The sequence below is a fragment of the Pseudomonadota bacterium genome (genome assembly GCA_026388215.1).
Lineage (GTDB): Bacteria > Desulfobacterota > Syntrophorhabdia > Syntrophorhabdales > Syntrophorhabdaceae > JAPLKF01.
Genome location: JAPLKF010000164.1, coordinates 1 through 53,848 on the forward strand (window position 1 = coordinate 1; position 53,848 = coordinate 53,848).

Genomic DNA, 53,848 nt, shown 5'->3' on the forward strand with positions numbered 1-53,848 from the left:
CCTTTCCTTTAAGTATGCCTTCCCCATCCCCTATGAATACCACCGATACCGTATGAAATCGGGGGTCCCTACCCGGTTTTGAGTAGGTGTGGAATTGTTCAATTAATTTGACATCAAGAGAGGTCTCTTCTTTTGCTTCCCTTATTGCTGCCTCTTCGAGGGATTCATTTACTTCAACAAATCCTCCGGGCAGTGCCCATCCTGGAGGAGGGTTTTTCCGTTCAATGAGAACAATCCCACCCTTGTAACGGATGATAATGTCCACGGTGAGTAAGGGGGTTTTTATAGTATTCAATGCCGCCCTTTTATATCTTAAGGATTCGAGGGTTCAAGTGACGTTCTCTCGACCCCTCGAATCCTTGAATCCTTTTTTTTCACTGTATATTTACAACAACATACCATTTATGTTATGCATTGTGCAATTATGGGTTTTGACATTATCATTGATAGTCACTCACACTGGGGACCATCAATGACAATGGGTACTGATGTGACAACGAGGGAATTATTGCATCAGCAGGAGGAGTCAGGCATAACACATGTTGCTATCATCCCCTTTCCCTCCACGGCGATTTCAAGCAATGAAATAAACATAAGGCTTCTAAATGAGACAAAGAAGATAAAAACATTTATCCCGTATCACTACATCAGAGAAGATTACGACAGGGAAGGCTTTGAACCCATACCTGATGCGTACTGCGGTGGTAAGTGGCACTGGATGAGAGGGTGGCAGGATTCAGCCTCCAATTACAAAGTGCTTGAGGATAAGAAAATGCCGGAATTGATTGAAAAACTAAGAAAGATTGGTAAGCCGATTATCTTTGAAGAGGAGTTCTCGTTTACGGAAAAATTTGTAGAGATGTTTGAAGGACTTACACTTATCATACCTCATCTTGGCATGCTCGGTGGAAATCCCATGGATTTCCTCAAGAGTTTCAAGAATAAGGAGTTTATTCATTTCGATACAGCCCTTGCACAGCAGAGTACAATTCTAAAATTCATCGAAACCATAGGCTCTGAAAGGGTGTTATTCGGTTCCGATGTTCCTTTTAGTTACATGAAGGGCGAACTATCAAAAGTTCTCACCCTGTCTATCCCATACGAAGACAAAGAAAAGGTTCTTTTCAAGAATTTCATCAGGCTTACAAATTTCAAGGTGTAGTATCCCGTCCTTTTTTATATCCATCTGATGCCACTTCACAATGAACCCCCAGAGATGTATTCCTTACAAACCGTCACTTTTTAAATTAAGTTTGCCTTATTATAATATCAACTTCTGAGGGTCTACCTCTTCCCTTAAAATTCTTAGTTCTTCGGCTGATGGTGGTAATGCTTCAACTGCCCTCGAGATATCTATCGTGAAGCCAGTATTCTCAATGATTCTGTCAATGGTGATACCCGGATAGTATTCGGCAAGATACATTTCTTTTGTTTCCTCATCAAATTTCATAACGCAGAGGTTTGTCACGACTGCAAATGCTCCACCTCTCTGCAAGCCGAGTCTTTTCCTTGAATCTCCACCCTTATACCAGCCCACGCTTGTCAGATAGTCAAGTTTATCAACGAATCTCCTCTTTTCGTGCTGCATGAAGGTGATTACGCCGGAGGCGAATGATGAAACATCACATGCCCCGCCGCTTCCGGAGAACCTTGTTTTCGGTCTATGGTAATCCCCGATGACCGTTGTGTTGAGATTTCCATACTTGTCAATCTGGGCTGCCCCAAGAAATGCAACCGTATGGAATTTTCTGTGCCCGACTATTGAAAAGGCATCTATCAAACCTGAATTTAAACAAGTCCCGCTCATTACCCTTGAATCTGATACAGCCATGGGTATTTCTTCAAGGGATGGATCAACCCCGCCTGTTTCAAAGAAGACAACCGCCTTCGGCGCATAAATCCTTTTTGCTGCTGTAGCCGCAAGTATCGACACCCCTGTCCCTGCAAACACAATGTCACCGTCTTTAATGAATCTGCCTGCGCTTATTGCCTTCATTTCGTTGTCTGTATATTGAGTCATCTTTGTATCCTCCCTTATTTCCTATCAAGACCAGGGGCATAACCCAATACAGGATTTGCCTTAATTCTCGAAAGTGCCGTCCAGCCGATCTTTTCAAGGTATTCCTCGTGGCTTGAAACCCCGTATGCCCACTCGTCAAGATATTTTTTGAAGAGGGCTTCATCTTCCGCTACCTTTTTATAGAGATTTAGGTGTTTCGGGTCATAATCATAAAATGCATAACATGCTGTTGGATGAGCACCATACGGGACCCTTACAATCGCATCGACAAAAAAAGGTGGGAGCGAGTTCTGGTCAGGGTCAAGCCTGATAAATGACCGGGGCACAATTTCCTCGCATGTGACAATGACTATATCTGCTGATTTTGCCTGTTCTATATCGGTAAAGGTAAGACCTTTTATCCTTACCGTGCCGTCTTCTCCCACATATTGTGCGTGTATGAGTGCTACGTCAGGTGTGAGGGCGGGAAGTAGCACTACTTTATCCTCAACGCCATTAAAAGGATTATCTATCACGACATACTTCCTCGATGCGACCTTCCGTTCTTTCCTGATCTTTTTTGAAAATCCCTCAAGGTTGATGAGGTCTGAGCCGAGACCTGACTTTGTCGGTATAAATGGTATTCCCAGAGCACCGGCTAAAAATCGTAAGCTCATCTGATAGTTGGAATAATCTTCAAACTCAATTTCTCCCCTCTGGATAGCCTTTTTGAATCGAATACAGGTGGGGGCATACCTCCCGTTACCACCATAGGCTATCTCTAACCTCTTCACGCAGCCAGCACCAATCAAAACATCGAGTGCCTGACCATGAGAATGGCACACAAGATGTAAGTCTTTGAGCCCCTGTCTTATGATTTCGTATGCAATTGCCATGGGATTTCTCGCTATGGTAAATCCTCCGAGAACAATCTGGCTGCCATTTTTAATATATCTCTTCACAGCTTCTTTTGGGGTCATCAACTTGTCAGCTATTTCAGGATATGCGCTCATTTAATTTTCTCCTTTATCTCTGTCTATATATTATTTTGTATGCTGCAAAACTCTGAATTTCAGTCAATATATTGCTTTCACCATTCATTGTTGTCAAGCTTTTTATACATGTCAGCTGATAGTGTTATAGGTAATGAAACGCAGGTTTTTGATTTAGTGATTCAGGTTATTGAGGGGGGGCAAGAAAAGGGTTGACAACGAATATATCATTGCCATAAGATGAAAGTGGCATGTTAGTTGATTTTTTGTACAGGTATTTTAACTAATTTCTTTATAAGGAGGTAAGGAATGGATTTTGACCGTTTATTTGAAAAGGATAAGGAACTGAGAAGGCGTGATTTTCTTAAATTGACCGGTGCCCTTGGTGGTGCCATGCTTCTTGGTAATACAGGCAAAGTTTTTGCCCAGGCAAAAAAGAGAATATCTATAGCCACTGGAGGCATGGGCGGTGTTTATTTCGTAATAGGGGGAGGAATGGCCAGCATCCTGACAAAATATGCCGGAGTGGAAGCTGCTGCTGAAGTAACATCGGCCTCTGTTGATAATTGTAAGCTCATCGGCGCAAAAAAATCTGATACGGGCTTAATCATGGCCGACACGGGATATGATGCGTATAAAGGTATAGGAAACTTTAAAGGCAGACCGATTCCCTTAAGGACATTGACAGTTTTGTATCCAAATTTAATGCATGTGGTGACCCTTGAAGGAAAGGGCATTAAAAAAGTGGCTGATTTAAAAGGGAAGAGGGTATCTACTGGTTCCCCTGGAAGCGGAACCGAGGTAAAGGCATTAAGGGTTCTCGAGGCGGCTGGGATTAACCATGAAAAGGACATAAAGAAGGATAGGCTTGGCGCAGGCGAGTCGGCAGGTGCATTGAAGGATGGCAAAATTGATGCATATTTTTGGGATGGTGGTGTTCCCACGTCATCAGTCCTTGACCTTGCTTCCTCACCAGGAATCAAAATGGTACTCATCTCTCATGAGGATCTTGTCCCCAAGATGATAGAGAAATACGGACCTGTCTATTATAAATCAATTATTCCCAAGAAGGCTTATACTGGCATGGACCATGACATACAGGTAGCTTGTGTTGCTAATATACTCGTTTGTCATCAGGATATGGATGACACGTTAGCATATAATATTGTGAAAACAATACTTGAACATTTAAAGGAACTGGTAGCAATCCACAAGGAAGCCTTAAATATAAACCTTAAAGATGGTGGAAGCAGCAAGGCTGTTCCATACCACAAAGGTGCAGCAAAGTACTTTAAAGAAAAAGGAATCAGCGTCCCGGTTTAAAATGGTCAACATGGCACAGGAGCGTGAAATACCTCCTGTGTCTTTTTTTGTTTTTAATATAAGTTTCCTTATAAGAAGTCAGGTATTGATTATTGGTGACAGTGGACCTTGAGACTAGGTCCATTTATTGCTATATTACAGGAATTCTCTGTGGAGGTAAGTTATGGAAGACAAAGAAGAACATGTGGTAGATAAGGCAGCTGGAGAGTTAACCGAGGAACAGAAGAAAAAGTTAGAAGAAATTATAGAGGAAGAGGAAGGGGTTACCCGAAAGGTAACCGGTTTCTGGAATATTGTTATCACTGTGTTGGCAGTGGCAATGTCGGCATTTGCCATATATACTACGGTGAGACCTGTAACAACCCAGATTGTACGGGGCGTTTTTGTTGCCTTTTTACTTGCCCTTTCCTTTTTGTATTACCCGATGGCTAAAAAATACAAGGGAAAGATAAACTTAGTTGATATCATCTTGGCCCTGGCAGGGCTCGCATGTATCGCATATATGCTCATCGACTTTGAGGACTTCATATATCGGGCAGTCACCCCTGAGTTATGGGATAAGATCTTCGGGGTCCTATTCATACTCCTCGTATTGGAAGCTACCCGGAGAAGTTCGGGCTGGATCATGCCCATCGCATGCATTGCTTTCCTTATATATGCATATATAGGACCGTGGATTCCTGCCCCCTGGACACACAGGGGATATGATATAGAACGTATTATTGGTCATATGTATATGACATTGGAAGGCATATTCGGTGTTCCTATTGATGTCTCTTCAACAATAATCATTATGTTCTGTATTTTCGGGGCTTTTCTTTCTGTATCAGGGGCAGGTAAATTTTACGTTGATTTTGCCTTCACCGCCATGGGGCACAAACCTGCAGCTGCAGGACGTTCAGTGGTAGTAACATCCTATTTTCTTGCTATGGCATCTGGTTCTGGGGTTGCCAATACTGTGGCAATCGGTTCTGTTGCATACCCGATGCTCAAGAAGGCAGGATATGACAGGGATAACGCTGGCGGTTTTCTTGCTGCTGGTGGTATGGGGGCAATAACAACCCCACCGGTTATGGGTGCTGCGGCATTCCTTATTGCTGAGTTTTTGAAAATCAGTTATGTTGATGTCATATTGCTTGCCCTAATACCTGCAGCGCTTTACTACTGGGGGCTTTTCGTCATGGTTGAATTCGACGCGAAAAAATTTGGCTTGAAAGCTGTCAAATTTGAAAAGAAATACACATTAATACAGCTCACTAAAATGTACGGTTTCCATTTTCTTCCCCTTATTGCCATAGTGGTTTTTCTGGTGAAGGGTTTTACCCCCCAGTTATCGGTCCTTGCTGCTGTTTTGACATGTTTCTTAGTATCATTTATCAGAAAAGATACACGATTCACAGTACCGAAGGTTATCCAGGCCCTTAAGGAAGGTTCAGTGAATGTACTAAACGTTGCTGCTATCTGTGCATCGGCAGGTCTTATCGTCGGGACGGTAAGCCTAACAGGACTTGGCCTGAAGCTGTCAACAATTATTATCGGTTATGCTGGTGGAAACTTAATAATCACTGCGGTGTTTGCAGCTATCATTCTATGGATTATAGGATTAGCTGTTCCAATCACCGCAACATATATTATTTCTGCGGTCATCGTAGCCCCTGCACTTACCCAGCTCGGGGTTCCGGAATATGCAGCCCATATGTTCATCTTTTATTATGCCCTTCTCTCAGAGGTATCTCCACCAACCGCCCTGTCACCGTTTGCAGCAGCAGCAATCACAGGGGGTGATCCATATAAAACTACAATGATGGCATGGAAATATGCGATAACAGCCTTCCTTCTTCCGTTTATCTTTGTTTTACTACCAGCAGGAAGGGCTTTGCTGCTGCATTGGGAAGGTATTAGCATAACTGCAGGAATCTGGACTATTTTTACTGCATTTCTTGGGATAGGTATGCTTGCATCTGGTTGCTCTGGCTGGTTATTGAAAAGGTCGAATATTCTCGAACGTGTGATAACCATAATAGGTGCTTTAGGATTAGTGTATCCTCATAACTTAGGGGATGTTATCGGTTTTGTTTGCCTTGCTCTTGTAATTATTATGCAGAAAATGAGAAAAGGGGGTACAGGACCGGTTCAGGCAACAGCTTGAGATCCTTGAGGGACGAGGAACGATGCTGGATACCTGATAATGGATTGATGAAAGAAGCAATAAAGTTTGTAGGGCAGGCCCTTGCCTGTCAACATAAGGAGTGAGAAAAAAAGAGCCAGCATAATCTGCTGGCTCTTTTAGTTTCAGGATGTTTTTTTTAAGCTTTTTCGAGGGCGAGTATGGCTGCGCCGAGTGCACCTATAATCTGGGGTTCAACGTAAATTTTTAATGGGGTGTTCATGACCTTCTCGAGTGCTTTTACAACACCGATGTTTTTTGCAACACCGCCAGCCATTATTGCCTCTTTTTCAACACCACCCAGTCTGTTTATCAAACCCATGGTTCTGTCAGCTATAGCCCTGTGGATACCATAAAGGATATCTTCCAGTTCTTCTCCTTCACTTACAAGGGAAATAACCTCTGATTCTGCGAAAACGGTGCATATACTGCTTATCGTTAAATCTTTCTTGTGACCTAATGATATGTCACCTATCTTGTCAAGGTCCACATTCAGTGCCTTTGCCATTACTTCGAGGAATCTGCCTGTGCCAGCTGCACATTTATCATTCATCTCGAATTCAACAACGCGCCCTTTTTCGTTAACCCTTATTACCTTGGTATCCTGCCCGCCAATGTCAATGATTGTCCTTGCATCAGGAAACAGATAGTTCACACCTTTTGCGAGGCATGTAATTTCTGTAACAGATTCTTTTGCAAAGGCAGCCCTTTTTCTCCCGCAGCCGGTTGAAATTGTATATGATATATCGGATGCATCCTTTCCTGGATATGCAAGAACCTTTTCAAGGGCAATTTCAGCAGTCTTTCTTGAATCAGCTCCAGTCTGGAGTATTGTATAACCGACAATACCCATCTCTTTATCAAAGAGGAGGGCTTCTGTTGTAATAGAACCTATATCAATCCCTGCGACTAACATATCATTACCACTCTTCTATTCTATAATGGCAAGCACAGTGTCTGCCTCAACTTCCTGGCCTGCAGATACCATTATCTCTTTAATCACACCACCTGCTGGTGCAACGATGGGCATTTCCATCTTCATTGCTTCAAGGGTTACTATCTGATCATCTTCATTGACTGTGTCTCCAACCTTAACACTAACAGTTACTATTTTTCCAACCATCGGAACCGTTACTTCTGTAGCCATATATATACCTCCTTAAAATTTGCTATTTAAGCCTTCCTGTAACCCAGGGCAAACTGGGCAATTATCATCTTCTGAATGTTTGAAGTACCTTCAACAATCTGGTAGGATTTTGCGTCTCTCAGATATCTTTCTACAGGATACTCTGAAGAGAATCCGTAGGAACCGAATATCTTTACTGCTTCAGAGGCGCAGAAATTTGCAGATTCAGCAGCATAGTATTTTGCCATGGAGGTCTCAAGGGTGTTGTTCATCCCCTGGTCTTTCTGCCATGCAGCCCTTAAGACAAGCAGCTTCGCTGCTTCATGTTCAACATACATCCTTCCAATCTGTTCCTGTATCATCTGGAACTGGCCTATGGGCTGGCCGAACTGTTCCCTCTCATTAGCGTATTTTACAGCTTCCTCAATACAACTCTGTGCCACACCTACTGCCCTTGAAGCAGAGCTTAACCTTGTAAAATTAAGCATGGTCATACAGATTGCAAAACCCTGACCAAGTTTTCCAACAAGGGCACTCTTCGGTATTTTTGCCTCTTCAAAGAATATCTCGCCTGTAGGAGCGCAGAATAACCCTAGCTTCGTAGTAATAGCCCTCTGGACGATGCCGGGGGTTTTGAAATCGACGAAGAAGGCAGACATACCTTTATGTTTTGCAGCCTTGTCCGTCATGGCATAAACAATACCGCAATCACAGTATGGTACACCTGATATCCATGTTTTTGTGCCGTTAAGGATGAAACCATCATCAACTCCTACTGCTGTTGTCTTCATGCTGGCAACATCGGAGCCTGAATTTGGCTCTGTGATGGCAAAGCAACCACCACTTGTTCCTGCGATTAATCCTGGCAGAAACTGTTCCTTTAATTCATCGCTTCCGAACTTCAGAAGAGCTGACTGGGGACCATTCATCTGGAGGTTGAAGGGGAGACCCCAGGATGGGCTTACTCTGGCAACCTCAATTGCCATAAGGGTTGCTGCCATATTACCCTCTTCAAGCTCAAGCCCGCCGAATTTTTCAGGGGCCAGACAGGCAAACATTCCCTGATCACCCATCTTCTTCATAATTTCCGGACGGTATTTGTGTTCCTTTTCGTCTTCTTCCATTGTAGGTTTAATATTCTTTACAGCAAAGTCATAGGCCATTTTACGCATTGATTCTAATTCCTCAGATATCTTGAAATCCATATTTTTCTCTCCTTTCCTTCAGAATGTGAAACTATTAACAAACTATATTAACAAAGCAGGTTTTTCATGTCAAGCTTATTTTTATAAAATGTGGATGATACATGATGAGGGCAGAAAGCAGAAAGAAAGCAATATAAAGTTATTGCAGGATAGGCAAGGCTTTGATATAATAACCTCCAGGTTTTATATCCAATCCAAATAGGAGTATCATTGATTTTTAATGGAACCGGACTGGTGAAAGATGGTTTGTATGTTACTGGTTTTGCATGGTCACCTACCTATCTTTTGGTGGCAGAACAGCCGGTTCTTTTCGAGGCTGGTTTTTGCTGCATGGGCAGGATATACGAGAGGGATATTAGAAGGATATTAGCCCTGAAAAGCCCTGAAATACTCTTTTTAACCCATGTTCATTATGACCATTGCGGTGCCGCATCATATTTCAAAAAGGTCTTTCCAGGCCTAAAAATAGCTGCTTCAAGAAGGGCTGCTGAGATTATAAAACGCCCAAATGCCCAAAAACTGATGATTTCCTTAAGCCAGAATGCAATCCATTTGATAGCTCCCATGGAAGGGATTGATGAAGGCATGTTAATAGGGGAACCGTTTGAACCCTTTGAGGTGGACATGATCCTTAAAGAAGGGCAAATAATCAACCTAAAAAAGAATCTAAGTGTTCAGGTCTTTGCAGCCCCTGGTCACACCAGAGACATGTTTAGTTATTACATACCCGAAAGAAAGATGCTTATTGCAACAGAGACTGCTGGCTGCCTCGGTCAGACGGGGCATATTGTGAGCGATTTCCTGGTTGACTATGATGGGTATATGGCTTCGCTCAAGCGTCTTGCTGCTTTAGACGTAGAAGTTTTGTGTCAGGGGCACCATTTTGTTTTCGTTGGTAAATCAGTAAAAGACTTCTTTGCCCGGTCAATTGACGCAGCTGAAGATTTTAAGGTTAAGGTGGAAAGACTTTTACGGGTTGAGGGAGGGTCTATAGACCGGGTTGTTAATCTTATCAAGGCTGAAGAATATGACACAAATCCTGGTCCTAAGCAACCAGAACCAGCATACTTGATCAACCTTAAGACCAGGGTAACTCACTTAGCAGAACGGCTTCAGTGGCAAAAGGGGTCAAGGGGTCTAGGGGCCAGGTAAAAACACTCAAATCCTTGAATCCTCGAACCCTTTAAATTCTTTTTCCTTTATCAAAAATATTTGACATATTGAATATAAAATAGTTAGATATACAGCATGTGAATTTTTTAATTTTTAACAAATTAGGAGGGATAATATGGATATAAAGACAATCGGAATTTTGGGGGCAGGCGTTATGGGAAACGGGATTGCCCAGGTAGCTGCTCAGGCAGGCTATAATGTCGTGATGAGGGATATTGAAGACAGATTTGTTGAAGGTGGTATGAAGAATATCGACAGGTTTCTTTCAAAGAGTGTTGAAAAGGGAAAGATGACGGCAGACGAAAAAGGTGCAATCATGGGAAGAATTAAGGGAACAACCAAGATGGAAGACCTGAAGGATGTGGATTTTGTTGTTGAGGTTGTTCTTGAAGTAATGGATATAAAGAAAAAGGTGTTTAAAGAATTGGATGAGCTTACAAGAAAAGACGTAATACTCTCATCAAATACATCTTCCATGTCTATCACAGAGATTGCAACTGCTACAAATAGTCCCGAAAGGGTTGTGGGTATGCATTTTTTTAATCCTGTCCCGCTTATGAGGCTCGTTGAAGTTATTAGGGGTTTCAAGACAAACGATGAGACAGTTGCGGTAACAATGGACCTATCAAAAAAAATGGGCAAGGAGCCCGTGGAAGTAAAGGTCGACATTGCAGGCTTTTTGGTAAACAGGCTAATGGTTCCACACTTCGTCGAAGCGATAAGGCTTTACGAAGCGGGTATTGCATCGAAAGAGGATATCGATAAGGCTGCAAAGCTTGGTCTCAACTATCCGATGGGTCCCTTTGAACTGATGGACCTGACAGGGCTTGATATCAATCTCCACGTTATGGATTATTTTTACGAAGCATTAAATAAAGAACTCAAATGGGTATCACCCCTGCCGCTCAGAAACTTGGTGAAAGCAGGCCTCCTTGGCAGGAAAACAGGCAAAGGATGGTACGATTACACCAAATAAGGAGAATGTAAGGAGGCCGTATATGGGCTATGAAACTTTGATAATCGAGAGAGAAGCACCTGTTGGCATCATCAAGCTTGATAGACCTCCAGTAAATCCCTTGAGTGTGAAATCATATCTGGAACTCTATGATGCGATCTGTGAATTTGAAAGGGATGATGAAATTGGTGCAATTATTATAACAGGCAGTGGTGAAAAGGCCTTTGCAGCAGGTCTCGATGTAAAGGATGTAATAGGCAAGTCTGCAGTAGAAACTCTCGATTTCTTATGGAGTGCCCCGAGGAGAACCTTTGATAAACTTACAAGTATTGAAAAACCAACAATCGCTGCAGTTTTTGGGCTTGCCCTCGGTGGTGGTTGTGAGGTTGCCCTATGTTGTGACATCAGGATTGCATCTGATGATGCGATATTCGGTGTGCCTGAGATAAACCTTGGTATTATGCCAGGATCAGGGGCAACCCAGAGGCTTCCAAGGCTTATCGGGGTTGCGAAGGCAAAGGAGATGCTTTTTACAGGAGATAATGTGAATGCGGCAGAAGCCTATCGTATAGGCCTTGTTAATAAGGTTGTACCAAAAGCTATATTGTTGGAAGAAGCGAAAGCATTTGCAAAAAAACTGGCATCTAAACCGAAAGCAGCCTTTGCTCTTATAAAGAGGTGTGTTGATAATGGGCTCAATATGGACCTTGCATCTGGTCTCACGTTGGAAATGGATTCCTTTTCGATTGCCTTTACATCAGAAGATGGCAGAGAAGGTATAAATGCCTTTGTAGAAAAGAGAAAACCCAACTATAAGGGTAAAAATAGAGGAATTAATTAACGTTAAGGAGGATTGTATGGCAAGAAATGTAGTAATATTAGCCGGTGGCCAATACAAACTTAAGAATACATGTTTGACTGGACCTTTTGCAGTTTAAATAAACTAAATTGGAAGGAGGTAGTTTTATGAAGACTTTTACAAAGGCGTATATCCCTTACAACGGCTACTACTCGAGTCCCTTCAGCCGCTGGCAGGGGAGCATGCAGAATGAAAACTCGATTGAGTTAGGGGCAAAGACGGCAAGGAGATGGTTTCTCGAGAAGAAGAAAATCGATCCCAGCATCATCGACTACCTGTATTTCGGGATTACCATCCATCAGCACCACCTGTTTTACAGCCACAACTGGGCTGCCGGCATACTGACAGACAACAAGAAAAACGTGCCCGGCCTCATGATCAACCAGGCCTGCACAACGTCCACCACGATTCTCAATCTCGCTGCTCTTGCCATAGAGCAAGGCGCTTTTGATGTGGCTTTTTGCCTGATGGCTGATCGCTGCTCCAACGGGGCTCACACTGTGTGGCCCAACCCCATGGGTCCTGGGGGCGAGGTAATCAGCGAAAACTGGTTGATGGACAACTTCAGCAGCGATCCCAACGTATTTCCGCCCCTCAAGATGGTGCAGACCGCTGAGAACGTAGCCAAAGAAGCAGGGATCACCAAGGAGGAGTGTGACGCAGTAGTCTTAAGACGCTACGAGCAGTACCAGATGGCCCTGGCCAATAACCGGGCCTTCCAGAAGCGCTACATGTTTCCCGCAGAGGTAAGGGTCTCCAAGAAGAAGACCATGCTGGTAGAGCTGGACGAGGGCGTGACCCCCACCACGGCAGAAGGTCTGGCCAAGCTCGGCCCGGCTGAAAAGGGAGGTGTCCACAGCTTCGGCGCCCAGACATTCCCTGCCGACGGTAACTGCGGCTTCATCGTCACTAACCGGGATAAGGCCAAGGAACTGAGCGCGAATCCGGGTGTGGAGATCCAGATCGTTTCCTACGGTTTTTCTCGTGTCAACCCGGGCTTCATGGCCGCAGCGCCTGTACCGGCCGCCCAGATGGCCCTTGCCAACGCGGGTCTGAAAATCACGGACATGAAGGCCATCAAGAGCCATAACCCCTTTGCCACGAATGACCTCAACTTTGCTAAGAAGATGAGCATCGATGTGATGAAAATGAACAACTACGGAAGCTCCCTGATATACGGGCATCCCCAGGCTCCGACAGCAGGCAGGATCATTGCCGAGATGCTCGAAGAGATGGTGGATCTCGGCGGCGGCTACTGCCTCTGGACCGGCTGCGCTGCCGGCGATACGGGTGCCTCCATAATCTTCAAAGTCGGCTGAGATATATAAAATCCAAGGAGCCGGATGTCCGGCTCCTTGTTAGTTCTTCGGGCCGTTCCTCTCCCTAAGGAACGGCCTTTTTCATCCTGCACCGGAGTGACGAGGTACAGTTGGCTGTATTCGAAGTTCCTCCAATCCCCATCGAGAAAGGAAAGGCGAGCACAACAATGGCTTAGAGGGCATTCTTTGCCTTCGAGCGGGCATTCCCCGCTCCACCTTAAAAGCTTATACCTATATTTATTATATTTGCATTAATTGACCTGTTGGGTGATGCCAACCCAGCATTTGAGTAATGTCTGAATCTGTTTTCAACGAAGTATTTATTCCATTTATAGCCTATTCCTCCCTGAAGCATGAAAAGCAGGTGGGTATCCTGTTCCATGAACCCTATTGTTGTATATGAGGCACCCATTGCCAGTGTTCCAAAAAGTCCTTTTTTAGTGTCCTTATTCAAATAAAATCTCAATCCCACTGTCATACCTAAGTCAAGTCCATCCGTAGGTCTGTTTACGTAAGCGAGGAATGGTTCAAGAAGAAGATTTGTTCTACTGGATAAAGATTTTTCACGTGAATAGGCTAACTGAAAAAAATCATAATATCCATTTGTACCCCTTAGCTTGCCTATCCCTTGATTGCCATTAAATGCTCCAAAACCGTACCCCACCGAAATGTTGTTATTTTGGGCATGCCCAAAAAGAGGAATAAATATAAAAGATAAAAACAATACGAATATTGAAATCCACTTTTGCATACGAACCCCCATAGTGAAATGTGAAAAGTTTTTTATACATGCCAATAGTTGTTTAACATAAGCAAAAAATGTTGTAAAATCTTTTTTTATGAATAGAGTAATTTTTGCGATATTTTTTTCTTTCATATTTTTTTTTACAAACCTTTCATATGGGAAAGAATATATAGTGAAAAAGGTTATTGATGGCGATACGATTCAACTTGAAACAGGTGAAACCGTAAGATATATAGGGATTGATGCCCCGGAATTATTTCCAAAGGATGGGGGAGCTGAGTTTTATGCAAGGGAAGCAGCAAAATATAACAAAAGGCTTGTTTTTTTGAAGAAGGTGAGGCTTGAATTTGATGTTGAAAAAAAAGACAACTATGGAAGGTTGCTTGCATATGTATTTGTAAAAAATGTGTTTGTGAACGCAGAGCTTGTAAAACACGGTTATGCAAAAGCGATGGTCAAACCTCCAAATACAAAATATAGGGATATGCTTTTGAGTTATCAACAAAAGGCGATGGAAGAGGAAAGAGGCGTGTGGCAAGAAAAAAAGAAGGATACAGAGTCGTATTATATTGGAAATAAGAGGACTTACACCCTTCATAGACCGTCATGCATTTATGCAGGCAAGATTCCTGAAAAAAACAGAATAGTTTTCAGAAGTCGTATTGATGCGATAAAAATAGGGTATAGCCCTTGTAAGTATTGTAAACCATGATTGAAGAATATATTACATACTGGGGTTTAAAACAACATCCATTTCTGTTAGCACCTGACAGTAAAATGATGTGTGTAACGGGACAGTATTATGAATGTCTGGAAAGGTTAAAGTACGCAATAAATACAAACAAAGGCGGTGTCCTTGTTGTATCTGAAGACGCCGGACTTGGAAAAACAACTATCCTTTTAAAACTTATCGATGAGATGAGAGAAGAATATGGGGATGCCTTCAGGTATGCCTTTATTGATCATCCCACGTTGACTTCTTCCCAGATGATTGCTCACATAACCCAATGCATAACTGACTCACCACCGGATGATGATAAATTAAAAAATCTCATGGTTCTTAAAAATACTTTGACGGAGGTAAAAGAGCGCGGGGGAAAGAACATTATAATTGTTGATGAAGGGCAGATGTTGTGTGAGGCAAAAGATGTGTTACAGGAATTGAGAACATTAATAAATCTTATGCATAACAATGAATATCTCCATACATTTATTCTCTCAGGACAAAGGGCATTATGGAATACAATCAAAGGTATGCCTGAATTCTGGCAAAGACTACCTGTAAGATATTATTTTATCCCCTTACGGGTTGAGGAAACAAAGGAACTTGTAAAATATAGGCTTAAGAAGGCAGGACTTGATGAAGGAAGGGAAATTTTTGCAAATGATGCCTTAGAGATTATACACAGATATTCTATGGGTTCACCAAGAACAATTATTGCCCTTTCAGACCTTTCATTACTTGTTGGTTTTACCAATCATGCAAAGAAGATTAGCTTTAAAGAGGTTTCAAAGGCAATAAATGCTATGTCTGGAAAGGGGGAAGGTCTTCCTTATGTGACAGAGGAACGACATAAGGAAAGGGAGCCATCTTTAAAAAGCTTTGCCAATGTTGAGAGGAGCAGTGATGTTATTAAAGGCAAGAGGCATGTTGAACGTAATGTAGATAGTATCAAGGGTAGCTCAGAAAAACAGAAAACACAAATGCAGAGCTACTTAAGACCTGTTTACGCTGTACTGGCAATTGTTTTTGTCATTGTTGCGGGGACCATAGGGTATTATTATACCTTCCAAGGAATGAAAGATAGTGGCATAGTGGTAGTGAAGAAAGAAATTGAGAAACAGCCACAGGAGAGCAAGGTAGAGAAAAACATAGGTATTGAGAAGGTTGAGAAAGCAGATACAACGTTAAGCAAGGATAGTGAACCGGTGGTAGCAAAGAAAGAAGATGTAAAACAACCTCAGGAAGAAGAAGTCCAGAAGGATACGGATATTAAAAAGGCAGACCTACCAACGAAAGAAGCGATAGTGAGTAAAATAGCAGCGAATATAAGAATTAGTCCTGATATTAGATCCCCGAGAATCGCTATGCTTTTCAGAGGGGAAACAGTGAAGATATTGAGTCATAAGACAGATAGAGACGGGATGAAATGGTATAAAATCCATTTGTATGGAAACAGGGAAGGCTGGATTGCGGATAGTGTGGTGACAGTCAGACAGCAGTGACAGCAGTAAGGAGTAGGAAGTAAGGAGTAAGCAGTTACTGCCTACTTCATTTTAGCTTCTCAAGATTCTCTTATCTCCTATCCTGATAGTCAGTTTTATTTTATCAAGATATTCAAGAAGGGGTATCATATATTTTCTTGACAGGTCCAGTGTGGATTTGAAATCAGAAGGTGTCATCTCCTTGTTTTGCCTCAGGTAGCCCATTACCTTTTCTTTTAGATTTTCTATAACATCCCTGTGGAAATACATATCTCCTTTCACTTTTATTATTTTACCTTCGTACACAAGTCTTTCTATAATATCCCTCAGGTGGTCTTCATTTTGGTTTAATTCTTTTGATAAATCCTTTAAGGTTGGTGGAGTAAAACCGTATTCGTATAGTTTTTTGATGATATCATTTTCAAATATTTCTATGCTTCTGTCCTTTGTCCCGTTTATTTTTTTTACCCTGACCTTATCCTTTTCTACTTCCACGCTGCCCTCGTTTATGCATTCTTCCAGGGCTGTCTGGAACACAAGAGGCTCTACTTTTGGCAGTCTTGTTCGTAATTCTTCTTTTGAGATACCTATTTTCAGGGGGTTCTTTGTATGAAAATCAAAGAGCAGTTTTTGTAACATCCTTTTGTAGTCTTTAAATTTATTCATATGGATAATAGCTCTTCCAATGGGTTTTACTCTGTTAGATTGTTTTAACATCTCTAATATCCTGTTGATGGATATCCCCTCATTACCTAAAAGTATGGGCAATCTGTTTTCTTTAATGCCTTCGAACCCACCCTTTATAATGTGATATTCCGCCTTATCTTCTGGTGTCCCATCTGTGAGCAGTTTATATGTTGCATCCAGATGCTCAGCGTTTCTTTTGTGTTTTGTTGGCATAATATCGAGGATTTTCCCGCCGCCAATAGTCTGTATGGCATACGAACCCCTTAAGATATATCTGTCGCCAGGCAGGGCTACAATTGGTTCTAAAAATACAAATTGGGTGAACACTTCCTCACCTGGTTCCACAGCATCTTTGTTGAGCAATATGAGTCTTGCCTCCTCCTGCGTTGTCGCTATATGGAATCTCAAAATGCTCCCATTTTTGATAGGCTTAAAAGGCAGTCTTAAATATTTGAAGGTTGTATCTATTCTATTTGTGAGTGCCAGTGTATCAGGTCTGCCTATGATAGTTCCCCTCTCCAGTTCTTGTTTTTCTATGCCCTGGAGGTTCAGTGCAACCCTTTGACCTGCAATGGCTTCTTCTACATCCTCATGATAGACCTGGATATTTCTTATCCGTGTCTTCTTTGACAGAGGATATATCTCAATCTCCTCACCTATCTTTATATGGCCGGAGATACATGTCCCTGTGACAATAGTGCCAAGACCTTTTAATGTAAATACCCTGTCAACCGGCAACCTGAATATGCCTTCCTTTGACCTTTCCTGTAATGCTATTGCCACATCCCTTATGGATTCTCTCAGAGTATCGATATTCTCACCTGTAGTTGATGAGACAGGTATTACAGGAGCTCCTTCAAGCGCTCTCCCTTTAAGGAAATCTTTTATATCTTCCCTTACAAGTTCTATCATTTCATCTTCAACAAGGTCTTTTTTGGTAATTGCGACGATACCCCTTTTTAACCCGAGTATCTCGCATATATCGATATGTTCCTTTGTCTGAGGCATTACACCTTCGTCTGCTGCAACAACAAGAAGCACCATATCAATACCCCATGCCCCGGCTACCATGTGCCTTACGAAGCGTTCGTGTCCTGGAACATCCACTATCCCTATAAGTAAATCATCGCCAAATTTATGATGTGCAAAGCCGAGTTCTGTGGTGATACCCCTTTCCTTTTCTTCCTTCAATCTGTCACAGTCAATGCCCGTGAGGGCTTTTATCAGGGTGGTTTTCCCATGGTCAATATGTCCGGCAGTGCCGATAACAATCTTTTTCATTGGCAACCTAACTATACAATATTTTACCGGGATGCTCAAACAGCTTGTATTTCAAGAAAGGGTTCAAGGAGCCAAGGGGTCAAGGGTTCAAGTGGTCAAGGAGTCAAGGGGTCGGAGTAGGGGACGTTCGTGAAATGTTGTTTGACAGATTGTGAAATATGTAGATATATTAACACATTAGCATAAAATATAATGTTATCTGAAATAGGGAATCCTAAGTGCATAACGAGTGATGATATTGAGATTGCCAGACATTTTTATGAAGGACATTGCTGTTAATGAACCGTCTTAAGATTCAAGGCAAGTTAAGAGTACTGAAAGAGGGAGGAGCGCTATGATGAAAAGAAGTGCGACAATGGTCAGGAAAATTATTCTTTCTCTCTTTTTCTTTCTTCTCGCCATAAATGGTGGGGTTTTGGCGAAAGGTATGGCGGAAGAAAGCGGCCTGGGTCCACAGTCGACACAGGCCATCGGCGAAAAGAGCGTCCTGATGGTTGTTGTCCGGTTTCCTGATGCAACACCGATAACACCAATCGAGGTGGTAAAGAGAAGAGTTGTGGCAGGACTCGGCTCGTATGTGGACGAGCAGTCGTATGGGCTCGCCTCTATAAAGGCCGATTTCAGGGGATATGTTATGCTTCCCGATTCACTTGCTGACTACAAGATAAGCCCATATAATTTTCGTGTGGACAAAGCAAGAATACGCAAGCTTATTGAAGACACCATGACAGCCATCGAGAAGGAGATTGATTTTTCCGTTTACGACCACATATTGATAATACCGGCGGTGCATACCATGCCAGGCAAGGGATACGGAATGATCTGCTACTGTGCCAATCCCGGTATGCTTTCAGGTGTTACAAAGAGATATGTTCCCCGGTATGAAACCCTGAAAACAGCAGGCGGTAAAGAGTTTAGGGGCGGGATTTTTGTAGGAACAGAGAATGCAAACCTCGGTATGTTTGCCCATGACTACTTCCATGCCCTCGGTGGAATACATGACGGCAAGCGACTCGCGCCCTGACTATACGATTATGAGCGTCAGTCTGACGCTTCTGCCGGGCTTCCCTCCTTCGAGCATCATGCAACCTATATGGGCCCCTGGGACATCATGTCACAGCACTTTGTAAGACAGGGGGAACCGCCTCCGGGTCTTTCGTCTTTCACGAAGATACGCCTCGGCTGGATTAAGGCACATCAGGTCCGAACTGCGAAACCGGGTGAGACCTCATACGCCTTCCTTTCGCCTTTATCGAAGGGAGGTGAACTCCTTGTCGTCAAGATACCGTTAGATGATGGGACGTACTATCTCGTGGAAAACAGGCAACCTATCGGATTCGATAAGATGCTTCCAGATTCGGGAATCCTCATTCTGAAAGTTTATCCTCAGGCCGCTGAAGGGTATGGCACAGTGGAGGTTAAGAGTGCCAGCGGCTCACGCAATTTTGCCAATGCAACATACAAGCTAAAAGTGAATAACCGGAACATCTTTATTGACAAAAGGCACAACATCGCCATAATGCCCCTCTGGAAGGAGAAAGACAATCTTGGCGTGCTGATCACAAGGCCAGACTATAGCGAAGGGGCGCTCAATGCTGCACGGGCAATACAAACGCTAATGAATCAAAACGCAGCGACATCTGATAGCGAGAAGGAGGCTACGATTCATGAGGCTATTATGGCCTTCAAGAGTAAAGACTTTGAAAAGAGCTACGCCATTGCGAAAAGGAGACTCGAAGGCCGGTAGATGTCGCTTGTCATCATATTTATTTGTGAATCTCCAGAGAGAAAACTAAAAAACAGAGATAAGGTACGTGAGAGAGGGGAATGTGGTTAACACACAATTTTCGGATTGCACTGAAGAACCATATAAAAATAATTGCTTTACAATTTCATAAATGTTTTTTATTTATATAGAAGCTTTAAGAGGGAGGGGAGTCATGCGGAATGGGGAAGACAGGAAGGACCTTTAAAAGGAGGAATTGGGGCATGAAAAAGGTTGTATTGCTGTCCATAATGTTTTTTGCATTTTTTTTACTGGATAGTTATTCCTTAATTCTTCATTATATTCATTGCAGGCATACATGAATATCCATGATTTTGCTGAAAGTAAGGGGCTGTCATTAAGACGGGTAATGGACTTTACTACAGGTTCTAACCCCTTGGGTCCGTCAAATAAAGCAAAACATGCAATAAGAAAGTGCATTAAAAATCTTGACCACTACCCTGACGAAAAGACAAGGTATTTGAGAAGGTATATATGCAAGAAAGAATCCATAGGAGATGAATATATAGTTTTTGGTCATGGTTCAACCCATCTCATAGGTGCCATACTCCAGGTGGTCAAACCAAAGGTGGCATGCATCACTTCCCCTTTTTCTTATAAAACTGAAGATATCCTCAACAGGTATGATGTAAGGATAAAACCCTTTCCCCTAAATAAAGAGAGTGGTTTTTCCCTTGATATAGAGAAGTTTCTTCAGAGCATTGAAGGGGCTGATATTGTTATAATTTCAAATCCTCACAATATCACAGGGACAGTAATCCCTGTGGAAGATATTGACTATCTTATAGAAGCGATGGACAGAATCAATAAAATATTTATTATCGATGAGACGTATAGAGAATTTACTAAACTTGTGTCTCCAGTGAGACATGTTGTCCGGGCCAGTAATACTCTTATTGTGAGAACATTTTCGACATTCCATGCATTAGCAGGACTACATATAGGTTATATGATAGGTTCGACCAAACTTATTCAAAAAATCAGAAACGTTCTTGGCCTCCCGCAAATAAACTCCATAGCGCCTTATGCTGCTCTGGCCTCGCTGAAAGACACAGGTTATAAAAAGAGAACCCTGAAATTCATTGAACAGGAAAAGGGGTACATCCTAAAAAAACTATCGGATATTCAGGGATTGAAAGTATTTGATACACCGTGTAATTTTTTATTACTGGAGATAGAAAGAAAGGAAAACCCGAACTTTAAAGACTTATTTCTAAAACACAATATTTTGATTGATGAATACACAGGTGAAAGGGATGAGCACTTTATAAGACTACCAATTAAGAGGCACAAATTTAACGCCTCTTTCATAAAGACATTAAAGAAGATTATGGAGGCATTGTGAACAGATTGAAAATGAAGAAGCTCCAGCGGTTCCTGTTTTGCTTTCTGTTGTTGTTTTGTTTTTTTGTTTCAACTGTATACAGTCAAGAGCAGGAGATAAGAATTCTCCATCTTAACGATTTCCACGGTTTAGCAGCAGCCTATAAGGCCTTTGGTTCGGATGAAATGGTTGGAGGCATTTCTTACCTTGCATGGCTGGCAGACAGACTTAGAAATGAAAAACCAACCCTTTTTCTTGCAGCTGGTGACATGATTCAGGGTAATAACTGGGCAAACCTTTTTAAGGGAAAGTCAGTTATTGAGCTAATGAATGAGATGGGATTTGATACCATGGTTGTGGGTAACCACGAATTTGATTTTGGGCAGAATGTTCTTAAGGAAAGAATTTCAGAAGCAAAGTTTCCATTCCTTGGGGCGAACGTCGAGGGGTTAGATAAGCTTAACCCTTACATAATAAAAGAACTGGAAGGAGTCAGGATAGCCATAATCGGAATTGTGACAGAGGATACACCGATATTAACACATCCTGATAACGTAAGAGGTTTGAAGTTTTTATCTCCTGTTGAAACGGTAGAAAAATATACAAAGGAACTGAGAGACAGGGTCGATATTATTATCGTCCTTTCCCACATTGGTTTTGATGCAGACATGATGCTTGCGAATAAGGTGAAGGGCATAGATGTAATTGTTGGTGGTCATTCCCATACAAAAACAGGAAGGCATATGCTAATCGGGAAAACCATTATAGTGCAGGCATGGGAGCATGGAATGGTACTCGGGGTCCTAGATCTCAAGGTAAAGGATGGAAAGATAATAGAAGCAGATAGTCATCTTGAGGAAATAAAACCGAAGCTCCTTAAAAAGAGTGACGCTGTTTCATCTATCGTCGAGAAATATACAGGAGAAATGAATACTATTATGGGTAAGACCGTTTGCGAAACGGAAAATGAGTTTGATGGAGAAAATGTCAGGGAAAGAGAAACAAATCTTGGCAACCTCATAGCCGACATCATGAGGCAGACATCGGGGGCTGAACTGGCGATTATCAATGGAGGTGCAATAAGAGCAAGCATCGGAAAAGGGCAAGTAAAGGTCAATGATATTTATTCTGCTTTGCCTTTCGATAATTATATAGTTGCAATGAAACTCACAGGAAAACAGATTAAAGATACGCTGGAGCATGGTGTGTCAGCACTGGAGGAAAGGGCAGGCAGATTTCCTCAGGTCTCAGGTGTTGCATTCAGTTACAGCCGATCTGCTGAAAAGGGTTCAAGGGTCAAGGATATTTTTATTGATGGCAAACCAATAGAGCCCGATAGGGATTATGTTGTAGCCACCAGTGACTTCTTAGCAGCGGGTGGTGACGGTTACAGGGCTTTTGGAGAAGCCATAAGGGTGTCGAATGATTTTTCAGTAATCGGAGGGACAATAAAAAGCAATAATCTCGTATACACTGATCCAGGAAAATGGTTGAGGGATGTAGTTGTTGAATATTTAAAAGCTAAAAATAAGATTTTATCGATTGTTGAAGGCAGAATTAAGGAAATAGATTAAAATGATATTGTATGTGAACGATATACAGATAAATGTTCTTCAAGGGATGACGATTATGCATGCCCTCATCCATACAGGGCTTTTAGAACAGGTAGTATCTGGAAGGAAGGTATATGATGAATGGGGTAACGAGGTTGGATTGGATGGCGCATTATCAGAAGGCATAAAAATTTATGTGAGGTAATATTTGATGATAGATAAATTTCTACTCTCTTTCATACGCAAGGGCTTGCATGGGTTTTCAAGCCAGTGAATAGTGTTTATATCCTGTGAATAGGGAAGATATTTTCCTTTATAAATTGCACTACCTTTTGTGCCTGGGCAAAACACAACTCCTTATCAATCCCGTTTAAAATAAACAATGGATCATCAAGGCGGTCTGCTTCCGGCCCGTACATCATTCCACCTATTGTGCCAGCATGCTGGTCTTCAGGCTCAAGGCCGTTAAATGTAGCCCATGCAAGTGTCCAGAGTGCTGCTGTTTTGTATATATTATATCCGCCAGCACCCATTGCCAATATCTTCGGAGAGATTTTGTTGATTATCCTGATAATGCTTTTGTAGCCATTACTGGTGAGGTTGAGGTGTGCGAGGGGGTCATCTTTGTGGGTATCGCATCCAATTTCTGCAAAAACTATATCGGGTTTGAAGCATTCTACGAGAGGTGGTACAATTGATTCAAAGGCGAATAGATATATCTCGTCATCTGTTCCTTCACGGAGTGGGACGTTTACGTTGTAGCCTTTGCCTTCCTGAATACCCATTTCATTCTCGAAACCAGAACCTGGATAGAGTGTTTCTCCTGATTCGTGGAGTGATATTGTCAGGACCAGGTTGCTGTCGTAAAAGGCGTTCTGAACGCCATTCCCATGGTGGGCATCTATATCAATGTAAGCAATTCTCTGCCCTTTTTTTATAAGGTCTGTAATCGTAACTGCAATATCGTTGATGTAGCAAAATCCCTCTGCGTGACCGCTCCCTGCATGGTGGAATCCTCCAATAGGGTTGAATACAAACCTTGCTTCGTTATTAAAAAGCATCATAGCTCCGTTGTAAGTTCCTCCCGTTGCAAGAAGAGAAAGTTGATACATGGACTTGAATAAAGGGTTATCGCCTGTTCCAAGCCCTGCATGGAGCATTTCGATGGTGAATTCACCTTTCTCGCCTTTCTTAAGGAGATCGATGTAGTTTTTGTCATGGAATAGATATAAGATTTCTTCTTGTAGGGGGTTCGGTTCTGTTATCTTTTGATTTTTCTTGTAGATTAAAGAATACCTGTTTAGAAGTTCGAGAAGTATCTTTGCCCTCACAGGTTTTAAGGGATGGGAAGGGTTATATTCAGAATTTGTAAGTTCGTCTGAATGCATTAATACATTTAACATAGCGTCCCTGTGTTTCCATTATAGCACAATGGTAAATTTTATTTTATATGACGTCAGACTCACAATATTTAGGTCTATTTCTCAAATATATGTCTGTACCTTTTTTTAATACCATATTTGTTCTAAAAGATAATCTATTTTATAGAGGCATGATTTTAACTAACGTGTGAGGCATAGACGAAGCCCCACGTTCCGCGGGATTCATGGATCCTCCGTTTGTGTCAGCGTTAGTTGGGGTTGCGGGTAATACACAACGAGTTCATTGCTTATTTTCAACTGCCTTAAGTACTTGTTTAACTATTTTGGGATGCAAAATTTTACCGGTATGAAATGGAACAACTATCCTCTTGTCCTCTTTCAGGTATATCCTGTGGCTCCCTTTGCTTCTAATCAGTTCAAAGCCAGCCTTCAATAACATAGTTTCTGCTTCCGGTGGTGTAAGTCGTGGTAGTTTAGGCAACTTGCACCTGTAATGTCGTTGTTAAAATTTCCTTGCTCAGACATTCCTTTATCTCGTCCTCTGATAACGTTTCCAAGTAGAGTTCAATAGCCTCCTTAATGTTTGCAATAGCCTCTTCCAGTGAATCCCCCTGTGATTGACATCCTTCAAGTTCGGGGGCATAGGTATAATAACCATACTCATCTTTTTCAATAACAATACTTACTTTATATGACATTTTGCACCCTCCTTCTTATTGCCATAATAATAACAGATTTAACAGTCTGAAACAAATAAGTATTTGATTCTCCAAAAGTTTTTGTTACATGCCTGCATTAAGCGGCTAACGTGTACAGCACAGACGAATCCCCTTGTTCCGCGTGACTGGACGGGGTTTTTGTGTTCTCCATTTGTGCCGTTGATACCTATCGTTTCGTGCAAAATGTTATATTTCAAAGCCTGAACTTCCCATTTAAAAAATCAAGTTAAAAATAGAGAATATTTTTTCAGGCAGCCTTCTTTTTAACCTCCTTGTAAATATAGTTACGATCCTCTGTTAACATCTTAAATATCACTTTTATCAACTGTCTGGCAAGGCACCGCAGGGCATGGTTATGATCTTTTCCTTCAGCCCTCTTTTTTTCATAATAGGCTTTGGATTCCTGCACATATCGTATCGTGCAGCCGGCAATTTCAATCATAGTTGCCTTACATATTTTATTTGCCTTGTATACAGCTTTTGTCTTTTTCTTTTTACCTGAGTCGTTATCAATGCAGGCTACTCCACAGTACACCGCAAGCTGGCTTTCCCTGTTGAATCTTCTGATATCCCCTATCTCTCCTGCCAGTCTGCTTGAGAGTTTTGTCCCTACTCCCATAATGCTTTTTAATTGCATCACCTCTGCACTCTTTTCTCCTGTCTCTTCCAGCTCCCTGTCTAACATCTCAATCTCTTCTTTGAGATCCAATATACGTCGACAACATGATGATATAATCGCTTTGTAAATGTCTGTCAACTCCTCGACATACTGTATATTCCGAAGCCCTTCCAAGATTGAGATGGCTGTTTTCTTCCCTATTGTTTCTATTTTCAGTAGCGCGCCCATGGTGATCTTTTTATATCTGCTGAAATCAGGGTATTTCTTCAGAAGCTGTAACAGCTTTTTGCTGTCTGTATCTCCGTACTCCAATATGTCGGGACATACCTCAAGCAGCCTTTTCCTCAGCCGGTTCTGTATCCTGACTTTCTCATCTATCAGGCTCTGTTGATGCCTTGAGAGTATCCTGAGCTTTTCATGGACTGCCGGCGTTTTCTCCACTGTTATGAACGCCTTTTCTTCTTCAGTATCCACATGGTCTTTCAATTTCAACATCTTTGCAAGCATCTTTGCGTCTCTCCGGTCGTTGCGCCATTCTGCTCCGAATACATCACGAAACCGTCTTAATTTCAAATTGTCCACATTGTACAGTTTAAATCCGTTCTCCATGAGTATCCGGTCAAAGGGCGCACCATACCCGTTCTTCCCTTCTATCGCAAAGATTATTTCCCCTTGATGCTGTTCCTCGATTCCCTTGAATTCCCCGATCGCTTCGCGAAATTCACTAAACCTGTGCGCTACCTTCCGATCATATAATATCTTCCCGGTATCATCCATAATTATGACGTGATGGTTTTCGCTCCCTATGTCGATTCCTCCAGACAACCTCTTCATCCTCTTATCCTCCTTTGTGTGTTTGATAGTCTATGGCTCTGCCAATACCGTTTGTCCCGTCTATAATAGCCACTTAACGGCATCTTCCCATTGGACAGGGTACTGGCCGGGAGCATCCGGCAGTTCAGGTCGAGTCACTTTGACGGACCCCATTAGCCACAGATACTCCCGCTGCCACTCTGCTTATCTTATTACATAAAGAAGGCTCTTTGTCTTATTCCCTATTCTTCTCTTTTTCTATTATAGACCCCATTGGTTTGCAAGGCCTGTTGACATTTAAGCATATTCGCTCTTCACATGCTGGATGAAATAATCTAACCCTGAAACAGTTACGCCTTCTTTCATCAGGTATGATTCATCTACAGGAGCAATAATCCATGCTTTTTGAATATTCATATCTTCAAGGGCATTCCAGAGCCCTTTTGTCACTGTTGGAGCTTTCGACGATTTAAACTCAACGGCAATCTTTTTTCTGCCTCTTATTAGAATCAGGTCGATTTCATTACCCGATGATGTCCTGTAAAAAAAACTTTTCCAGCCCGCTAATTCAGCCAATATGTTCTCAAGTGCAAAACCTTCCCAGGAGGCTCCAAAAACCGGATGCCCCAGCAACTCATTAAAATCAAATATTTCCAGCAAACTATGAAGTAACCCTGAGTCCCGGATATAAACCTTAGGTGATTTGATAATTCTTTTTTTTACATTCACTTCATAGGGTTGGAGAGTACGGATTATAAATGTCTGTTCAAGGAGGTCAATGTAATTCCTGATAGTGTGATAAGAAACTCCTAACGCATCGCCAAGCTTGGAGCTATTCAAAAGCTGCCCCTGGTTATGTGCACACATTGTTAAAAACCTGCGAAGCTTAAGGGCAGGTATATTTATCCCCAGTTGCGGAATATCCCTTTCAACAAAGGTACGGATAAAATTCTCTCTCCATCTATTGCTCAGGTTGTCATCAATAGATAGAAAGCTGTCAGGGTATCCTCCACGAAACCAATATTGTGTGATATTGTATTGCGGTAAATCCCTGATTTCCGATATAACAAAAGGGGTCAATTCAATAAAAGAGATTCTTCCTGCTAAAGACTCAGAACTCTGCCGGATCAGGTCTCTGGAAGCAGAACCCAGAATGAGGATCTGGCCATTTCTTCTATTCCGGTCTACAATGCTCCTGAGCACTGGAAAAAGGTCCTGTCTAAACTGAATTTCATCAAGACAGACAGTTTTATTTTTGTTAACATCAAAAAAGAGTTCGGGATCATCAAGCTTTCTAAGATCAGAGGGGCTTTCAAGGTCAAGATAGATAAAATTCTCTATTTTTTCTTTCAACATTTTTGCAAGTGTAGACTTTCCGCACTGACGGGAGCCAAGAATAGCAACAACTGGAAAAGAACGAAGGTCTTCCAAAATAGTGAATTCAGAGTTTCTTTTAATTAAAGTTTGCATATTAGAATTATAACTTCTATTTTACAAACTTTCAAGTTTTTTTGCAGGTTATACCAAGTTGCGATTAGTCGAACACTGTAGTTATCCAGGAAGCCGTCTCCTCCATTCGCTTGCTCAACATTTCTACCCTTTCTAAGGCTTGCTTCACTCTCATTCGTAAACTTGCTCGACCCATTTCATGGGTACCCCTCGCTTCGGACATACTCATGAGCCCCTTTCAGGGGACATTTCGCTTCGCCGAGAAGGGACTACAAAATGTTTCGATGCTCATTCCAGAGAAGCCTTCCTTCCGGACAATTCTCTATTCGGTGGCTATTAGATCGCAACTTGGTATTACTAACGAAAATAAGAGACGAAGGGCGAGGAATGAATAAAGACCGAAAGATAATGTACAAAAAACAGGGAAACGGAGATTGGGGAAGCGGTGAGAAGGAGAAAGAGAGAAAGACGAACCCCGAACTCTGAACTTAAACGACAACCTGTTCACTCGTAACTCCTGAGCAGCGCCACTACCTTCCCGATAACTTCTAATCTTTTCCCATCCTTTTCTTTGATAATCAAGGGTTCCATGTCTTTATTCGCAGGCAGAAGCATAACTTCACCGTTATTCCGTTTGAACCTCTTTACAAGAACCTCCCCGTCAATCACACACGCTATAATATCTCCATCTCTCACGACCTTCTGGGGCTTCACAACCACTATGTCTTTGTCTCTTATTCCATCTTCTACCATACTAGCGCCTTTTACTTTCAGGAAAAGGTGCTCAGCATTGAGGAACTTATCAAGCTCAATATAGTCCTCTATATTTAAGGGCGCCATAGGGCTTCCTGCTGAGATTTCTCCGATGACAGGAAGCTGAATGTTCCTTAATATTCGTAGCCCCCTTCTCTTCCCTTTATCCCTTTTTATATATCCTTTCTTTTCGAGGGCCACAATGTGGTCAAATACGGTTCTTACAGATTGTATCTTGAAAAAGGACGCAATCTCTCTTAATGTTGGAGGGTATCCATTCTTGAGCACCCCACTCTGTATATACCTCAGTACCTCAGATTGTCTTTTTGTCAGCACTGTTAACTCCCTGCGGGATAATTATGAATGTAGAATGTAGAATGAAGAATTTTAATATCTTTCCATTTTTAATTCTTAATTTTTTATTCTTCATTGTCTTTAGCATACCGCCTCTTTTAGCATAAAATCTGATAACTTTCTTACCCCTTCCTTAAATGGTTTTGCAAAGAAACCGCTCTTCCAGCTTCCATCTCTGAATAAATCAGATATAACCAAAAGTGCAATACCTTTCAACCCTCTGTATTTGCATACCGCATAAAAGGAAGCTACTTCCATCTCTACGGCAGAAATACCCATCTTTCTGTACTTTTTAATTTTGCTCTGCGTTTCTCTATAAAGTGCATCACAACTCCAGACAGTGCCCTCGAAAAAGCCCCATTCTTTTATGCAATACTTCCATACTTCAAACCAGTCTGAATAAACAAAGGCCTCCCTGTCTTTTAAGTAATGATAAGAAATACCATCCTCCCTTAAGGCACCTCTTACGAGAATAACATTCCCTATTTCTAAGTAGCTATCTATGCCCCCGCAATAACCCCATAAGACAAATTCCTTAACACCGAAGGTAGAAAGTTCTTCAACTGTAGCAGCAATATTCGGGCCACCTAAGTAAGACCTGATTATAACAGTATTGCTTTTCTCAATCCTGTATATGGGTCTGAAATGGGACCATGCACCTATCATGTTACCTTTTGATTTATTCAGTATAGATTTAAGGTCCCCTGTATTGAATGTGATTATTACCCTTTCCGGAAGAGAAAGCTCCTCCCTCTTTTTTCCTGTAAACGTTGACACAATATCAGCGGGGGTTAGAAGTGGTGGGGAGGGATCAAAAAACCTTTTCAATAAATCTTCTCTTCAGCTTTCTATATGTTTCATCAAGGTGTTCAGAGATTACCCTAATCTCACCCACTACAGGCATAAAGTTTGTGTCGCCAAACCATCGCGGGACAATGTGTATATGAATGTGTTCTTCAAGCCCGGCACCGGCTGCTCTCCCCACATTAATGCCTATATTCAATCCATCAACCCTGAACTCTTCCTTGAAAATATCCACCATGATTTTTACAAGCTTCATCATGTCGAGGGATTCCTCATCAATCAATTCCTCAAGCAATCCTACGTGTCTCACAGGAACCACCATAACGTGGCCATTTGTATACGGGAACCTGTTCATAACAACAAATGCCTTTCCCATCCTTCCTATTACAAGCGCCCTTTCATCATCATCTTTATCAACACAGAGAAAACATTTGTTATCCCTCTTATTAATAGAGCCTGTAATATATTCAATCCTCCATGGCGCCCATATTCTATCCATATTAATCCCTCGAAAATACGTAATCTTTCCAGTATTCTGGAACAACCTTTACACCGATGTGAAGCATGAGCATATAAAAACTATTTGGTCTTGAAGGTCTTTTTCTTGGATACATATCCACTTCATCCGGGAGTTTATCGCTCTTTCTAAGATTACAATGTATGCATGAGGTGACGATATTTGACCACTCTGTTACCCCGCCCCTTGATTTAGGAACTATGTGGTCACAGGTGAGACCTTTGGGGTCAAACCTCTTTCCACAATACTGACAGGTATAGTCATCCCTTAAAAATATATTCCTTCTTGAAAACTTCACACTCATATGATTATTACGAACGAGCCTTAAGAGCCTCATAACAGCAGGCTGCCTGATGCTTATGGAAACGCCCCTTATTTCTCTCTCATACTCTCTTAAGACCTCAACCTTTCCGAGAAACATAAGGGTTACGGCTTTCTTCCATGACAGCACGCTTAATGGTTCAAATGTTGTATTCAAAAGAAGGGTTCTATCCATAAATCTTTTGAAAATTAACGTTTTTTTGCCTGATTGTCAAGGTTTTTCAAATAGTTATAGACTGATAAGCCGATGGCTGATAATCCATAAAGACATGACCTTACCCACCTGCTTATAACAGCTGAAAAATTTTACTTTTTTCTGGTCTTACAGGTTATATGTATGATATTAAAAAATGTGTATAATAAATTTAATAAAAGGGGTGAGGATATGCCTGTTCAAGGTGACGATGATAAACAAGGGAAAGGCGGGGAAGAATTTTGGAAACCCTTAGAGAATCAAGAGAAGATTAAAGAAAATGGGGGGATTAAAGGTATGTTAAAAAACCTGCCAACGACGACAATAATTCTTGTTCTGTTGATTGTGATTGTCGGTGCAGTGGTTGTTTCCATGGCGTTAAAGGTTTCAACACTTAAGGCAGAGATAAGTGAAATTAAAGGATTGAAAACACAGATAACGGCGATTGAAGCCAAACTGGGGGAGATTAATAAGGATAGAGACAGAATAAAAAATGATTTAACCCAGGTCAGAGGGGATTTAGAAACCTTTAAGGCCCAGAAGGCACAGGCTGAGGCAGCGCTCCAGAAACAAATTACAGCCAGAAAAAGGGCTGCTGCTCAAAAATCGGTTCCAAGGGACAAAAGGCCTTAACCCTTAAAAAGGAGGGGATAATGAATATTTTTGAAGCCGCTGATATCTTTCAGTTTGCCATCAGAATAGAAGAGAACGGTGAAATATTTTATCATAGGGCGGCCCTTATCGCAGACGATAAAAACATAGCAGATATATTTAATCATCTTGCCGATGAAGAGATAATACACAAAAGAATATTTCAGGATCTATTGTCAAAAGTAGACGTGCACAGACAACCGGAAAGTTATAAGGGAGAATATATTGCGTACCTTCGTGACTATATAGACAATAAGGCTGTTTTTACAAAGGAGGTAAGGGACAGTGAATTATCAAACGTTCATGACACCCTGTCAGCAATCAACTTTGCCATGCAGAGGGAGTTAGACTCTGTTCTTTATTACCAGGAAATAAAGCAGTTTGTACTGGAAAAACAGCACGGTTTGATAGACAAAATCATTGAGGAAGAAAGGGAACATTTCTCGAAGCTCTCGACCATTAAGAAAAGCTACACAGAAAAGTAGATTCTTTTATGGACACACATTATCGCGTAAGGCACCTATCATAACCCCTGATGGAATATAACTTGCTGGCGGATTGTCTTTGATGTCTTCGTGTCTTATTGGTGCGTCTTTTTTTGTACTGTCTTCGGTATTGGATAGGATAGTGATAGTATATTTTCTGGAAGAACAGTTTATCTCGAATTGTAATTTAGACCTTTCTTGTTCTTCTCCATCACGTATCTTCTCCACTGTCTTTTGCCAGACCCTGACAATATTTTTTTCAGGACGTTCAATACTTTCTTTATCAAAAAGATATTCTTCTCCTGATTCAGCTTTGTAAAACAACTTCCACTCTGCCCCTTCTGATATTGAATAGCCAGCAGTAATGAACAGTCCAGCAAAAATAATGACCAGCATCTTTTGAAAAAAACTCATTTGAGGGTTACTTTCCACCTTGTTCCTGTCTTTTTTGCTCCATGTAGCTTACAACCCGGAGAAGTCCTTTTCCCTTTGCAATATCAAAGGCTGTTTTATTCTCTTTATTTGCCGCAGTCAGGTCTGCACCTTTATTTATCAGGATATTGGCCATGCCTACGTACTTGTTTGAACAGGCACACATAAGGGGGGTATTATTGGCGCTATCCCTGGCATTTATATCAGCACCGTACTCTATCAATAAGCTTGCTATCTCTATATGCCCATTTTTGCATGCATTCATAAGCAGGCTATCACCACTACTGTCCCTTACATTCACATCAACACCTCTGGCAGTCAATAATCTAACTGTTCCTGTATGACCATTCCAGCAGGCATATACAAGAGGTGTATTGCCAAGTTTATTCATTGCATTTACATTGGCTCCACTATCTATCAATAACCTTGCTGTGTCCGTAAAACCGTTCATGCAGGCATACATAAGGGGGGTAGAGCCGTTGTTATCGGCAGCATTTACATCGGCGCCCTTATCTATAAATAGTCTTACATTATCAATATCGCCTTTCTCACAGGCCTTAAACAAAAGTTCTGTGAATTGACTGCCCGTCATAAATTATATTATACCATGAATAGATTAAATAGAAAAATCGAAAAATTTCTTCAAGCCTCAAGGAGGCTGTGATACCAGGGAAAATGTATCATAAGTTTGTCTTCTATATCGTTCAGTATCAACTGTGCCAGTTCCACCGGTTTATTAGCCTTTTCAAATCCCTCTGAACTAAATCCTCCTTCGTTTTCCCCTAATATCAGAAAATTCCTAATTCTTGCCGGTCTCCAGGTTAACATTGCCTTTACGGTTTCTGCTACTATGTCCTCTACTTCGATTTTTCCTTTTTCAATTCCCCAGAGCGCCAGTTGGGCGATATAAGGTGACATAGGATCAGGCCTTTCCCCTGCCTTCTCGAGCATCTCCTTTGCCTTTTGGCTGACCGGCAGTCTATTCAATCTTTTCATCTCTTCCTGCAACCTTTTTTCTTTTTGCAATCAAGACCTTGCCATTTTTCTTAATGACAAAAGCGGTAACTATTATGGAGTCAGAACCCTTAGCCTTAAGTCACGGCTACCTTTTATTCCTCCATGGAGATACTGTTTGGTGGTCTGGACGTTAAAGAAATTGCTCAAATCGCTCCTTTTTTGCCTTGCATATAGGACAGACTTCAGGAGGTTGCTCCCTGGCGCATAAATAGCCACAGACCTTGCATCTCCATAGAGGATAAGGAAGTGTACCAGGACCTTTAAGCAGGGGTTCTGCCTTCTTCCCTCTTTCTTCAGGCGAGGGCCTCCTTTCAGGAATTGACGTTATCTTCTTTTCCCCCTTGAGGCCAGACAGGGATACATACAGGGCACAGTAGCAGACGCCATGTTCATTTAAATCGAGGTCACGGTAATCGCAAGGGCATATAATATCAACATCTTCCAGCCTATTGTTAGATGCCAGCCTGCAGGGGCATGCATAGTATCCATACCTCCTTTGATTTAAAAGCAGGCCTCTGACGAGTTCTTTTGCGAAGTCTATATCAGGATTGAGATGGTATCCCGATGCTTCAGCATCTTTCGATAACCTATCGTAGAGGCTTTTCACCTCTTCCACACTAAGAGGTTTATCATTACTCATAATCCAGCTGCCTCCCTTATCTTCTTTTCATCATAACCAACTATACATTTCTCTCCATTTATTACAATCGAGGGAAATGAACAGCTCGGATTCCATCGTTTGATTTCCTGTATGGTTTTTTGCCTTTCCTCACCTTTTAGGGCGTCCACATCCACATAATCATAGCCCACGCCGAGGTCTTGAAGAAAGGCCTTTGTTTTTTTACACCAGACGCATGTGCTCAGTGTATAGATAATTATATTTCCCCTGTCACTCCCATCAACATGTTTCATAGCCCTAACATCACCCCCTATCGTTCTGTTCTATATTGAATGTTTGTTTAACTATTGCCAGCCAATTGGCTCGTAACCCTTTTCTCTGAGACAGCGGTACACAAAGTTTTTATAAACCGGAGTTGGTTTTGATGCCCTGGATACTCCATGTATAAGTCCTGATGCTGCACCTGCTGCTACACCCACTCCTGCACCTCTACCCAGATTGCCAGTCACAGCACCTGCTGCTCCTCCAATAACCGCACCAGCCGCTCCACCAGCCGCTGTGCTTTTCGCAGCCTCCAGACCAGCATCAGATTTAACGTATTCATCGGCCTTACTTTCGCATTCTTCAATATCCCTTTGAGCCTTTTCTTCCCCTACCATTTTAAGATATGCATTAGGGTAAAGGACAGGTCCCTGGGATGCACAACCTGTCAAAAGGAGAATGGTGATTAATATAAGAAATCTTTTCATCATGTTATTCCCCACATCCAATTTTAACCGTTTGCATGGAAATATTCAAGGTTATCCCTTTTTCCTAATATTTGAACATACCATCTTCATAGATAGTTATCTTTTTTCCAGAAGCAAGGCGGGCAGTCACCCTCTTCTTTTCCGTGTTGACAAAATCCCAGTGAAGGGCTGAATCGTTAAACCCCATCTCCTTTTTTATCTTTTTTGTCATCTCAGCCGGGTTCCCATCATACGTGTCGCTGTAAGAGGCTCCCAGGGCGATATGGCAGTTTCCAAAATTACCGCCATGGTTTTCATCAAAGAGTGTGTCTGCCATAAATCTATCAATCCTTGAGAATCGTTTATCCGTGAGTGAAAATTCTCCGACCCTTGATGCCCCCCTATCCATGGATAGCTGTTTTACGACAAAATCCTCCCTTTTCTCTGCCGTAATTTTCACCACCGATCCTTTTTTAAATGTGAGGTGCACCCCCTCAACATAGTTTCCGCTCCGGAAAGAGGGGAGATTCGCATAGTACGTCCCTTCAGTTCCCCGCCAGTCAGGGGAGAGAAAGATCTCAAAGCTCGGGATGTTATGTCCGGAGATACCCACCCATTTTCTCTTATTTCCCAATGTAATCTTTAAATCGAAGTTCCGGGACTCTATATGGAGGTATTTTACCTCAAGGCTATTCAACCATTTCTTGATGTTACCCACATGCCTATAGATTGAGTTCCATTCCAGAACCGGATTATCCCTGTCAAGATAACAGGCCCTTACAATCTGTTCCGTGTACCCTTTCAGGGTTATCTTTGCCTCTTTGGCCAGTTCAGGGGTAGGAAGTGTACAGAGTGTCCAGCTATAGAGCCCTTTCTCCTCGCGGGCATCCAGGATATCGCGGAGAGGCTTTCTAAAAATTAGGACCTTTCCGATTTTCACCGGGTCTATGTCCTTGAGATGGGTGAGGAATTCCGGGGCACGGAGAAAAACCCTTCCGCTTAAATTCTCGCAGAGCTCTTTCTCCCCCGGTGCCTGGAAGATGAGCTGCCTTCCATTGGCCTTTTTATAGAAGTTGTGTTCCATACCAGAGGTCAGGCCCATTCGCTGGATAGGATTCATCCCCATATCAAGGATTCTGTCATACAGGATTTCAGCGAGTTTGATGGCAGCGGGGTCATATTGCAGAAGGATAATATCGTTCTTCTTAAACTTACCCTTTCTTGCCGTTTTAAGTCCCCAGAGAAGTACATCTGCGTATTTATCGAGCTTAATATCTGTGAGCATTGTACTCGTCCTCCTTGCATTCTATTTATATCAGACCTTTCCCCTTTCTTCAACCTGTGGTCCAAAAAAGTTATGGGATTCCCCTGCCTTGACGGAAAAAGAATAATGGGTTAGTCTTACATAGAAGTTAGAGGTAAACCCGTTCTTTTTAAGGAGGGTAGGGTGTTAGACCAAAATGCACTCCATGTCCTTAAGAAAAGGTATTTTATCAAGGACGAAAAGGGTAATCCAATAGAAACCCCTGAAGGGTTCTTTGCGCGGGTTGCAGGTTCCATTGCCCGGGCAGAGGAGAATTACAGGGAAGGACAGCGCGAAAAGATGGGAGAAGCCTTTTATCAGATGCTCTTAAATCTTGAATTTCTTCCCAACTCACCAGCACTTATGAATGCGGGCAGGGAACTCGGACAGCTTGCTGCCTGCTTTGTTCTGCCCGTTGAGGATTCCCTTGATTCCATATTTGATTCGGTAAAACGGACGGCCAAGATTCATCAGTCAGGCGGTGGAACAGGGTTCTCATTCTCTAAACTAAGACCAAAAGATGACATTGTGGCTTCTACCATGGGTGTTGCAAGCGGACCTGTATCCTTCATCAGGATCTTTAACATGGCAACGGAGGTGATAAAGCAGGGTGGCACAAGAAGGGGTGCAAATATGGGTATGCTCCGGATAGACCATCCTGATATAGAAGAGTTTGTAACAGTGAAAAGAGACCCGAGGGAGCTTGTCAACTTTAACCTTTCCGTTGCGGTGAGCGATGCATTTATGAAGGCCTATAAGTCGGATAGTGAATTCCCCCTTATAAGCCCGAGAACAGAAAAGGTTGTAAAGAAGGTACGGGCCCGTGAGCTTTTCAGGCTCATTGCGGAATCAGCATGGGATTCAGGTGAACCAGGCGTGATATTTATTGACACGATAAATAGATTTAACCCCACACCTCATATCGGAGAGATTGAGGCAACAAACCCCTGCGGTGAACAACCACTGCTGCCGTATGAATCGTGTTGCCTTGGCTCAATTAACCTCTCAAGGATGGTAAAGGATAATGCGATTGACTGGGAAAGACTGAAGGAGCTTACCCACCTTGGGGTTAGATTCCTTGACAATGTGATTGATGTAAATAAATATCCCCTCCCGGAGATTGAAAAGATAACAAAGGGTAACAGAAAGATAGGCCTCGGTGTGATGGGATTTGCCCACATGTTGATCAAACTGGGAATACCTTATGACTCGCAAGATGCAGAGAAAATTGGTGGCCAGGTAATGGATTTTATTCAGAGGGAGTCAAAAATAGCTTCAAAGGCACTTGCCGATGAGAGAGGTCCTTTCCCAAATTACAGGGGAAGCATGTGGGAAAAGAACAACCTTTTACAGCGAAACGCCACGACAACAACGATCGCACCCACAGGCACCCTGAGTATTATTGCAGGCACTTCAAGTGGTATTGAGCCCATCTATGACATCACGTATACAAGGATCCTCTTCGGTGATATACAGGTTGAGATTACTGACCCTCTCTATGCAAAGATGAAAGGGAGGCAGGGCGAATCTGAGAAGATAGTCAAGCTTTTCAGGAAGGCGTACCAGATTTCCCCATTTGATCACTTAAAAATCCAGAGGGCCTTTCAAAACCACGTTGACAATGCAGTTTCAAAAACAATAAACCTTCCCGAGAGCGCCACACCCGAAACAATACTCAATATTTACCTCGAGGCGCACCCTCATCAATCCTCAGTCTTTTTCTAATTTTTCAATTTCATTGTATCGTCAAGCCAATCAAGGATACGTTCATTAGAGATCACATTGGCCCCGATCTGGCAGTGTTCTTCCGCCCCTTCCTTTTCTGTAAAGAGTATAAAGTCCTTCGGGCATGTGAGGGCATTATACAACTGTATAGCCTGACCAGGCATATCCTTGTCCTCCTCTGAATCAGTAAGCGAGCATACGGCACCTGATTTTGTCCGCTATACCTTTCATCGTATAGGCGCGGGTCATAAGGAGCCATTCGTTCGGTGAGGCTGCCTGGAACGTAAACATTCCGTTTCCGATACTCCATCGAAGAGAAGGATTTTTCTTCATCTCAATATAGAGCGATTTATCAATTTCTTCCGAACCCTCTTTTGTATCAAGGGATTTCTCTTCCTCCTCCGTGAGGAGATGCCCCTCGCCGGCCCTTAATGCTCGCTGCAATGAACCACATCATTGAGAGCACCTGTAGCGCGAGCATCAGACCAAAGCCTACCTGGTAGGCAACCGGCTCATAACCTCTATCGGTAGCGGGAGACCACAGATTGATCACCTCACCAATACCCCACTGCCCGCCAAAAGCTACCACAAATACCATCACATTTAGGCCCGTGTTTACCCTTCCAGCAAGATTCTCCGGAAAACTCTGGGACAGGAATGCATATGTGATTATACTCGTGGTCCCAAAGAATCCAAATAGTATCCAAATAGACAATGTGAAAGGCGTCCATTGCAGGATAATCAGTGCCTGAACAACCATGAACACACTCATACCGGAAACGGCCACATGTAAGGGTTTTATCCCCAATCTGCTCAGGCATTCTACCACGGGCCCCAGCAGGGCGAAGCCAAAAAGCACCGCCGTAGCAATAGATAAAAGTCCATTGGCAACATTCATCCGATCTAAACCTGCCACGTCCCGCAGCCAAGGCCCTGCCCACAAGGTTTGTATGGCGAGAAATGTGGCTTGGGACATCGCAGCCCAGGGCGCGATTCGCCAAAAAACAGGGCTTGTAAACACCTTGACGATGCCGCGTAACTGACCCTTCAGGTTGGCGTCCGCTCCTTCAGCCTTCCGATCCGGGACCACAAAAAGTATGGTGGCAGCTGTTGCCAGGGTGAGCACCGCTAACACCGTGAATATACCTCGCCAGTCTGTGACCTGCAAAGCTGCCTCTACGGGTGCAGTACCCGCAAGTGCACCAATCCCCCCCCCCGCCATTTGAATGCCATTTATAAGGTGTAATCGTTCTCTGGGGAACCAGATCACATAGGCTGTGAAGGCTGCCATCAAACAGGACGAGACGCCAAAACCGATAAGGGCACGACCGACGATGAGGCCCCGGACGCTTTCCGCTCTTGCAAAGACAAAGGCTCCGATCGCGGCAAAAACCAGGAGGCAAGCCTCGGTTTTTCGTGGCCCGAAACGATCAAGCAGCACTCCCAGGGGGAGCTGAAAAGCGGCGAAAGTGAGGAAATAGACAGAAGTGAGAAGACCCAGATCTGCAGGATTTAGGCCTAGGTCTGCCACCAGATTAGGGGCAATGACCGCATTAACGACTCGATAAAAGTAGGAGATAAAGTACCCTATGGCAAAAGGTAGAAAGATACGTAGCAGGTATGCGCGTGAAGTAGTCAATAGCTCACCTTTTAGTATTTCGGGTATTTTAACATCCTTCTTAACTCTACACCGCCGGTTACGAAAAACTCCTGTTACCTAAAATTCCCTGTTACCTAAAAAATTCTCTTGACAAGAATACAAGTTAATATATAACATAATTTCTATAATATGACACATAGATATTACAATGTGAAACTTTTTAATGAAACTGAAGAGATCTTCCTATGAAAAATTCCAGAACGTATCAAATTAAGGTGTTGGATAAGGTGCTACAAATACTGGGCCTTTTTGATGAGAAAGGGAAGGAGTTAAAGGCCTCGGAACTCCACGAGAAACTGGGTCTTAATAAATCCACAACCTTTCGCATTTTGAACACATTAGCAGAGGCTGACTATCTTGAGAGAGATCCTCGCTCCCGTAAGTATCGCTTAGGGTTCAAGCTTTATTTCTTGGGCTCATTGATCGAAGGCCCCAATGAAATTCGCAAAATAGCTCGTCCGTTCTTGGAGGATCTACTACATAAATGTGAAGAAACCGTCCACCTCACGGTCCTTCATCATGGGGAAGCCCTTTACCTGGACAAGATTGACGGAAAGAGGTCCGTCCGCGTTGTATCCCGGGTCGGCATGAGACTCCCGGCTCACTGCTCAGGGGTGGGCAAAGTATTGCTTGCCGCTCTTCCAATAGAGTCCTTAGATAGGATTATCAAAGAAAAAGGCTTGAGTCGGTTGACAGACAATACCATTACTAACGAGAAAAGCTTAAAGGCTCAACTAGCCAGGGTTCGAAAGCAAGGTTACGCCATTGATAATGAAGAGATCGAAATCGGACTGAAGTGCATTGCGGCTCCAATAACAGATTCAAAAGGTAACATAATTGCAGCTATCAGTGTAGCAGGACCCAAAGACCGGCTCAAGGAAGAAGCGACAATAATCCCACTTGTCATGGATACAGCAGCGGGCATTTCAAGGGCCCTAAAGGAAAGAGGCTTCGAAGCGGCATTTTTGTGTTCAGAAGCCAGATAGGAGAGTTGGAAATGAAAAGAGTAACCACCAAAGCGGCGTATGACTACAGTAAGTGCACAGGATGCCACACCTGTACCTATGTGTGCCCTTTCTTCGTCGTAACTAATCCCGTTGACCGTCCGTTGGAAAAGGACCAGACTCCTCCCTGTAGCAACGAGTGCCTCGCCTTTAATGATGTTGAAGGTTTTATCGATCTTGCCGGAGAGGGAAAATTCTTCGAAGCTTGGAAACTCATTAAACAGAATAATCCTTTCCCATCCATAACCGGTAGGGTCTGTTATGCCCATTGTGAAGCAGGCTGTAATCGGGGGGGCTTCGATGAGCCGATCGCCATCAGTACTATCGAACGTTTCCTGGGTGACATGGCGTACCAACGTGGCTGGAAATTGCCTATTCCGGAGACGCACAAAGAGGAACGGGTCGCTATCATCGGATCAGGGCCTGCGGGCCTGTCGTGTGCCTATCACTTGTCCCTCTTGGGATACCGACCTGTGGTTTTTGATGAAAGGCAAGCCGCCGGCGGAATGCTTCGGGTGGGCATACCCGAATATCGCTTACCCATAGCGATCCTTGATCGGGAGATCCAGGACATTGAGGAAATGGGGATTGAGATTCAGCTCGGACGAAAAATGGGTAGAGACTTTTCTTTTGAGGACCTCCAAAAGAAGTATGACGCCCTGTTTGTAGCAATTGGAAGCCCGCAAAGCAGACCCCTGAATGTTCCCGGAGAAAATCTGCCGCAAGTTCTTCACGGACTGGCGTTTCTGGAGGAAGTGAAGTGCGGAAGGGCTCCGGCAATAGGCCCGCGCGTTGCCGTGATCGGGGGCGGAAATACTGCTATTGATGCTGCCCGGTCCGCTCTGCGGCTGGGAGCAGAGGTAACCTTGATCTATCGTCGATCCCGGGAAGAAATGCCGGCGAACTCAGAGGAAGTTATAGCTGCAGAGCAGGAAGGGGTGCGGATCAACTTCTTACAGACTCCGGTTGGCTTCGCTCCCCGTAACGGCGGAGTGGTCATGAGAGGAGTGCGCATGCAGCTCGGGGAACAGGATGAGACAGGTCGAAGGCGACCCTCCCAGGTCCCCGGTTCTGATTTTGACATGGAATTCGACCACGTCATATTAGCGATTGGCGAAGGTCCTGATGCCGCTGTTGTTCCGAAAGAAATCTCCGACAGTGATGGGAAAGTAAAGGCGGACAACCGGGGATTGACAGGCATTAAAAAGGTGTTCAGCGGCGGAGATGTGGTGACAGGTCCCGCCTTCGTTTCCAAGGCCATTGGTATGGGCAAACGTGCAGCACAATCTGTTGAGGATCACCTTCAGAAGGGTTATCCCCGGACGGACCGGAATATCAAGGTCATCCTTCTCAAAGACATGAACATCGATTATTTCGATCGACAGTCCAGGGCTCCAGTGCCTCATCTAAGCTGGTCAGATGCGCGAAAGAGTTTTACCGAGGTCAAGGGGGGATTGTCAGAACAATTGGTGCTTACTGAGGCATCTCGATGCCTTCACTGCGCGGTTCCGCCTGTTTATGATGAAAAGCGCTGCCTGGGGTGCAGCAATTGCGAGCAGCGCTGTCCCCACCAAGCCATTACGATGGTCCGCCGAGATGAGCCATTCGTGGTGGGTGTTGACATGGCTACGGTAGATGCAGGGCGTGTGCGCGAACTTTGCAGGAAAGCGCGGTTTAATCCTGAACAAATCGTCTGTTACTGCACGGAAACACGTGCCGAGGAAATTGCCGCAGCGATCCTGAAAGGGGCCGACAGCCCGGCGGCGATAGGGGCTATGACCGGCGCCGGTTCGGGCTGCTCTGTAGAGTGCATCCAGCCAATGCTTCGGTTTTTGGAGGCTGCCGGAATCGCTGTCATCCCTCCCAAAGGGACGCAATGGTACGGAAGAACGACGACGGCCTGGGAGATTTCCAAGAAGATAACTGAAAAGCCGTCCTACCAAAAATTCCACTTTAAAGACGATCTCAATCTCCTGAATCGAGTTGTAGAAAAAGAAGAAAGGAGGAAGCCATGAGAAGTGGACCTATTCAGCCCGCCGGGCTCAGGAAATCTCAATACGGTGTGGATCCGGCCCTTGTCAAGAAACGGGGCGCAGAACTGCCAGGGGTGGTCTCTGTGCTCATAACCGATCTCTTTCCCGACCTTCCACAAACCATTTATCCAGGAAAGGAAGGAGTTTCTGCTATACGCCAAGAAACTGAATCGGCACTGGCCAAGGTGGACTTGAGCCGCATAAAACGCGGGCAGACTGTGAATGTTCTTGCATCGCATCATGGGTTCACCATCCTTGGTGGGGAGCCGTATGCAGAAATGATCCGGACCATCAAAGACGTCGTCGCAAGCCGCACCGGTGCACAGGTTCGGCTGAGAGCCGGTGTTGGATTGCGGTTTCGCGAGACTGAGGAATATATTAGATCCTTTGGCCTCGACACGCACTTTCAAGGTCAAGCCATAGGCATGGCCCCTATCGACCGCGGAGTTGCCATTGAGACCGAAATCGGGACTCTTTATGGACTAAACAAGGCCTATGATGCTGACTGGATTATACATGCTCATAATAGCGATGTCCGGGAGATTCATTTCCATCGTCAGGTGGATAGAGCCATAAAACCTTTTGCAATGTCCTATGCGAGAATTGAGACTCGCTCCACTTACCACCAAAACCTTGGGCCGCGGGGAGCGAACTTTGTGGCCCGGGCTATTTTCAATTCGGAATTTGTACAAAAGAAATTCGCCTTCGCGTGCTTCCTAATCATGGCTCCGCACGGGGTTGTCAAGGTGGATGCAGATAATGATCTAGATGCTCTCGACCAAAGGGTGAACGTAGCAGGATTTAAGTACTATGGGAAAGTTCTCAATCTCTTTGGCGAGATTGATGCCTGCATTGCGGTGCTAGATTTTTCATGTCCCGTTTGCTATGTGTTTGCTGGAGGGGTAATTTACGCAAACTTCCTGGGAGCGAATCGTGATCTCTTTGATCTAGAAGAGACTCCCCTTCCCTCTTACACGTGGTATACCGAGGCCTTCTACAATCGAAAAGGCAGGCCTATGCTTTCAGAGATTCCCCCGGTGAATCCGGCAATAAAAATGGTGGTTCAAAATCACGCCTGGGGCGGATACCCCAGCAAATTTTTTGCCGAACATGTTCCAACGATAGTTGTAGGCCGAGAGCAGGGCGATCTTTTCAACATGGATTCTCAAAACCTCAGGTACATGGAGCATGCTGTTACTGCGGATTCGCTAGAAAGCGCCATGGATTTTGCTTACCGAGTTACAGGGACGGACCAGGTGATCATCTTTGACGGCGCTGCGGGCGGCTTCAACCTCAGCGCCTCACTTGCCAAGCGGCTTGAGAAAGCCGCTCCCGAGGTTAGCAGGCGAGTAGAGAAAGAGCTTCTGCCCAAATGGATAAGGCAGAGGGGAATCGATTCTGAGGTCCTTAGCATGCTGCCCTGAGAACAAAAATTAGGAGGATTACGGTTAACATGAACAGTACGGGATATCTCCTTCAAACAGCGAAGTTGTTGGACCTCCGACGCGAGGAGGGCGGCTCCGTGTTTGAAGAAAAGGGAATGGACAGTAGCAACGACATCCGTGTGCAGATCTTCCGGGGTCACATGGCTCGTCGCATCACCGGCTGTATCGTGGTTGAAGCCGCAGGGGTTCTAAGCGGTATCCAGCGAGCCCGTCATCAGATGGAATTACTGGGGCTCTCTTTAGTCTCGGATTTGACGGACGGGACGCCTCTTGACGAGGGACAGGAATTTGCCAGGGTAGTCGGAAATCCTCTTCAAATTGCACAGGCAGAAGAAAGAATAATTGGGGTCCTTTCAAAATCATCTGGAATTGCGACAGCTGCCCGACAGGCTCGGCTCCTAGCTGGAAAAAGATGCCGTGTCGTCTCGGGTGGCTGGAAAAAGATGCCTTTGGAGATCAAAAACCAGGTCCGGCAAGCGCTACTCGATGGTGGCATAGATACCCGTATGTACGAAGATAACTTTGTATACTTGGACAAGAATTATGTCCGTATTTTCGGTGGAGTAGCGAAGGCCATCCGTGCGGTGGCTTCGTTGGGGCGGGCTGTGGTAATTCAAGTCCGGGGGGAATTTGAACCTATACGCGATGAGGCTGTAAAGGCTGCTCAAATGGGTGCTTCCGTGGTGATGGTCGATACCGGTCGCTTGGATCACTTGACCCAGGTGATCCAAGCATTGAAAGACACTGGTTTACGTTCCAGAGTACGTATAGCCTTTGCCGGAAATATATCACTGTCGAATCTTGAGAATTTGACCCAGATGGACCTGGACGTTGTAGACATCGGATACGCTATTCTTGATGCCCGTTGCTTACGAATGCGCTTTGATGTTGTTAAGGTGGAGTGAGAGAAAACTGTCATGGAGTATGTCCTCTTTGAAAAAACGGAACTTTGGATTAGCCCGGTGAAATTGAGTGGGGTTGATCTGAGCATGTGCGCTCAGGTGGCTTCCCAAGTATTGGGACTCGAACCTGAAGAGATCATGGTTACAGATGTTCTCGATGATTGCCTCACACTAGACGTGTTAGTTCCAAAAATCAGAGCAGAACGGATCATAGCTCGTGAAAAGGCCCTGCTGGAGGCTCTGGCAACTATCCCTGGTGTAGGGATCACGGCAGATACGACGATCCACTCGTCCGGGATTTTGGGACTGATCAGTCTTGATGAAGCGACAGGGAAGAAAGTGTTGAAGAGATCCCGCGTCCTAGGTGCACAGATTGCCGAAAGAATTCGAAAACGAGCCATAGTTTTTGCCACAGGGAAAGAAGTTCTCAATGGGCAAATCCAGGATACGAACACTCCATTCATAATCACAAAGCTGCGGTCGGAAGGCTACCATGTACTGAAAGGACCGATATTAGAAGACAGTACCACTGCAATTTCGAGAGCCTTTTATCGGGCAGCAGATGATGGCTACGGAATTGTCATCACCACGGGCGGCATTGGGGCTGAAAGTAAGGATCAGACCCTGTCAGGCTTGTCTCAAGTGGACCCTCAGGCGCTCATGCCTTATATCCTCAAATTTGAGCAGGGCCAGGGCCGCCACGCGAAAGACGGTGTGCGCATTGGAGTGGGTGTCTTAGAGCAAACGCTGATTATTTGCCTTCCCGGTCCTCATGATGAGGTTGCACTGGCTTGGCCCGCTTTGCTTGATGGCCTAAAAACTAACATGGGCAAAGAAGGCTTGGCTGACACTATAGCCGACGCATTGCGGCACAAATTCCTTTCACGCACTGGTCACAACGCTCCGAGTCTTGGTCATCATTGTAAGGAGGGCTCGTATGGCTCTTAGCAAAATGGTACTTGAGGAGGCTGCTCAGAGACTTCTTGCTGCATCTCGTAACGTAGAGCCCATAGATCCGCTGACGGAAACTTATCCGGGGATCACTGTGGAAGAAGCCTACCGTATCCAACTCCGGGTCATGGATATGAAAAAATCGGCCGGACAGGTGGTGGTGGGTAAAAAGATCGGCTTAACCAGTCTGGCCATGCAGGCCATGCTTGGGGTCAAAGAACCTGATTACGGGCACATCCTGAACGGCATGGTGGTCATGGAAGGGGAGAAGATCCCCGTCGGCGAGCTCATCGCCCCGCGCATCGAAGGGGAAATCGCCTTTGTTCTGAAGGAAGATCTGAAGGGCCCGGGAGTGACCTTGACCGATGTCCTGCGGTGCAGCGAAGGGGTGATTCCGGCTTTCGAGATCATCGACAGCCGCATCCGCGACTGGAAGATCAAGCTTCCCGACACTGTGGCGGATAATGCTTCGAGCGCCCGTATCGTTCTGGGTGGCGTTCTTACTGCCGCTCAGGCCATCGACCTTCGGACCGTGGGAATGGTGATGGAAAAGAACGGAGAGGTCCTGGCCACGGCGGCCGGGGCGGCCGTGCTGGGCCATCCGGCTCAGGCAGTTGCTTGGCTGGCCAACAAGCTCTCTGCGTATGGGATCGTCCTTCGGAAAGGGGAGGTCGTCCTTTCGGGTTCCTTGACGGCCGCCGCACCGGTTGCGGCGGGAGATTTCTTCAGAGCCGATTTCGGATCCCTCGGGGATGTGAAAATCAAATTCATTTGATGTGAAGAGTAAGGTTATGGAAATTCATTCCGGGCTCCTCCACAGAATTTGTGCTGAAGACAAGGGGGAAAAGAAGGAAATCATACATTTTATCAGTAGGGGGTGCAAAATGAAAGAACGTATTATCAGTAGGGGGTGCAAAATGAAAGAACGTAGATATTTGCTGAAGTTGGCAGTTGTCCAAATTTTGTTTATGAGCCTGGCCGTTGGATTGATGGTCATGCCTTCGTCATCAGCGCTGGCTGCGGCCAAACCTGCGGAGTTGAAGATCGCGGTCGTACAGAGCCTGTCAGGTCCCGGAGTGCCTCACGATATATCCGCTGTCAACGCTGCCAAACTACTCATTGAGCAGTTTAATGCGGCGGGAGGGATAGACGGCGTCAAACTCAAAGGGATCTTTGTAGACGCAACGGGGTCTACGACTGACAAAGTTGTAGAGTTTCAACGTTTGGTCCAGGATGAAAAAGTGGATGTAGTTATCGGCTATACCTCAAGTTCTCAATGTCTGGCTATAGCACCGGCGGCGGATAGGCTAAAAACACTAACCATCTTTCAGGTGTGTGCAAATTACCGCTTGTTCGAACAGCGGAATTATGAGTATGTCTTCAGAACGTCGGCGGACTCCGTGTCGGAAAATGTTGCTGCCGCGCTTTATGTACTCGAGATTAAACCCGACCTCAAGACCATCGCCGGAATGAATTACGACTACGCCTATGGGCGCGATTCCTGGGATATGTTCAAAAAGGCCGTCCTTAAGCTGAAACCAGATGTGAAGGTGGTCGGCGAGCTGTGGACGAAATTCCTCGCGACAGAGTACTCGGCAGAAGTGTCAAAGCTTCTCGCACTCAAACCTGATGTAATCCATACCGTAAACTGGGGCACTGGCCTGACCTCCTTTATCAAAGTTGCCAGCATGCGTGGCTTGTTTAAGCAGAGCTTGTTAGTGGCAACCACGGGGCTTCTGCACCAGGCGGAGATGTTACCCAAAGGTGTAGCGTTCTCCGGCCGCGGTTATCACCTTCAGTTTCCTGATCCAGACAAATTTGAGCCGAACCGGAAGTTTATTGAGAGTTACAAGGGCAAGTTCGGCGTAAATCCCGATTACCAAGGCCATTTCATGGCCCAAGCCATGTATGGTCTGAAGGCGGGAATTGAAAAGGCAATCAAAACTAAGGGGGGCAAGTGGCCAAGCACTGAAGAAATCGTTTTGGCAATGGAAAACCTACGATATGAAACCCCTCGCGGGGAGGTATTCATACAGAAAAATCATCAGGCTGTACATGAGAGCATGTGGGGCCTGACCACGGGTAAACTCCATCCCAAATACGGTTACCCACTACTGGATCATTTTAGGGTGTACCCCACTGTTCAGGTGAACAATCCCCCCGAGACCAAGGCGGTCGAATGGATCGAAAGTTGGCCTAAGAAGAAATGATGCAGGGTGTATAATCGCCAAAAGACTAACACGCGATTGGAGTCATCCGGGCCTATGTTTAGATTCCTACGTCCGGATGACTCATCAGGAAGTAAGCGTTTTGGGCTCATATTAGGAGGATCACAATGGACATTGTGGGCATTATCGTGCTGGATAGTGTGGTGTTTGCTTCTTGGCTATTTCTCGTATCAGCCGGCATCACCTTTATCTTCGGCGTACTGCACATCCTGAACGTTGCGCACGGAAGCATCTTTGCACTCGGTGCATACATGGGCGCCTGGCTTGCGGCTTGGTTCCTCGGCGGCCAATATCCCGTCTGGTTGAGCTTTCCGTTGCTAGTTGTCGGCGCCATACTCGTGGCCGTCACAGTTGGACCACTCATTGAACGCGTATTCTTGAAGCGCATCTACCAAGAAGAGGAGGCCATTCCCCTGCTGACCACGTTTGCCCTTTTCCTCATCCTAGAGGACGTGATTAAGTTGGTGTGGGGGATCGAGCCTCGTTTTGTGAATGCCCCTTTTTCTATTATGGGACAGGTGAGGTTGTTCGGCATTTCCTATGCCGGATATCCATTCCTGCTGGTATGTATTTCGATTTTTTGCGCGGTCATACTTTGGTTGGTAATTAACCGGACCCTTTTCGGTAGACAACTGATCTCTGTTATTGGTGACCGGGAGATCAGTTCCGCCATGGGTATCAATGTTCCGAGAATCGATACGTTCGCCTTTACTTTAGGGTCATTTCTGGCGGCCCTCGGGGGTGCTTTCACCGCCCCTATGATTTCAGTAGAACCGGGTATGGGTATAGAGGTTATAGTGTTGGCCTTTGCAGTGGTGGCCATTGGGGGGCTGGGTAGTATCGGCGGTGCGGCGATTGGCTGTCTCCTCGTGGGCTTCGCGCGGGTCGCCGCCGTTCAGTTCTATCCTGAGCTCGAGCTTTTTGTCATTTACACACTGATGGTCTTAGTGCTCATCTTTCGCCCCCACGGGTTCTTCGGAGGAATAGAGGTACGCCGAATATGAGACTACTAAAGAGATTCAAGGTCGGTTTTTCAGTAGCAATAATGACGGGCGTTGTCCTATTCGCTGTTGCTCCGCTCCTACTTCCAGACTGGATCATCTACGTACTGACTATGGCTTTAGCCAAAGGAATGGTGGCATTTGGGGTGGCCCTAGTTTTGCGTGGCGGGCTCATCTCCTTTGGGCACGGGCTTTACTATGCAGCCGGGGCTTACGCAGCAGCTTTTGCTGTGAACCGATGGAATATCAGGGAATCACTGATCTTAATTCCTCTTTGTGTACTGACAGGGGCTGCGCTGGCTGCTCTCGCGGGCATGTTTCTTAAGCGATATCGGGGGATATTCTTCGCCCTGCTCAGCCTGGCGTTTTCTATGATTTTGTATACGTTACTCTTTAAGTTTTACGATGTGACAGGGGGCACGGACGGAATGCACATTCCATCGGTCAAGATTCTTGGTATCCAGCCGGCGGCAGAGGGCTTTTTTTATATCTACCACTACTATCTCACACTGATCCTGATGATTGGGGTGCTTTATATTGGCTGGCGTTTTATCTCTTCCCCGCTGGGTTACTTGATGCAAGCAGTACACGACAATGAAATCCGTGTCGAATACATGGGGGCCTCCGTGGAGAGATCGATCTACCTTACCTATGTTTTCTCCGGCGCCCTGGGTGGACTGGGAGGGGGTTTAGTAGCGCTTGCTGTCAAGCATGTCTCACCAGAGTTCGCCTATTGGACGGCTTCTGCCGATTTTGTGTTCGTCGCAATCTTGGGGGGCACGGGTAGCGTCTTTGCGCCATTTCTTGGATCGATTGTGTTCGAGTTCGTGAAGAATTACGCCTTCAAGTTTTCGCCCAATACCTGGCAGATGACCTTAGGGGGGATATTACTGCTGATTATATTTTTCTTGCCACAAGGCCTTTGGAGCCTCGCTAAAACCATCAAGAGGAAGGAAATGCAATGACATCTATCCTTGAAACAGTGAGCCTGCACAAGAATTTCGGGATGGTCGTGGCCGCCCGTGACATCAACTTCAGCATCAGCAAAGGAGAGGTGGTAGGTATTATCGGTTCAAACGGGTCCGGCAAGACAACCCTACTCAATCTGATCACCGGCTATGTAGAGCCAACGAGCGGTGAAATCCGTTTCCAAGGTAGAATTATTACCGGGTTTTCCCCAAGACGGTTGATTGCCTTGGGTATCGGCAGGTCCTTTCAGATACCGCAGCTTTACACCGGCCTCACAGTTCTCGAAAACATACTCATTGCGGTGGCTATTCGGTCGGGAAAGAGCTGGGATTTCTGGAATTCTCTTAATAGGGATTCGCGGATGGAAGAGACCTTTGGGGTCCTCAAACAGTTTGGCTTTGAAGACGATGCCAGGCAGGTGGTTGCCAACTTGCCCGAAGGTGGAAGAAAGCTCTTGGATGTGGCGCTATCCTTTGTTTTGAAGCCCAAGCTCTTGCTGATGGATGAGCCCACCAGTGGCGTGAGCCGGAAAGAGAAATTCGCGGTCATGGACACGCTACTCAACACACTCAAGGATGCAGGGGTAACAATAGTGTTTGTCGAGCACGACATGGACATCGTTGAGAGATATGCAGAGCGGGTACTGGTTTTCGACAATGGTGTAGTCATTGCTGATGGCACGGTGAATGCGGTCTTAGCCGATGCAACGGTCAGGCAAGCCATCTTAGGGGTTGAATAACAATGCTGTGTGTCGAAAAGATTACTGTCAATATTAGCGCCTACACCATACTCCGGGGCTTAACTCTAAAGGTGCCCACCGGCGGTATCGTTGCACTGGTGGGACGAAACGGCGCTGGAAAGACCACAACCATGCGAAGCATCATGGGCCTTACGCCCGTGAGTGAGGGTAAGATCAGCCTTGATGATCACAATTTACGGCCTTTACCATCTCATCAGAGGGCAAAGCTTGGTATAGGATACCTGCCGGAGGACCGCAGGCTGATCAATGCTCTGACAGTCGAAGACAATCTTCTGGTCCCCGTTCAGGCCCTGGGTTTATCAGAGGCAGAGGCTGAGGCGCGATTAAAGAGTATCTACAGTCTGCTGCCAGAGGTTAGGGTGATGGCGAATAGGAAAGCGGTGCAGTTAAGCGGTGGCCAACAAAAACTGGTTGCTCTAGCACGAAGTTTTGTGAACGGTAAGAAGCTTTTGTTACTTGATGAGCCTTTCGAAGGAATTTCTACGGCGCTTTCTCAAAAACTCGCACAGGTTATTCGTGAATTCCAAAATGCAGAGGAGGGGCTCTCCGTGCTTGTGGCCGAATCTGACTTAAAGCGGGCGGCTATGCTGACCGATAGGGCCTATCTAATAGAGCGAGGGGAAGTGGATGAAGAAAGTTTCATAGGATAGGCAAATCCAAATTTTCTTTCGACGCCAATAATACGAACGAATTCATCTCTTGGCACGCAGTTGCTGCTTTTCGATAAGTTATTGCAGCCGAAGGAAGGAGGGCAACATGAGGGTATTCGTGTCCACTATTGACATCAGGGGTCATTCGTAAGAATTGTGCACAAGAAAGGTGGGGATAAGCATGAATAGTTCAAGAATTTTGTTAGGAAATGAGGCCATAGCGCGGGGTGCACTTAAGGCGGGCGTTGCCTATGCCGCAGGGTATCCAGGCACCCCCTCTTCAGAGATAATCGACTCATTGTCAAAGCACAAGGACTCCTCAAGCCTCTATGTTGAATGGTCGGTGAACGAAAAGGTAGCGGCTGAAAGTGCTGCAGCTGCCGCTATTGCAGGGTTACGATCCATTACTCCAATGAAGAACGCGGGGCTCAGCGTAGCGCTGGATTTTTTGACGCATTTGAGTATGACAGGCCTGGGGAACCGCAGGGGAGCCATGGTGGTCGTCGTTTGTGACGACCCAGACGGACATTCAAGCGGAGACGAAACTGACTCCAGATGGCTGGCCAGGTTTAGCTATTCACCTCTCTTGGAGCCCACCAGTATTAGCGAAGCAAAAGAATTGATCGATTGGGCCTTTGATCTGTCGACTCGGTTCGCCTGTCATGTCATGTACAGAAGTTATACGCGGCTTTCGCATTCGAGCGCTCTCGTTGAATTTGAAGATTTGCTTCGCGAACCTGTCCTTGCGCAAACGGATAATTCGACTTCCTTAAACCCGTATCTCGCAAGGCCCAAGCACGCTCAGGTCGTTGCGCGACTGGCGGAAATAAGAAAATACTTCGAGAAGGCCATGTTCAATTCCTATGAAGGCCCGGAGAATCCCGCACTAATCATAGTGAGCAGTGGCAACGGGTACAGTTGTGCCCGAGATGCGATAGAGCTGCTTGGCTTGGAAGCCTTGGTAGGCATCCTGAAAATAGTCACACTTTGGCCTTTCCCGCTCGATACTGTGATCCAGCACTTAAGCAGAGCGAGAGACGTACTCGTTGCTGAAGAGGTAGATCCCTTTGTTGAGGTGCACGTTAAAAGTGCTTTAGTTGAAAAGGGCCTCAGCAGGAAAGTTTATGGCCGGGAATCGGGGCATATTGATGCCTACGGCGAAATCACACCTGACCGGGTAGCCGAAGCGATTACCAGAATACTCAACGTCGGAACTGATCTTCGTCAGAATGACTACCAAGTTCTTGTCACTGAACAGGCCGAACCTCTTATTAAGGAAAGGGAAGTAAGTTGGTGCGCCGGATGTCCCCACCGAGCTAGCTTCTGGGCACTAACTAAAGCAGTCAAGGCGGAACGCAGGGACATTTACGTCACCGGCGACATCGGATGTTACACCTTAGATGTTTTCCCCGGGGGCAAGGCGCAAATGAATGTGTTACATGCAATGGGATCTGGGGCTGGACTGGCTTCGGGGTTTGGGAAACTGAAGCAATTCGGCTACCATCAACCGGTTGTGTCGATTTGTGGTGACTCTACGTTCTTCCATGCTAGCATCCCTGCTGTAGTAAATGCAGTCCACAACAGATCAGAATTCCTGCTGATCATTTTGGACAATCGCACCACAGCAATGACGGGATTCCAGCCCCACCCTGGAACGAATCTCAACGCTACAGGGGGGAGCGCAACCCCTGTTAGCTTGGAGAAGCTTTTCCGTTCAATCGGTTGCGATGTGACGGTTGCAGACCCATTCGATTCCAAAGACACTATCAAAACAATACGGAGGCTCTTAAGGGGCCAAGGGGTGCAAGTCCTCATCCTTCGTCGCATGTGCGAACTGTTGCGGATGAGACAAGAAAAGATAAAACCGTATATGATCGCAATAAAGTCTGACCAGTGCAAAGGCGTAAAATGCGCCGTCTGCACCACGAGATTCGGATGTCCGGGCATTGTCTTGGATCCGACTACGGCTAAGGCGATGCTCAAACCGGAGATCTGCAGCGGGTGCGGCGTTTGTGCCGAAATCTGTCCTTCCAAGGCAATCGAGAGGAGGATGCCATGAAACTAAAGGATCCTTTCAACATGGTAATTTGTGGTACCGGTGGTCAAGGCAATGTCCTTCTAGCCCGTCTTCTTGGCCAGATTTTTGCCACTAAGGGGTACAAAGTCATTGTTGGAGAAACGTTCGGTGCCGCGCAGCGTGGCGGATCGGTGTTTAGCGGGCTCAGGCTATCCCGGGTAAGAACGTACGGCCCCCTAATACCGAAATGGCGAGCACAAGTAGTCATTGGCCTTGAGCCGTTAGAATCGTTACGCATGCTTAGTAGATTTGGGAACTCGGAAGTGGTGACGATAACGAATACCCTTCCGGTTTACCCGCTCACTGTGGGGGGTGGAAATCAAGGATATCCAGACTTGGGACAGGTCGAGAAGGCTATTCGAACACTTTCTCTTCGCGTATGGTTTGTCCCGGCTACGGATATTGCAGTTCAGCTCGGTTCTCCCATTATGACGAATATGGTCATGCTGGGAGCCCTGCTCGGGAGCAAAGTATTGCCGCTGGAATTTCAGGACGTCGAGCAAGGCGTTGCGAAAACAGGTAATACTGCGCAGGTTGGAGCTAATTTACGCGCCGTACAAGAGGGATATCGCTTTGTGACGCAAG

Annotated in this window: 57 protein-coding genes; 30 read left to right on the top strand and 27 right to left on the bottom strand. The window is 44.8% G+C overall.

Annotated features, from left to right (window positions below; all coding sequences use genetic code 11):
* Positions 1 to 295: NUDIX hydrolase (locus NTU69_09230; GenBank protein MCX5803690.1), on the bottom strand; the 295-nt coding region annotated here is incomplete at its 3' end.
* A gap of 129 nt (positions 296 to 424) precedes the next feature.
* Here NTU69_09230 and NTU69_09235 point away from each other — a divergent pair.
* Positions 425 to 1,162, top strand: coding sequence for an amidohydrolase family protein (locus NTU69_09235; protein ID MCX5803691.1), 738 nt, complete (start codon positions 425 to 427; stop codon positions 1,160 to 1,162).
* Positions 1,163 to 1,261: 99 nt separating this feature from the next.
* On the opposite strand, the gene NTU69_09240 is transcribed toward NTU69_09235, so the two are convergent.
* On the bottom strand, positions 1,262 to 2,020 hold the full coding sequence (locus NTU69_09240; protein MCX5803692.1) for a ketoacid-CoA transferase: 759 nt from the start codon (positions 2,018 to 2,020) through the stop codon (positions 1,262 to 1,264).
* Between the two features lie 14 nt (positions 2,021 to 2,034).
* A complete protein-coding gene (locus tag NTU69_09245) occupies positions 2,035 to 3,012 on the bottom strand; it encodes a CoA transferase subunit A (protein ID MCX5803693.1) in 978 nt (325 codons plus the stop codon).
* Positions 3,013 to 3,300: 288 nt separating this feature from the next.
* Here NTU69_09245 and NTU69_09250 point away from each other — a divergent pair, with 288 nt between their 5' ends.
* Both NTU69_09250 and NTU69_09255 read left to right on the top strand, forming a co-directional pair.
* Complete coding sequence (locus NTU69_09250; GenBank protein ID MCX5803694.1) at positions 3,301 to 4,314, top strand: TAXI family TRAP transporter solute-binding subunit; 1,014 nt, start codon at positions 3,301 to 3,303, stop codon at positions 4,312 to 4,314.
* A 163-nt stretch (positions 4,315 to 4,477) separates the two neighbouring features.
* Entirely contained in the window at positions 4,478 to 6,463 is a 1,986-nt protein-coding gene (locus NTU69_09255) for a TRAP transporter fused permease subunit (GenBank protein ID MCX5803695.1), read from the top strand.
* Between the two features lie 157 nt (positions 6,464 to 6,620).
* Here NTU69_09255 and NTU69_09260 read toward each other — a convergent pair whose 3' ends face one another.
* The 3 genes from NTU69_09260 to NTU69_09270 are packed head-to-tail and all read right to left on the bottom strand — an operon-like array spanning position 6,621 to position 8,812.
* Complete coding sequence (locus NTU69_09260; GenBank protein MCX5803696.1) at positions 6,621 to 7,397, bottom strand: acyl-CoA dehydratase activase; 777 nt, start codon at positions 7,395 to 7,397, stop codon at positions 6,621 to 6,623.
* Positions 7,398 to 7,412: 15 nt separating this feature from the next.
* Complete coding sequence (locus NTU69_09265) at positions 7,413 to 7,628, bottom strand: acetyl-CoA carboxylase biotin carboxyl carrier protein subunit (protein ID MCX5803697.1); 216 nt, start codon at positions 7,626 to 7,628, stop codon at positions 7,413 to 7,415.
* 26 nt (positions 7,629 to 7,654) lie between these two features.
* The gene (locus tag NTU69_09270) at positions 7,655 to 8,812 is read right to left on the bottom strand and encodes an acyl-CoA dehydrogenase family protein (protein ID MCX5803698.1); all 1,158 of its coding nucleotides are present in this window, start codon (positions 8,810 to 8,812) and stop codon (positions 7,655 to 7,657) included.
* Between the two features lie 210 nt (positions 8,813 to 9,022).
* On the opposite strand from NTU69_09270, the gene NTU69_09275 reads away from it, so the two are divergent.
* The 4 genes from NTU69_09275 to NTU69_09290 all read left to right on the top strand — a co-directional run bounded on the left by NTU69_09275 (position 9,023) and on the right by NTU69_09290 (position 13,118).
* Positions 9,023 to 9,964, top strand: coding sequence for an MBL fold metallo-hydrolase (locus NTU69_09275; protein MCX5803699.1), 942 nt, complete (start codon positions 9,023 to 9,025; stop codon positions 9,962 to 9,964).
* A gap of 136 nt (positions 9,965 to 10,100) precedes the next feature.
* The gene (locus tag NTU69_09280) at positions 10,101 to 10,961 is read left to right on the top strand and encodes a 3-hydroxyacyl-CoA dehydrogenase family protein (protein MCX5803700.1); all 861 of its coding nucleotides are present in this window, start codon (positions 10,101 to 10,103) and stop codon (positions 10,959 to 10,961) included.
* Positions 10,962 to 10,983: 22 nt separating this feature from the next.
* Positions 10,984 to 11,781: an enoyl-CoA hydratase-related protein gene (locus NTU69_09285; GenBank protein ID MCX5803701.1), complete on the top strand. Its 798-nt coding sequence runs from the start codon at positions 10,984 to 10,986 to the stop codon at positions 11,779 to 11,781.
* Between the two features lie 125 nt (positions 11,782 to 11,906).
* Entirely contained in the window at positions 11,907 to 13,118 is a 1,212-nt protein-coding gene (locus tag NTU69_09290; protein ID MCX5803702.1) for a thiolase family protein, read from the top strand.
* 217 nt (positions 13,119 to 13,335) lie between these two features.
* Here the strand turns inward: NTU69_09290 and NTU69_09295 are convergent, their stop codons facing one another.
* The gene (locus tag NTU69_09295; protein ID MCX5803703.1) at positions 13,336 to 13,869 is read right to left on the bottom strand and encodes an acyloxyacyl hydrolase; all 534 of its coding nucleotides are present in this window, start codon (positions 13,867 to 13,869) and stop codon (positions 13,336 to 13,338) included.
* A gap of 88 nt (positions 13,870 to 13,957) precedes the next feature.
* Here NTU69_09295 and NTU69_09300 point away from each other — a divergent pair, with 88 nt between their 5' ends.
* Both NTU69_09300 and NTU69_09305 read left to right on the top strand, forming a co-directional pair.
* The gene (locus NTU69_09300) at positions 13,958 to 14,575 is read left to right on the top strand and encodes a thermonuclease family protein (GenBank protein ID MCX5803704.1); all 618 of its coding nucleotides are present in this window, start codon (positions 13,958 to 13,960) and stop codon (positions 14,573 to 14,575) included.
* Positions 14,572 to 16,089 (top strand): SH3 domain-containing protein, encoded by a 1,518-nt coding sequence (locus NTU69_09305; protein MCX5803705.1) that lies wholly within the window; start codon positions 14,572 to 14,574, stop codon positions 16,087 to 16,089. Before NTU69_09300 ends, NTU69_09305 begins: the two co-directional genes overlap by 4 nt.
* Before the next feature lie 51 nt (positions 16,090 to 16,140).
* Here NTU69_09305 and selB read toward each other — a convergent pair whose 3' ends face one another.
* Entirely contained in the window at positions 16,141 to 18,036 is a 1,896-nt protein-coding gene (gene selB / locus NTU69_09310; protein ID MCX5803706.1) for a selenocysteine-specific translation elongation factor, read from the bottom strand.
* A gap of 334 nt (positions 18,037 to 18,370) precedes the next feature.
* Between selB and NTU69_09315 the strand changes: the two genes are divergently transcribed.
* From NTU69_09315 to NTU69_09335, 5 genes are all read left to right on the top strand, one after another.
* The gene (locus NTU69_09315) at positions 18,371 to 19,060 is read left to right on the top strand and encodes a hypothetical protein (protein MCX5803707.1); all 690 of its coding nucleotides are present in this window, start codon (positions 18,371 to 18,373) and stop codon (positions 19,058 to 19,060) included.
* An 87-nt stretch (positions 19,061 to 19,147) separates the two neighbouring features.
* Positions 19,148 to 19,783 (top strand): hypothetical protein, encoded by a 636-nt coding sequence (locus tag NTU69_09320; protein MCX5803708.1) that lies wholly within the window; start codon positions 19,148 to 19,150, stop codon positions 19,781 to 19,783.
* 337 nt (positions 19,784 to 20,120) lie between these two features.
* Positions 20,121 to 21,167 carry a histidinol-phosphate transaminase gene (locus tag NTU69_09325; protein MCX5803709.1) on the top strand — a complete coding sequence of 349 codons (1,047 nt, stop codon included), beginning with the start codon at positions 20,121 to 20,123 and terminating at the stop codon, positions 21,165 to 21,167.
* Positions 21,164 to 22,720: a 5'-nucleotidase C-terminal domain-containing protein gene (locus NTU69_09330; protein ID MCX5803710.1), complete on the top strand. Its 1,557-nt coding sequence runs from the start codon at positions 21,164 to 21,166 to the stop codon at positions 22,718 to 22,720. The genes NTU69_09325 and NTU69_09330 overlap by 4 nt, the downstream gene beginning before the upstream one ends.
* A 1-nt stretch (position 22,721) precedes the next feature.
* The gene (locus NTU69_09335; GenBank protein ID MCX5803711.1) at positions 22,722 to 22,904 is read left to right on the top strand and encodes a hypothetical protein; all 183 of its coding nucleotides are present in this window, start codon (positions 22,722 to 22,724) and stop codon (positions 22,902 to 22,904) included.
* Between the two features lie 76 nt (positions 22,905 to 22,980).
* Here the strand turns inward: NTU69_09335 and NTU69_09340 are convergent, their stop codons facing one another.
* The 9 genes from NTU69_09340 to NTU69_09380 all read right to left on the bottom strand — a co-directional run bounded on the left by NTU69_09340 (position 22,981) and on the right by NTU69_09380 (position 30,605).
* The gene (locus NTU69_09340) at positions 22,981 to 24,102 is read right to left on the bottom strand and encodes an acetoin utilization protein AcuC (protein ID MCX5803712.1); all 1,122 of its coding nucleotides are present in this window, start codon (positions 24,100 to 24,102) and stop codon (positions 22,981 to 22,983) included.
* Positions 24,103 to 24,361: 259 nt separating this feature from the next.
* The gene (locus NTU69_09345) at positions 24,362 to 24,562 is read right to left on the bottom strand and encodes a type II toxin-antitoxin system HicA family toxin (GenBank protein ID MCX5803713.1); all 201 of its coding nucleotides are present in this window, start codon (positions 24,560 to 24,562) and stop codon (positions 24,362 to 24,364) included.
* Positions 24,555 to 24,779 carry a type II toxin-antitoxin system HicB family antitoxin gene (locus NTU69_09350; GenBank protein MCX5803714.1) on the bottom strand — a complete coding sequence of 75 codons (225 nt, stop codon included), beginning with the start codon at positions 24,777 to 24,779 and terminating at the stop codon, positions 24,555 to 24,557. The genes NTU69_09345 and NTU69_09350 overlap by 8 nt, the downstream gene beginning before the upstream one ends.
* 268 nt (positions 24,780 to 25,047) lie before the next feature.
* Positions 25,048 to 26,253 carry an IS110 family transposase gene (locus NTU69_09355; protein MCX5803715.1) on the bottom strand — a complete coding sequence of 402 codons (1,206 nt, stop codon included), beginning with the start codon at positions 26,251 to 26,253 and terminating at the stop codon, positions 25,048 to 25,050.
* A gap of 276 nt (positions 26,254 to 26,529) precedes the next feature.
* The gene (locus NTU69_09360) at positions 26,530 to 27,702 is read right to left on the bottom strand and encodes an ATP-binding protein (GenBank protein ID MCX5803716.1); all 1,173 of its coding nucleotides are present in this window, start codon (positions 27,700 to 27,702) and stop codon (positions 26,530 to 26,532) included.
* Between the two features lie 483 nt (positions 27,703 to 28,185).
* Positions 28,186 to 28,770 (bottom strand): transcriptional repressor LexA, encoded by a 585-nt coding sequence (lexA, locus tag NTU69_09365; protein MCX5803717.1) that lies wholly within the window; start codon positions 28,768 to 28,770, stop codon positions 28,186 to 28,188.
* 99 nt (positions 28,771 to 28,869) lie between these two features.
* Positions 28,870 to 29,616, bottom strand: coding sequence for a nucleoside phosphorylase (locus tag NTU69_09370; protein ID MCX5803718.1), 747 nt, complete (start codon positions 29,614 to 29,616; stop codon positions 28,870 to 28,872).
* Positions 29,600 to 30,091, bottom strand: coding sequence for an HIT domain-containing protein (locus tag NTU69_09375; GenBank protein MCX5803719.1), 492 nt, complete (start codon positions 30,089 to 30,091; stop codon positions 29,600 to 29,602). The genes NTU69_09370 and NTU69_09375 overlap by 17 nt, the downstream gene beginning before the upstream one ends.
* 1 nt (position 30,092) lies before the next feature.
* Complete coding sequence (locus NTU69_09380) at positions 30,093 to 30,605, bottom strand: HNH endonuclease (GenBank protein MCX5803720.1); 513 nt, start codon at positions 30,603 to 30,605, stop codon at positions 30,093 to 30,095.
* Between the two features lie 210 nt (positions 30,606 to 30,815).
* Between NTU69_09380 and NTU69_09385 the strand changes: the two genes are divergently transcribed.
* Together NTU69_09385 and NTU69_09390 are read left to right on the top strand one after the other, a co-directional pair.
* On the top strand, positions 30,816 to 31,256 hold the full coding sequence (locus tag NTU69_09385; protein MCX5803721.1) for a hypothetical protein: 441 nt from the start codon (positions 30,816 to 30,818) through the stop codon (positions 31,254 to 31,256).
* Between the two features lie 20 nt (positions 31,257 to 31,276).
* Entirely contained in the window at positions 31,277 to 31,759 is a 483-nt protein-coding gene (locus NTU69_09390; protein MCX5803722.1) for a ferritin family protein, read from the top strand.
* A gap of 6 nt (positions 31,760 to 31,765) precedes the next feature.
* On the opposite strand, the gene NTU69_09395 is transcribed toward NTU69_09390, so the two are convergent.
* From NTU69_09395 to NTU69_09425, 7 genes are all read right to left on the bottom strand, one after another.
* Positions 31,766 to 32,155, bottom strand: coding sequence for a hypothetical protein (locus NTU69_09395; protein ID MCX5803723.1), 390 nt, complete (start codon positions 32,153 to 32,155; stop codon positions 31,766 to 31,768).
* A gap of 25 nt (positions 32,156 to 32,180) precedes the next feature.
* Positions 32,181 to 32,783 carry an ankyrin repeat domain-containing protein gene (locus NTU69_09400; protein MCX5803724.1) on the bottom strand — a complete coding sequence of 201 codons (603 nt, stop codon included), beginning with the start codon at positions 32,781 to 32,783 and terminating at the stop codon, positions 32,181 to 32,183.
* 50 nt (positions 32,784 to 32,833) lie between these two features.
* Positions 32,834 to 33,187: a hypothetical protein gene (locus NTU69_09405; GenBank protein MCX5803725.1), complete on the bottom strand. Its 354-nt coding sequence runs from the start codon at positions 33,185 to 33,187 to the stop codon at positions 32,834 to 32,836.
* Positions 33,188 to 33,338: 151 nt separating this feature from the next.
* Positions 33,339 to 33,848, bottom strand: a complete 510-nt coding sequence (locus NTU69_09410; protein ID MCX5803726.1) for a ferredoxin:glutaredoxin reductase — start codon at positions 33,846 to 33,848, stop codon at positions 33,339 to 33,341.
* On the bottom strand, positions 33,845 to 34,120 hold the full coding sequence (locus tag NTU69_09415) for a glutaredoxin family protein (GenBank protein MCX5803727.1): 276 nt from the start codon (positions 34,118 to 34,120) through the stop codon (positions 33,845 to 33,847). Before NTU69_09415 ends, NTU69_09410 begins: the two co-directional genes overlap by 4 nt.
* Before the next feature lie 51 nt (positions 34,121 to 34,171).
* Positions 34,172 to 34,579, bottom strand: coding sequence for a cell envelope biogenesis protein OmpA (locus NTU69_09420; GenBank protein ID MCX5803728.1), 408 nt, complete (start codon positions 34,577 to 34,579; stop codon positions 34,172 to 34,174).
* Positions 34,580 to 34,640: 61 nt separating this feature from the next.
* Positions 34,641 to 35,840 carry an aminopeptidase gene (locus NTU69_09425; GenBank protein ID MCX5803729.1) on the bottom strand — a complete coding sequence of 400 codons (1,200 nt, stop codon included), beginning with the start codon at positions 35,838 to 35,840 and terminating at the stop codon, positions 34,641 to 34,643.
* 162 nt (positions 35,841 to 36,002) lie between these two features.
* Between NTU69_09425 and NTU69_09430 the strand changes: the two genes are divergently transcribed.
* Positions 36,003 to 37,583 (top strand): adenosylcobalamin-dependent ribonucleoside-diphosphate reductase, encoded by a 1,581-nt coding sequence (locus NTU69_09430; protein ID MCX5803730.1) that lies wholly within the window; start codon positions 36,003 to 36,005, stop codon positions 37,581 to 37,583.
* Here NTU69_09430 and NTU69_09435 read toward each other — a convergent pair.
* The 3 genes from NTU69_09435 to NTU69_09445 are packed head-to-tail and all read right to left on the bottom strand — an operon-like array spanning position 37,580 to position 39,222.
* A complete protein-coding gene (locus tag NTU69_09435) occupies positions 37,580 to 37,747 on the bottom strand; it encodes a hypothetical protein (protein MCX5803731.1) in 168 nt (55 codons plus the stop codon). The genes NTU69_09430 and NTU69_09435 overlap by 4 nt on opposite strands.
* 19 nt (positions 37,748 to 37,766) lie before the next feature.
* On the bottom strand, positions 37,767 to 38,027 hold the full coding sequence (locus NTU69_09440) for a hypothetical protein (GenBank protein MCX5803732.1): 261 nt from the start codon (positions 38,025 to 38,027) through the stop codon (positions 37,767 to 37,769).
* Positions 37,963 to 39,222, bottom strand: coding sequence for an MFS transporter (locus NTU69_09445; protein MCX5803733.1), 1,260 nt, complete (start codon positions 39,220 to 39,222; stop codon positions 37,963 to 37,965). The genes NTU69_09440 and NTU69_09445 overlap by 65 nt, the downstream gene beginning before the upstream one ends.
* Positions 39,223 to 39,428: 206 nt before the next feature.
* Here NTU69_09445 and NTU69_09450 point away from each other — a divergent pair, with 206 nt between their 5' ends.
* From NTU69_09450 to NTU69_09510, 13 genes are all read left to right on the top strand, one after another.
* Positions 39,429 to 40,229, top strand: a complete 801-nt coding sequence (locus NTU69_09450) for an IclR family transcriptional regulator (protein ID MCX5803734.1) — start codon at positions 39,429 to 39,431, stop codon at positions 40,227 to 40,229.
* Positions 40,230 to 40,240: 11 nt separating this feature from the next.
* Complete coding sequence (locus NTU69_09455; protein ID MCX5803735.1) at positions 40,241 to 42,262, top strand: FAD-dependent oxidoreductase; 2,022 nt, start codon at positions 40,241 to 40,243, stop codon at positions 42,260 to 42,262.
* Entirely contained in the window at positions 42,259 to 43,704 is a 1,446-nt protein-coding gene (locus NTU69_09460; protein ID MCX5803736.1) for a hypothetical protein, read from the top strand. The genes NTU69_09455 and NTU69_09460 overlap by 4 nt, the downstream gene beginning before the upstream one ends.
* Positions 43,705 to 43,802: 98 nt before the next feature.
* A complete protein-coding gene (locus NTU69_09465; GenBank protein MCX5803737.1) occupies positions 43,803 to 44,630 on the top strand; it encodes a hypothetical protein in 828 nt (275 codons plus the stop codon).
* Between the two features lie 12 nt (positions 44,631 to 44,642).
* A complete protein-coding gene (locus tag NTU69_09470; GenBank protein MCX5803738.1) occupies positions 44,643 to 45,575 on the top strand; it encodes a molybdopterin-binding protein in 933 nt (310 codons plus the stop codon).
* Positions 45,565 to 46,353, top strand: a complete 789-nt coding sequence (locus NTU69_09475; GenBank protein MCX5803739.1) for a fumarylacetoacetate hydrolase family protein — start codon at positions 45,565 to 45,567, stop codon at positions 46,351 to 46,353. Before NTU69_09470 ends, NTU69_09475 begins: the two co-directional genes overlap by 11 nt.
* Before the next feature lie 142 nt (positions 46,354 to 46,495).
* Positions 46,496 to 47,788: an ABC transporter substrate-binding protein gene (locus tag NTU69_09480; GenBank protein ID MCX5803740.1), complete on the top strand. Its 1,293-nt coding sequence runs from the start codon at positions 46,496 to 46,498 to the stop codon at positions 47,786 to 47,788.
* Positions 47,789 to 47,913: 125 nt separating this feature from the next.
* On the top strand, positions 47,914 to 48,810 hold the full coding sequence (locus NTU69_09485) for a branched-chain amino acid ABC transporter permease (protein MCX5803741.1): 897 nt from the start codon (positions 47,914 to 47,916) through the stop codon (positions 48,808 to 48,810).
* Complete coding sequence (locus NTU69_09490) at positions 48,807 to 49,772, top strand: branched-chain amino acid ABC transporter permease (protein MCX5803742.1); 966 nt, start codon at positions 48,807 to 48,809, stop codon at positions 49,770 to 49,772. Before NTU69_09485 ends, NTU69_09490 begins: the two co-directional genes overlap by 4 nt.
* Entirely contained in the window at positions 49,769 to 50,515 is a 747-nt protein-coding gene (locus NTU69_09495; protein MCX5803743.1) for an ABC transporter ATP-binding protein, read from the top strand. Before NTU69_09490 ends, NTU69_09495 begins: the two co-directional genes overlap by 4 nt.
* A 2-nt stretch (positions 50,516 to 50,517) precedes the next feature.
* Positions 50,518 to 51,186, top strand: a complete 669-nt coding sequence (locus NTU69_09500; GenBank protein MCX5803744.1) for an ATP-binding cassette domain-containing protein — start codon at positions 50,518 to 50,520, stop codon at positions 51,184 to 51,186.
* A 181-nt stretch (positions 51,187 to 51,367) separates the two neighbouring features.
* The gene (locus NTU69_09505) at positions 51,368 to 53,245 is read left to right on the top strand and encodes a thiamine pyrophosphate-dependent enzyme (GenBank protein ID MCX5803745.1); all 1,878 of its coding nucleotides are present in this window, start codon (positions 51,368 to 51,370) and stop codon (positions 53,243 to 53,245) included.
* The coding region (locus NTU69_09510; protein MCX5803746.1) for an indolepyruvate oxidoreductase subunit beta at positions 53,242 to 53,848 on the top strand (607 nt) is incomplete at its 3' end. The genes NTU69_09505 and NTU69_09510, both read left to right, overlap by 4 nt.

What these genes read in the sequence shown, in the direction of transcription:
- NTU69_09235 (MCX5803691.1), top strand. Translation starts at nt 425, where the DNA reads ATGGGTTTTGACATTATCATTGATAGTCACTCACACTGGGGACCATCA.
- NTU69_09240 (MCX5803692.1), bottom strand. Translation starts at nt 2,020, where the DNA reads ATGACTCAATATACAGACAACGAAATGAAGGCAATAAGCGCAGGCAGA.
- NTU69_09245 (MCX5803693.1), bottom strand. Translation starts at nt 3,012, where the DNA reads ATGAGCGCATATCCTGAAATAGCTGACAAGTTGATGACCCCAAAAGAA.
- NTU69_09250 (MCX5803694.1), top strand. Translation starts at nt 3,301, where the DNA reads ATGGATTTTGACCGTTTATTTGAAAAGGATAAGGAACTGAGAAGGCGT.
- NTU69_09255 (MCX5803695.1), top strand. Translation starts at nt 4,478, where the DNA reads ATGGAAGACAAAGAAGAACATGTGGTAGATAAGGCAGCTGGAGAGTTA.
- NTU69_09260 (MCX5803696.1), bottom strand. Translation starts at nt 7,397, where the DNA reads ATGTTAGTCGCAGGGATTGATATAGGTTCTATTACAACAGAAGCCCTC.
- NTU69_09265 (MCX5803697.1), bottom strand. Translation starts at nt 7,628, where the DNA reads ATGGCTACAGAAGTAACGGTTCCGATGGTTGGAAAAATAGTAACTGTT.
- NTU69_09270 (MCX5803698.1), bottom strand. Translation starts at nt 8,812, where the DNA reads ATGGATTTCAAGATATCTGAGGAATTAGAATCAATGCGTAAAATGGCC.
- NTU69_09280 (MCX5803700.1), top strand. Translation starts at nt 10,101, where the DNA reads ATGGATATAAAGACAATCGGAATTTTGGGGGCAGGCGTTATGGGAAAC.
- NTU69_09285 (MCX5803701.1), top strand. Translation starts at nt 10,984, where the DNA reads ATGGGCTATGAAACTTTGATAATCGAGAGAGAAGCACCTGTTGGCATC.
- NTU69_09290 (MCX5803702.1), top strand. Translation starts at nt 11,907, where the DNA reads ATGAAGACTTTTACAAAGGCGTATATCCCTTACAACGGCTACTACTCG.
- NTU69_09295 (MCX5803703.1), bottom strand. Translation starts at nt 13,869, where the DNA reads ATGCAAAAGTGGATTTCAATATTCGTATTGTTTTTATCTTTTATATTT.
- NTU69_09300 (MCX5803704.1), top strand. Translation starts at nt 13,958, where the DNA reads ATGAATAGAGTAATTTTTGCGATATTTTTTTCTTTCATATTTTTTTTT.
- NTU69_09305 (MCX5803705.1), top strand. Translation starts at nt 14,572, where the DNA reads ATGATTGAAGAATATATTACATACTGGGGTTTAAAACAACATCCATTT.
- selB (MCX5803706.1), bottom strand. Translation starts at nt 18,036, where the DNA reads ATGAAAAAGATTGTTATCGGCACTGCCGGACATATTGACCATGGGAAA.
- NTU69_09315 (MCX5803707.1), top strand. Translation starts at nt 18,371, where the DNA reads ATGATGAAAAGAAGTGCGACAATGGTCAGGAAAATTATTCTTTCTCTC.
- NTU69_09320 (MCX5803708.1), top strand. Translation starts at nt 19,148, where the DNA reads ATGTCACAGCACTTTGTAAGACAGGGGGAACCGCCTCCGGGTCTTTCG.
- NTU69_09325 (MCX5803709.1), top strand. Translation starts at nt 20,121, where the DNA reads ATGAATATCCATGATTTTGCTGAAAGTAAGGGGCTGTCATTAAGACGG.
- NTU69_09335 (MCX5803711.1), top strand. Translation starts at nt 22,722, where the DNA reads ATGATATTGTATGTGAACGATATACAGATAAATGTTCTTCAAGGGATG.
- NTU69_09340 (MCX5803712.1), bottom strand. Translation starts at nt 24,102, where the DNA reads ATGTTAAATGTATTAATGCATTCAGACGAACTTACAAATTCTGAATAT.
- NTU69_09350 (MCX5803714.1), bottom strand. Translation starts at nt 24,779, where the DNA reads ATGTCATATAAAGTAAGTATTGTTATTGAAAAAGATGAGTATGGTTAT.
- NTU69_09355 (MCX5803715.1), bottom strand. Translation starts at nt 26,253, where the DNA reads ATGAAGAGGTTGTCTGGAGGAATCGACATAGGGAGCGAAAACCATCAC.
- NTU69_09360 (MCX5803716.1), bottom strand. Translation starts at nt 27,702, where the DNA reads ATGCAAACTTTAATTAAAAGAAACTCTGAATTCACTATTTTGGAAGAC.
- NTU69_09375 (MCX5803719.1), bottom strand. Translation starts at nt 30,091, where the DNA reads ATGGATAGAATATGGGCGCCATGGAGGATTGAATATATTACAGGCTCT.
- NTU69_09380 (MCX5803720.1), bottom strand. Translation starts at nt 30,605, where the DNA reads ATGGATAGAACCCTTCTTTTGAATACAACATTTGAACCATTAAGCGTG.
- NTU69_09385 (MCX5803721.1), top strand. Translation starts at nt 30,816, where the DNA reads ATGCCTGTTCAAGGTGACGATGATAAACAAGGGAAAGGCGGGGAAGAA.
- NTU69_09390 (MCX5803722.1), top strand. Translation starts at nt 31,277, where the DNA reads ATGAATATTTTTGAAGCCGCTGATATCTTTCAGTTTGCCATCAGAATA.
- NTU69_09395 (MCX5803723.1), bottom strand. Translation starts at nt 32,155, where the DNA reads ATGCTGGTCATTATTTTTGCTGGACTGTTCATTACTGCTGGCTATTCA.
- NTU69_09400 (MCX5803724.1), bottom strand. Translation starts at nt 32,783, where the DNA reads ATGACGGGCAGTCAATTCACAGAACTTTTGTTTAAGGCCTGTGAGAAA.
- NTU69_09405 (MCX5803725.1), bottom strand. Translation starts at nt 33,187, where the DNA reads ATGAAAAGATTGAATAGACTGCCGGTCAGCCAAAAGGCAAAGGAGATG.
- NTU69_09410 (MCX5803726.1), bottom strand. Translation starts at nt 33,848, where the DNA reads ATGAGTAATGATAAACCTCTTAGTGTGGAAGAGGTGAAAAGCCTCTAC.
- NTU69_09415 (MCX5803727.1), bottom strand. Translation starts at nt 34,120, where the DNA reads ATGAAACATGTTGATGGGAGTGACAGGGGAAATATAATTATCTATACA.
- NTU69_09420 (MCX5803728.1), bottom strand. Translation starts at nt 34,579, where the DNA reads ATGATGAAAAGATTTCTTATATTAATCACCATTCTCCTTTTGACAGGT.
- NTU69_09425 (MCX5803729.1), bottom strand. Translation starts at nt 35,840, where the DNA reads ATGCTCACAGATATTAAGCTCGATAAATACGCAGATGTACTTCTCTGG.
- NTU69_09435 (MCX5803731.1), bottom strand. Translation starts at nt 37,747, where the DNA reads ATGCCTGGTCAGGCTATACAGTTGTATAATGCCCTCACATGCCCGAAG.
- NTU69_09450 (MCX5803734.1), top strand. Translation starts at nt 39,429, where the DNA reads ATGAAAAATTCCAGAACGTATCAAATTAAGGTGTTGGATAAGGTGCTA.
- NTU69_09455 (MCX5803735.1), top strand. Translation starts at nt 40,241, where the DNA reads ATGAAAAGAGTAACCACCAAAGCGGCGTATGACTACAGTAAGTGCACA.
- NTU69_09460 (MCX5803736.1), top strand. Translation starts at nt 42,259, where the DNA reads ATGAGAAGTGGACCTATTCAGCCCGCCGGGCTCAGGAAATCTCAATAC.
- NTU69_09470 (MCX5803738.1), top strand. Translation starts at nt 44,643, where the DNA reads ATGGAGTATGTCCTCTTTGAAAAAACGGAACTTTGGATTAGCCCGGTG.
- NTU69_09475 (MCX5803739.1), top strand. Translation starts at nt 45,565, where the DNA reads ATGGCTCTTAGCAAAATGGTACTTGAGGAGGCTGCTCAGAGACTTCTT.
- NTU69_09480 (MCX5803740.1), top strand. Translation starts at nt 46,496, where the DNA reads ATGAAAGAACGTAGATATTTGCTGAAGTTGGCAGTTGTCCAAATTTTG.
- NTU69_09485 (MCX5803741.1), top strand. Translation starts at nt 47,914, where the DNA reads ATGGACATTGTGGGCATTATCGTGCTGGATAGTGTGGTGTTTGCTTCT.
- NTU69_09490 (MCX5803742.1), top strand. Translation starts at nt 48,807, where the DNA reads ATGAGACTACTAAAGAGATTCAAGGTCGGTTTTTCAGTAGCAATAATG.
- NTU69_09495 (MCX5803743.1), top strand. Translation starts at nt 49,769, where the DNA reads ATGACATCTATCCTTGAAACAGTGAGCCTGCACAAGAATTTCGGGATG.
- NTU69_09500 (MCX5803744.1), top strand. Translation starts at nt 50,518, where the DNA reads ATGCTGTGTGTCGAAAAGATTACTGTCAATATTAGCGCCTACACCATA.
- NTU69_09505 (MCX5803745.1), top strand. Translation starts at nt 51,368, where the DNA reads ATGAATAGTTCAAGAATTTTGTTAGGAAATGAGGCCATAGCGCGGGGT.